General features: G+C 69.5%; 44 protein-coding genes, 1 tRNA gene and 1 rRNA gene (1 of these 46 cut by a window edge). 28 read left to right on the top strand and 18 right to left on the bottom strand.

The annotated features are described in order from the left end of the window. Positions 1–2: 2 nt before the first annotated feature. Positions 3–118 (top strand): 5S ribosomal RNA (gene rrf / locus PFX91_RS15710). 99 nt (positions 119–217) lie between these two features. Here the strand turns inward: rrf and PFX91_RS15705 are convergent. The 4 genes from PFX91_RS15705 to PFX91_RS15690 form a co-directional block, all read right to left on the bottom strand. Continuing rightward, positions 218–1,273, bottom strand: a complete 1,056-nt coding sequence (locus PFX91_RS15705) for a M23 family metallopeptidase (protein ID WP_285732550.1) — start codon at positions 1,271–1,273, stop codon at positions 218–220. Between the two features lie 173 nt (positions 1,274–1,446). After that, positions 1,447–2,037 (bottom strand): methylated-DNA--[protein]-cysteine S-methyltransferase, encoded by a 591-nt coding sequence (locus PFX91_RS15700; RefSeq protein WP_502888322.1) that lies wholly within the window; start codon positions 2,035–2,037, stop codon positions 1,447–1,449. Next, a complete protein-coding gene (locus PFX91_RS15695) occupies positions 2,034–3,548 on the bottom strand; it encodes a DNA-3-methyladenine glycosylase 2 family protein (RefSeq protein WP_285732579.1) in 1,515 nt (504 codons plus the stop codon). The genes PFX91_RS15700 and PFX91_RS15695 overlap by 4 nt, the downstream gene beginning before the upstream one ends. 69 nt (positions 3,549–3,617) lie before the next feature. After that, positions 3,618–4,007, bottom strand: a complete 390-nt coding sequence (locus tag PFX91_RS15690) for a hypothetical protein (protein WP_285732549.1) — start codon at positions 4,005–4,007, stop codon at positions 3,618–3,620. 145 nt (positions 4,008–4,152) lie between these two features. Between PFX91_RS15690 and icmB the strand changes: the two genes are divergently transcribed. The 3 genes from icmB (at position 4,153) to sucD (ending at position 7,019) form a co-directional block, all read left to right on the top strand. Further along, positions 4,153–4,563 carry a coenzyme B12-dependent isobutyryl CoA mutase small subunit gene (icmB, locus tag PFX91_RS15685; protein ID WP_285732547.1) on the top strand — a complete coding sequence of 137 codons (411 nt, stop codon included), beginning with the start codon at positions 4,153–4,155 and terminating at the stop codon, positions 4,561–4,563. Between the two features lie 380 nt (positions 4,564–4,943). Continuing rightward, positions 4,944–6,125, top strand: a complete 1,182-nt coding sequence (gene sucC, locus PFX91_RS15680) for an ADP-forming succinate--CoA ligase subunit beta (RefSeq protein ID WP_285732544.1) — start codon at positions 4,944–4,946, stop codon at positions 6,123–6,125. A gap of 15 nt (positions 6,126–6,140) precedes the next feature. Beyond that, positions 6,141–7,019, top strand: coding sequence for a succinate--CoA ligase subunit alpha (gene sucD / locus PFX91_RS15675; RefSeq protein WP_285732543.1), 879 nt, complete (start codon positions 6,141–6,143; stop codon positions 7,017–7,019). A gap of 102 nt (positions 7,020–7,121) precedes the next feature. Here sucD and PFX91_RS15670 read toward each other — a convergent pair whose 3' ends face one another. Further along, complete coding sequence (locus PFX91_RS15670; RefSeq protein WP_285732541.1) at positions 7,122–7,619, bottom strand: DUF1707 SHOCT-like domain-containing protein; 498 nt, start codon at positions 7,617–7,619, stop codon at positions 7,122–7,124. 149 nt (positions 7,620–7,768) lie between these two features. On the opposite strand from PFX91_RS15670, the gene PFX91_RS15665 reads away from it, so the two are divergent. Beyond that, positions 7,769–9,433, top strand: a complete 1,665-nt coding sequence (locus PFX91_RS15665) for a cell division protein PerM (protein WP_502888321.1) — start codon at positions 7,769–7,771, stop codon at positions 9,431–9,433. A gap of 88 nt (positions 9,434–9,521) precedes the next feature. On the opposite strand, the gene mfd is transcribed toward PFX91_RS15665, so the two are convergent. Next, entirely contained in the window at positions 9,522–13,130 is a 3,609-nt protein-coding gene (gene mfd, locus PFX91_RS15660) for a transcription-repair coupling factor (RefSeq protein WP_285732539.1), read from the bottom strand. A gap of 391 nt (positions 13,131–13,521) precedes the next feature. On the opposite strand from mfd, the gene cysC reads away from it, so the two are divergent. Next, positions 13,522–15,105, top strand: a complete 1,584-nt coding sequence (gene cysC / locus PFX91_RS15655; protein WP_285732537.1) for an adenylyl-sulfate kinase — start codon at positions 13,522–13,524, stop codon at positions 15,103–15,105. 89 nt (positions 15,106–15,194) lie between these two features. After that, complete coding sequence (mazG, locus tag PFX91_RS15650) at positions 15,195–15,893, top strand: nucleoside triphosphate pyrophosphohydrolase (protein ID WP_285732576.1); 699 nt, start codon at positions 15,195–15,197, stop codon at positions 15,891–15,893. A 22-nt stretch (positions 15,894–15,915) separates the two neighbouring features. On the opposite strand, the gene PFX91_RS15645 is transcribed toward mazG, so the two are convergent. Then, a complete protein-coding gene (locus tag PFX91_RS15645) occupies positions 15,916–17,379 on the bottom strand; it encodes an FtsW/RodA/SpoVE family cell cycle protein (RefSeq protein WP_285732535.1) in 1,464 nt (487 codons plus the stop codon). Between the two features lie 381 nt (positions 17,380–17,760). Here PFX91_RS15645 and eno point away from each other — a divergent pair, with 381 nt between their 5' ends. The 6 genes from eno to PFX91_RS15610 all read left to right on the top strand — a co-directional run bounded on the left by eno (position 17,761) and on the right by PFX91_RS15610 (position 23,145). Then, a complete protein-coding gene (gene eno, locus PFX91_RS15635; RefSeq protein WP_285732534.1) occupies positions 17,761–19,044 on the top strand; it encodes a phosphopyruvate hydratase in 1,284 nt (427 codons plus the stop codon). Positions 19,045–19,188: 144 nt separating this feature from the next. Beyond that, positions 19,189–19,560, top strand: coding sequence for an FtsB family cell division protein (locus PFX91_RS15630; protein ID WP_285732573.1), 372 nt, complete (start codon positions 19,189–19,191; stop codon positions 19,558–19,560). Positions 19,561–19,633: 73 nt separating this feature from the next. After that, the gene (locus PFX91_RS15625) at positions 19,634–20,215 is read left to right on the top strand and encodes a DUF501 domain-containing protein (protein WP_285732533.1); all 582 of its coding nucleotides are present in this window, start codon (positions 19,634–19,636) and stop codon (positions 20,213–20,215) included. Beyond that, positions 20,212–21,198 (top strand): Ppx/GppA phosphatase family protein, encoded by a 987-nt coding sequence (locus PFX91_RS15620; protein ID WP_285732531.1) that lies wholly within the window; start codon positions 20,212–20,214, stop codon positions 21,196–21,198. Before PFX91_RS15625 ends, PFX91_RS15620 begins: the two co-directional genes overlap by 4 nt. A 346-nt stretch (positions 21,199–21,544) precedes the next feature. Further along, complete coding sequence (locus tag PFX91_RS15615; RefSeq protein ID WP_285732529.1) at positions 21,545–22,921, top strand: NAD(P)/FAD-dependent oxidoreductase; 1,377 nt, start codon at positions 21,545–21,547, stop codon at positions 22,919–22,921. Positions 22,922–23,071: 150 nt separating this feature from the next. Further along, positions 23,072–23,145: transfer RNA gene (locus tag PFX91_RS15610), tRNA-Leu, on the top strand. An 8-nt stretch (positions 23,146–23,153) separates the two neighbouring features. Here PFX91_RS15610 and PFX91_RS15605 read toward each other — a convergent pair. Continuing rightward, a complete protein-coding gene (locus tag PFX91_RS15605; protein ID WP_285732527.1) occupies positions 23,154–24,863 on the bottom strand; it encodes a PucR family transcriptional regulator in 1,710 nt (569 codons plus the stop codon). A 257-nt stretch (positions 24,864–25,120) separates the two neighbouring features. On the opposite strand from PFX91_RS15605, the gene pruA reads away from it, so the two are divergent. The 3 genes from pruA to PFX91_RS15590 all read left to right on the top strand — a co-directional run bounded on the left by pruA (position 25,121) and on the right by PFX91_RS15590 (position 28,956). Next, the gene (gene pruA, locus PFX91_RS15600) at positions 25,121–26,746 is read left to right on the top strand and encodes an L-glutamate gamma-semialdehyde dehydrogenase (RefSeq protein WP_285732525.1); all 1,626 of its coding nucleotides are present in this window, start codon (positions 25,121–25,123) and stop codon (positions 26,744–26,746) included. A 127-nt stretch (positions 26,747–26,873) separates the two neighbouring features. Continuing rightward, entirely contained in the window at positions 26,874–27,800 is a 927-nt protein-coding gene (locus PFX91_RS15595; RefSeq protein ID WP_285732523.1) for a proline dehydrogenase family protein, read from the top strand. A gap of 220 nt (positions 27,801–28,020) precedes the next feature. Next, a complete protein-coding gene (locus PFX91_RS15590) occupies positions 28,021–28,956 on the top strand; it encodes a Bax inhibitor-1/YccA family protein (protein WP_285732520.1) in 936 nt (311 codons plus the stop codon). A 105-nt stretch (positions 28,957–29,061) separates the two neighbouring features. Here the strand turns inward: PFX91_RS15590 and PFX91_RS15585 are convergent, their stop codons facing one another. The 3 genes from PFX91_RS15585 to PFX91_RS15575 all read right to left on the bottom strand — a co-directional run bounded on the left by PFX91_RS15585 (position 29,062) and on the right by PFX91_RS15575 (position 32,074). After that, positions 29,062–29,313, bottom strand: coding sequence for a DUF4287 domain-containing protein (locus PFX91_RS15585; protein ID WP_285732519.1), 252 nt, complete (start codon positions 29,311–29,313; stop codon positions 29,062–29,064). 351 nt (positions 29,314–29,664) lie between these two features. After that, positions 29,665–30,885 (bottom strand): acetyl-CoA C-acetyltransferase, encoded by a 1,221-nt coding sequence (locus PFX91_RS15580; protein ID WP_285732517.1) that lies wholly within the window; start codon positions 30,883–30,885, stop codon positions 29,665–29,667. Between the two features lie 139 nt (positions 30,886–31,024). Further along, on the bottom strand, positions 31,025–32,074 hold the full coding sequence (locus PFX91_RS15575) for an SGNH/GDSL hydrolase family protein (RefSeq protein WP_285732515.1): 1,050 nt from the start codon (positions 32,072–32,074) through the stop codon (positions 31,025–31,027). A 317-nt stretch (positions 32,075–32,391) separates the two neighbouring features. Here PFX91_RS15575 and PFX91_RS15570 point away from each other — a divergent pair, with 317 nt between their 5' ends. The 3 genes from PFX91_RS15570 (at position 32,392) to PFX91_RS15560 (ending at position 35,859) form a co-directional block, all read left to right on the top strand. Then, positions 32,392–33,768, top strand: coding sequence for a cystathionine beta-synthase (locus PFX91_RS15570; protein WP_285732513.1), 1,377 nt, complete (start codon positions 32,392–32,394; stop codon positions 33,766–33,768). Between the two features lie 162 nt (positions 33,769–33,930). Next, complete coding sequence (locus PFX91_RS15565; protein ID WP_285732511.1) at positions 33,931–34,659, top strand: acyltransferase; 729 nt, start codon at positions 33,931–33,933, stop codon at positions 34,657–34,659. A gap of 54 nt (positions 34,660–34,713) precedes the next feature. Continuing rightward, complete coding sequence (locus PFX91_RS15560; RefSeq protein ID WP_285732509.1) at positions 34,714–35,859, top strand: cystathionine gamma-synthase; 1,146 nt, start codon at positions 34,714–34,716, stop codon at positions 35,857–35,859. 263 nt (positions 35,860–36,122) lie between these two features. On the opposite strand, the gene PFX91_RS15555 is transcribed toward PFX91_RS15560, so the two are convergent. After that, positions 36,123–36,365: a hypothetical protein gene (locus PFX91_RS15555; RefSeq protein ID WP_285732507.1), complete on the bottom strand. Its 243-nt coding sequence runs from the start codon at positions 36,363–36,365 to the stop codon at positions 36,123–36,125. A gap of 304 nt (positions 36,366–36,669) precedes the next feature. On the opposite strand from PFX91_RS15555, the gene PFX91_RS15550 reads away from it, so the two are divergent. The 3 genes from PFX91_RS15550 to PFX91_RS15540 all read left to right on the top strand — a co-directional run bounded on the left by PFX91_RS15550 (position 36,670) and on the right by PFX91_RS15540 (position 39,879). After that, positions 36,670–37,395 carry a GntR family transcriptional regulator gene (locus PFX91_RS15550; protein WP_285732505.1) on the top strand — a complete coding sequence of 242 codons (726 nt, stop codon included), beginning with the start codon at positions 36,670–36,672 and terminating at the stop codon, positions 37,393–37,395. A gap of 7 nt (positions 37,396–37,402) precedes the next feature. Continuing rightward, positions 37,403–38,215 (top strand): GntR family transcriptional regulator, encoded by an 813-nt coding sequence (locus PFX91_RS15545; RefSeq protein WP_285732502.1) that lies wholly within the window; start codon positions 37,403–37,405, stop codon positions 38,213–38,215. Positions 38,216–38,727: 512 nt separating this feature from the next. Continuing rightward, positions 38,728–39,879 carry an FIST signal transduction protein gene (locus tag PFX91_RS15540; protein WP_285732500.1) on the top strand — a complete coding sequence of 384 codons (1,152 nt, stop codon included), beginning with the start codon at positions 38,728–38,730 and terminating at the stop codon, positions 39,877–39,879. Between the two features lie 40 nt (positions 39,880–39,919). Here PFX91_RS15540 and PFX91_RS15535 read toward each other — a convergent pair whose 3' ends face one another. The 3 genes from PFX91_RS15535 to PFX91_RS15525 all read right to left on the bottom strand — a co-directional run bounded on the left by PFX91_RS15535 (position 39,920) and on the right by PFX91_RS15525 (position 41,949). Further along, positions 39,920–40,585, bottom strand: a complete 666-nt coding sequence (locus tag PFX91_RS15535; protein ID WP_285732499.1) for an RDD family protein — start codon at positions 40,583–40,585, stop codon at positions 39,920–39,922. 233 nt (positions 40,586–40,818) lie between these two features. Beyond that, on the bottom strand, positions 40,819–41,319 hold the full coding sequence (gene greA / locus PFX91_RS15530; RefSeq protein WP_285732497.1) for a transcription elongation factor GreA: 501 nt from the start codon (positions 41,317–41,319) through the stop codon (positions 40,819–40,821). A gap of 177 nt (positions 41,320–41,496) precedes the next feature. Next, the gene (locus tag PFX91_RS15525) at positions 41,497–41,949 is read right to left on the bottom strand and encodes a DUF4307 domain-containing protein (RefSeq protein WP_285732495.1); all 453 of its coding nucleotides are present in this window, start codon (positions 41,947–41,949) and stop codon (positions 41,497–41,499) included. A 157-nt stretch (positions 41,950–42,106) separates the two neighbouring features. Here PFX91_RS15525 and mca point away from each other — a divergent pair, with 157 nt between their 5' ends. The 3 genes from mca to PFX91_RS15510 all read left to right on the top strand — a co-directional run bounded on the left by mca (position 42,107) and on the right by PFX91_RS15510 (position 45,412). Next, on the top strand, positions 42,107–42,985 hold the full coding sequence (mca, locus tag PFX91_RS15520; RefSeq protein ID WP_285732493.1) for a mycothiol conjugate amidase Mca: 879 nt from the start codon (positions 42,107–42,109) through the stop codon (positions 42,983–42,985). Positions 42,986–42,990: 5 nt separating this feature from the next. Next, positions 42,991–43,266, top strand: coding sequence for a hypothetical protein (locus PFX91_RS15515; protein WP_285732491.1), 276 nt, complete (start codon positions 42,991–42,993; stop codon positions 43,264–43,266). 112 nt (positions 43,267–43,378) lie between these two features. Beyond that, on the top strand, positions 43,379–45,412 hold the full coding sequence (locus PFX91_RS15510; RefSeq protein ID WP_285732489.1) for a thioredoxin domain-containing protein: 2,034 nt from the start codon (positions 43,379–43,381) through the stop codon (positions 45,410–45,412). Positions 45,413–45,434: 22 nt separating this feature from the next. Here PFX91_RS15510 and PFX91_RS15505 read toward each other — a convergent pair whose 3' ends face one another. Further along, the gene (locus PFX91_RS15505; protein WP_285732486.1) at positions 45,435–46,802 is read right to left on the bottom strand and encodes a serine/threonine-protein kinase; all 1,368 of its coding nucleotides are present in this window, start codon (positions 46,800–46,802) and stop codon (positions 45,435–45,437) included. Positions 46,803–47,112: 310 nt separating this feature from the next. Here PFX91_RS15505 and PFX91_RS15500 point away from each other — a divergent pair, with 310 nt between their 5' ends. The 3 genes from PFX91_RS15500 (at position 47,113) to phoH2 (ending at position 50,198) form a co-directional block, all read left to right on the top strand. Then, complete coding sequence (locus tag PFX91_RS15500) at positions 47,113–47,724, top strand: RNA polymerase sigma factor (RefSeq protein WP_285732484.1); 612 nt, start codon at positions 47,113–47,115, stop codon at positions 47,722–47,724. A gap of 98 nt (positions 47,725–47,822) precedes the next feature. Further along, on the top strand, positions 47,823–48,584 hold the full coding sequence (locus PFX91_RS15495; protein WP_285732482.1) for an isoprenyl transferase: 762 nt from the start codon (positions 47,823–47,825) through the stop codon (positions 48,582–48,584). A gap of 267 nt (positions 48,585–48,851) precedes the next feature. Next, entirely contained in the window at positions 48,852–50,198 is a 1,347-nt protein-coding gene (gene phoH2 / locus PFX91_RS15490) for an RNA 5'-3' helicase PhoH2 (protein WP_285732480.1), read from the top strand. Positions 50,199–50,239: 41 nt separating this feature from the next. Here phoH2 and PFX91_RS15485 read toward each other — a convergent pair whose 3' ends face one another. Together PFX91_RS15485 and PFX91_RS15480 are read right to left on the bottom strand one after the other, a co-directional pair. Further along, positions 50,240–50,653 carry a pyridoxamine 5'-phosphate oxidase family protein gene (locus tag PFX91_RS15485; RefSeq protein WP_285732478.1) on the bottom strand — a complete coding sequence of 138 codons (414 nt, stop codon included), beginning with the start codon at positions 50,651–50,653 and terminating at the stop codon, positions 50,240–50,242. A 168-nt stretch (positions 50,654–50,821) separates the two neighbouring features. Then, positions 50,822–51,839 carry the 3' end of an SCO7613 C-terminal domain-containing membrane protein gene (locus PFX91_RS15480; protein WP_285732476.1) on the bottom strand. Its footprint extends 2,165 nt past the window's final position, so 1,018 of the gene's 3,183 nt are visible here — the last part of the coding sequence; the start codon falls outside the window, past its right edge; its stop codon occupies positions 50,822–50,824.

Here is a 51,839-nt window from a genome sequence, read left to right as displayed (position 1 = left end):
TCCGTGGTGGTCATTACTGGAGGGTCACACCCGGTCTCTTTCCGAACCCGGTCGTTAAGCCTCTTGGTGCTGATGGTACTGCCCTGTGGTGGGGTGGGAGAGTAGGTTGCTGCCACGGTTCTTCTTCTGGGAGGGGGAGGGGTTGCCCGAAGAGGGTGGTTCCTCCCCCTTCTCTTTTTCGTGCGGGCTTGTGAACAAGTGAAACGTCGGCGGGTGTCTAGAACCCGTAGTTGTACATCCAGTTGCCCGGGTAGACGGTGCCGACACCGTTACGGTAGGCGTAACCGCCGTACTGCGCTCCCTGCACGAAGGTCCAGCCTCCCATCGTCCTGCCGTTCACGGAGAGGTACCAGCCCGGAGCGTTGGGGTCGGTGTACCCCCTCAACGAGAAGTGGATGTGGGCGCCGGTCGTCGAACCACCGGCGCAGAGACTGTTGCCCTGAGTCCCCAGGTAGTGGCCGACCCCGACGTTGTTACCGGGTAGCCACTGGTAGTTCTCCAGGTGGTAGTAGTCCGTGGAGTATCCGTGGTCGTGGATGACCCGCGTCCAGCCGTTGCACAGACTGTAGGCGTAGCCACCTCGGGCGGCACGGGCCTGACCGTTACCACCGGCGAAGTCCACCGACTGGCCGACCTCTCCGTGGGGACCTCCCGTCATGACCATCGACGTGCCGATGGAGAACGGCAGGCCGATACCGATGTAGCTGGTGGGCGACGCCTCCGAAGGGTTGGTCGAGGAGGCGACGGCCTCCCGTTCCTCCTCCTCCAACAGTGTGGAGTCGGCCAGGATCGAGGAGAACTCCTCGGTCCCCTCCAGCCCGACCCTCCAACCGGCGGGTTCGTGGTCGGCGGCGAACAACCAGGCGTAGGGTTCCTCGTCGGCACCCATGGGCGCGGTCACGATGGCGACGCCGAAGGCCGAGCCGTCGGCGGCCTCGCGGATGTCGACCCGGACCTCGCGGTCCTGGTGGGAGAGCGCGGCGATGGTCGAACCTCGTTCCCGCAGGACATCGGAGACCACCGCGTCGGCCAGCAGTTCCTCTGAGGAGGCGACCGCGGACCCCTCGGGCAGGGCCGCGGTCGCGTCCTCGTCAGCGAGGACCTCGACGTTGTCGGCCCAGGTGAGGAGGTCCCGGTCCGGAACGGGTTGGGCGTGAGCGGTGGAGACCGAGGCGACCAGGGCCGTGGAGGCGGTGAGGACCAGAGTGGTCGTGCCCAGGAAACGGGTTCTGGAGAGCAAGGTACGGAGGACGGGGGTAGCGGGGGCTGTCAACTCTTCTCCTTGTGGGGGGAGTCAGCAGTGCACACGCGACGGATGAGCGCGTTGTTACCAGAGGGTAATGGCGAGTGTGTACGCCGACAAGGGGAGGAGAGCCGTTTTCCGGAGCGCCACTCCACCGCCGTTCCTCGCCTCGAAAAGCGGGGCCCGGCGGCGCCGTGTCCGACTCAGTGAAGCCCCGCGATCCTCTTCTCCAGACCGAGCAGGAACTCCTTCCGTTCCAGACCGCCGGCGTAGCCGGTCAGCGAGCCGTCCGCTCCGATCACCCGGTGGCAGGGAATGACGATGCTGACGGGGTTGCGTCCGTTGGCCATGCCCACGGCCCGGGACGCGGTCGGCCTACCGAGTTCCTCGGCCAACTGGCCGTAGCTCGCGGTCTCTCCGAAGGGGATGGTCGTCAGGGCCGCCCAGACCTTCAACTGCCATTCCGTCCCGACCGGGGCCAGGAGAAGATCGAACTCGCGCAGTTCGCCCGCGAAGTAGCCTTCCAGTTGTCGGACCGCCTCCGCGAAAGGTGCGGGATCGGACAACCAGTTCTCCGGAACGGTCCGGGGCCTTCCCTCCTTCGCCGGGGTGAGGAGCCCGCTCAGCGCCTCCCCGTCTCCGAACAGGGTCAGCTCGCCCACCGGAGACGGCATCGTCGTGTACCGGGTCGGTCCCGGAAGCGGAGCGCGGAACTCCACCGTGGCCCTCCTCTGGGGCGTCACCGGCACCACGTCCAGCGGCAGCATCGCCTGCTCCTCTCGTACGGTGCTCATTCTGTTCCCTCTTCCTTTCCTCGGCTCACACTGACGGACGTGTCCGACAGTGACTCCCACAGCAGGTGTGTGGCATAGGACCGCCACGGACTCCAAGCCTTGGCCTCCCGGGCGGTGGTCACGGGGGTCGCCTTCCTTCCCCGTGCCTCCAACGCCACGCGGACACCGAGGTCACCGTGCAGGAACACGTCGGGGTCCCCGAGTCCACGCATCCGCACGTAGCCCGCGGTCCACGGCCCGATCCCGCGTAGCTCCACCAGGCGTCGTTCGGCCTCGTCCCGGTCGCATCCGGGGCCCAGGTCGACCCGGCCCGAGGCGACCGCGTCGCAGAGGGACCTGAGCGCCTCCCCCCTCGCGGACGGAAGGGAGAACAGGGAGGGATCGGCCTCGGCGAGGACGTCCGGTGAGGGGAACACATGGGTCAGTCCGCCGTCCGGTTTCTCCATGCCGGGTGGCAGTGGTTCCCCGAACCGCTCCACCAACCGTCCCGCGAGTGTGCGGGCGGCCCGTACCGACACCTGTTGTCCCAACACGGCTCGGACCGCCAGCTCGGCCGGGTCCACGTGCCCCGGCGAACGGATCCCCGGGGCCGCGTCCAGAAGCGGTTCCAAGAGCGGATCCTCGCCCAGGACCTCGCCGACCGCGCGCGGGTCCGCGTCCAGATCGAGGAGTCTGCGGCACCGGCGCACCGCGCTGGTCAGGTCGCGTGGTTCCTCCAGACGTAGACGGCACAGCACGTGCCCGCCTCCCGAACCCGTGGTCCCCTCCGAGAGTTCCACGATCCCGTGGCCGTGTGCCAGCCGGAGGGTTCTTCGGTAGACACCCTCACGGTACTCCTCGACGCCGGGTACCGCCCGGTCACCGAGAAAACGCAGTGTCCGGGCCAGGTCGATCGGCTTCCGGTGGGGCAGTCGCAGCGTGATGCTTCCCGGTTCGCCGACGCGGGAGGCCGGAGCGCGCCCCATGGCGCGCATCTCGGTGGGGGAGCGGTCGAAGACCGCCCGCATGGTCTCGTTGAACTGGCGTACGCTCGCGAACCCCGCCGCGAAGGCCACGTCCGCCATCGGCATGTCCGTGGTCTCCACCAACACCCGGGCGGTCTGGGCGCGTTCACTGCGGGCGAGGGCGAGTGGTCCCGCGCCGACCTCGGCCACCAGCAGGCGGTTGAGCTGGCGCCGGCTGTAACCGACGGCGGAGGCCAGGACACCGACCCCACCACGGTCCACGGTGCCGTCCTGGATGAGCCGCATGGCACGACCCACCACGTCCGCGCGCAGGTTCCACTCGGGAGAGCCCGGGGTCAGGTCGGGGCGGCACCGCTTGCAGGCGCGGAAACCCGCCTCCTGGGCGGCCGCCGCCGTCGGGAAGAACCGTGTGTTGACGCGTTTGGGTGTGACGGCCGGGCAGCTCGGGCGGCAGTAGACGCCGGTGGTGCGCACGGCTGTGTAGAAGAGCCCGTCGAAACGCGAGTCCCTGCTGAGTACGGCGCGGTAGCGCTGGTCGTCGTCCATCACGCCATCCATGGTCGCCCATGCGACGGGTCGTAGGCCGGCGGTTTTCGGACATCGACTCCGGGTGGTTCAGGAGGCCTTTCCGTCTTCTGCGTCCGACGTGTCGGTGGGTGTCCGCGACGTCCCCTCGTCCTGGTCGCGGCTCGCCGTGCCCCCGCCGCGGCCCACGTCCTCCCGGGTCTGACCGTGCTCCAGGAGATACTGCACGTAGACCGGACGCAGGGCCTCCTGGACCTCGGGGTCGGTCTCCGCGGACAACGCCTCGTAGAGGAACCCCGACAGTTGGGCGACGCTCGCCTCACTGGCCCCCTCGTTGCCCGCGGCCGCCTGGGCGGCCGGGATCAGTCCGAGGATCCGCCAGAAGAAACGCAGGTCCCAGTGTTGTCGGGCCAGTTCGACGGCGTGTTCCCGCAGCTCTTCCGTGCTGATCTGGTCAAATTCGGTGACATCGTCTCCCATGGTCGGGAAGATACCCGTCCTTTCGCCCGTGACCCGGAAGTGACCTGCGTTACGCTTCATGCGAGTCGATCGGTCTCCTCCCCGGGGCCGGGGATCCTCCCCCGGGAGGGACGGACATCCGGGGAACGTTCGTGGGGGAGTCGCCATGGCCGAGGGCAAGGCGCGGGTGGTCGTCGCCAAACCAGGACTGGACGGGCACGACCGTGGGGTCAAAATCGTGGCCCGGGTGCTGCGCGACGCCGGGGTGGAGGTCATCTACCTGGGTCTGCGCCAGACCCCGGAGATGATCGTGGCGGGAGCACTACAGGAGGACGCCGACGCCATCGGGCTGTCCGTGCTCTCGGGTGCCCACATGACGATGTTCTCCCGGGTACTGGAGCTGTTGAGGGAGAACGGAGCCGAGGACGTCCGGGTCTTCGGCGGTGGCATCATCCCCGACGCCGACATCGCCGAACTCGAACGCATGGGCGTGGCCAAGATCTTCACACCCGGTGCTCCGACCTCGGAGATCGCCGACTGGGTGCGGAAGAACGTTCGTCCGGCCCACGCCGTCTGACCGGCCCTTCGCCGGACGGACCCGGTGCGTGATGTTGGTCGCATCCTCCGAAGGGTCCTCATGCGAGCGAAAAGCGGCCCCGTGGTGTTATTCACCGTGTCGCTGGTCACATATTTTCCCAGGCGGGAACTCCCGCGATGCCTCAGTGGCGGCTTTTGGAGGTCTGAGGGCCGGTGAACACGCACCCGGTGTCCGGCGGTCGGATTTCGGGCGACTAAGCTTTGCGCATGTCGCGGGTGGCAACGCCGCGGCGATCTCGATCTAACGGCTCAGCCCACCGGGCTTTGCGTTGTGTGACACGCGTCAGTGGATCACCGCCGATCAGGACGAGGCCACCCCGGTAGACATCCTGAGCCAGCGAGTTACAAGGACGGACCCTCGTGGACCTGTTCGAATACCAGGCGAAGCAACTCTTCGCAGAGTACGGGGTTCCCGTACCCCAGGGAAAGGTGGCGAGCACGGCCGCTGAGGCACGTGCCATCGCTGAGGAGTTCGCCGCCGCAGGCAAACCCCGCGTCGTGGTCAAGGCGCAGGTCAAGACCGGTGGCCGCGGCAAGGCCGGTGGCGTGAAGGTCGCCGAGAACGCCGAGGACGCCCAGGCCAAGGCCGAGCAGATCCTCGGTATGGACATCAAGGGCCACACGGTCCACCGTGTCCTGGTCGAAGAGGCCTCCGACATCGCCGAGGAGTACTACTTCTCCTTCCTTTTGGACCGCGCCAACCGCACCTTCCTGTCCATCTGCTCCGCCGAAGGCGGGATGGACATCGAGGAGGTCGCCGAGACCAACCCCGAGGCCGTCGCCAAGATCTCGATCGACCCGCTGACGGGGGCTCCGGCCAACGTCGCCGAGGAGATCGTCAAGGCCGGCAGACTTCCCGCGGCCGCCGCCAAGGGAGCCGCCGAGGTCATCACCAAGCTCTGGGACGCCTTCGCCGGCAAGGACGCCACCCTGGTCGAGGTCAACCCCTTGATCCTGACCTCGGACGGCCGCATCGTCGCCCTCGACGGCAAGGTCACCCTGGACGAGAACGCCGAGTTCCGCCAGGACCTGGAGAGCCTGACCGCCCCCGAGGAAGGCGACCCCCTGGAGGTCGCCGCCAAGGCCAAGGGCCTGAACTACGTCAAGCTCGACGGCGAGGTCGGCATCATCGGCAACGGCGCGGGCCTGGTCATGTCCACCCTGGACGTGGTCGCCTACGCGGGTGAGAAGCACGGCGGCGTCAAGCCCGCCAACTTCCTCGACATCGGTGGCGGCGCCTCCGCCGAGGTGATGGCCAACGGGCTGGAGATCATTCTGGGCGACCCGGCCGTCAAGAGCGTGTTCGTGAACGTCTTCGGTGGTATCACCGCCTGTGACGCCGTGGCCAACGGCATCGTCCAGGCTCTGGAACTGCTCGAAAAGCGCGGAGACGACGTCAGCAAGCCCTTGGTGGTGCGTCTGGACGGCAACAACGCCGAGCTGGGCCGCCGGATCCTGGCCGAGCGCGCCCACCCGGCGGTGCGGCAGGTCGACACGATGGACGGCGCCGCCGCGCAGGCCGCCGAGCTCGCGGCGAAGTAAAAAGGGGCACAGACCATGGCTATCTTCCTGAACAAGGACAGCAAGGTGCTGGTCCAGGGCATGACCGGCTCTGAGGGCACCAAGCACACCCGACGCATGCTCGCCTCGGGAACCCAGGTCGTGGGCGGGGTCAACCCGCGCAAGGCCGGGCAGAAGGTCGACTTCGACGGCACCGAGGTACCGGTGTTCGGTTCGGTCGCCGAGGGCATGGCCGCCACCGGCGCCGACGTCACGGTGATCTTCGTACCGCCCAAGTTCTCCAAGGACGCGGTGATCGAGGCGATCGACGCCGAGATCGGTCTCGCGGTGGTCATCACCGAGGGCATCCCCGTGCACGACACGGCCGCGTTCTGGGCGCACGCCCAGGCCAAGGGCGACAAGACCCGGATCATCGGCCCCAACTGCCCGGGTCTGATCACTCCGGGCCAGTCGAACGCGGGCATCATTCCGGCCGACATCACCAAGCCCGGACGGATCGGTCTGGTGTCCAAGTCGGGCACGCTGACCTACCAGATGATGTACGAGCTGCGTGACATCGGTTTCTCCTCGGCCGTGGGCATCGGTGGCGACCCGATCATCGGCACCACGCACATCGACGCTCTCAGGGCGTTCGAGGCCGACCCCGACACCGATGCGATCGTGATGATCGGTGAGATCGGTGGAGACGCCGAGGAGCGCGCGGCGGACTTCATCAAGGACAACGTGACCAAGCCGGTGGTGGGCTACGTGGCGGGCTTCACCGCTCCCGAAGGCAAGACCATGGGGCACGCGGGCGCGATCGTGTCGGGCTCCTCCGGTACGGCCGCCGCCAAGCAGGAGGCGTTGGAGGCTGTGGGCGTCAAGGTCGGAAAGACCCCCAGCGAAACCGCTCAGCTGGTGCGCGAGCTCTTCTAGGGGACCCGAGGTCCTCCACCGGGCTCCGTCCCACCGCACGCGGCGGTGGGGCGGAGCCCTCGTCGCTTCATGGACGCCGGTGAGGACCGCGCACCCCGCGGCTCAGTCGCCGATCTCCTTGGGGCCCTCCTCGCGGCGCCTGTGTCTGAAGGCCATGGTCAGGCCGGGCACCACGAGCAGGAGGAAGACACCGAGGAAGACGGAGATGGCGACGATGTCGCCGGACATGGCCGCGGGCACACCCCAGACGAAGGCCAGGAATCCGGCCCATCCGATCAGGGCTCCCACGTGTGGGCCCTGCTTCTTGCGGTCCACCTCGCGTTCGGAGGAGGCCGACAGGTCCACGGGCGCGGACTTTCGCGGGACGGGTGCGGTGTCGGTCCGCTGTGGGGCGAGGAAGTCCGGTCGCAGGCGTGGCGGCAGGTCCTCGAAGAGTTCCACCAGGTCCAGATTGGTGACGGCCCGCAGAGCGGAGTGGGAACGGGCCTCGTGCTCCTCGACGTCCAGCCGGCCCTCCTCCAAGGCGGTCCGTAGTCCTTTCAGCGCCTCGTCGCGTTCGTCGTCGGAAAGACGGTACCTGTCGGGTTCGGGGGAGGTCATGCGTTTCCATTCGACGGGTGCGGGACCGGACTCGTATGGTACGACGGCGATGGTGAGCGGGGGGTTCCGCTTCGGGAACGCCGGACACCGACACGACACGCGCGGTCGGGATGGCGCGGAGCATTCCGGTCCCTGGCAGCATAAGTCGGGTGAGTACGCCAGGATCTCCCCCTGACCGTGGTATCCCGTCCAAGCGCTCCGGTACCGGTCGCCGCGGCGACGGCAACGTCACGACCCCCGGTGCGACCGGTCCGGGCACGGACGCCCAGGCCTCCAGGCCCCTCTACTCCACCGGAGGGATCGCCGCGGCCACCTCCGCGGGGTTGGGGCTGGCGGTGATCGTCACCCTGACCGTCATCGGTTGGGTGGCCGCGCCGCACGACGCCTTCAGCGAGGAGATCGTCGACATCCTCCAGGGTGCGGTGCTGGCCTGGCTGGTGGGCCACCACGTGTCGTTCTCGGTCCCTGACGGACAGATCGCGCTGTTGCCGTTGGGCCTGGTCCTGTTGCCGGGGCTGTTGCTGTACCGGTCGGGACGGAAGTTGGCGCGCTCCTGCGCCATTCCCCGCCTACGGTACGTGTATCGGGCGGCGCTGGCGATCGCCGGACCCTACGCGGCGATCGCGGGCACCCTGGCACTGTTGGCGCGCACCGAGACCGTGGAACCGAGCATGCCGCGTGCGCTGGTCATGGGGTTCGTGATCGCGTTCCTGGCCGGCGGTCTGGGGGTGCTGCGTCAGTTGATGCGGGACAAGGGCGTGGCCGCACGGGACCTGTTGCGACTGATGCCGGCCCGGTCCAGGTCTTTGGCGGTGGGGGTGCTCGTCTCCACGAGCACGCTCCTGCTGGGCGGCCTGGTGCTTCTCCTGGTGGCTCTGGCCGTCAGTCTGCCCGAGGTGGTCGAGGCGACGCGGGACCTGCGCCCCGGGCTGGTGGGAGGCGCGCTGTTGGTGGTCTTCCAGGTGGCCTACCTGCCCAACGCCGTGGTGTTCGCCGTCTGCTACGCGCTGGGGCCGGGCTTCGCCCTGGGAGCGGGAACGGCGGTGGCGCCGACGGGCGTGTCGGTGGGTGCTCTTCCCATGTTGCCGATGCTGGCCGCGGTGCCCGACAACGGGGCGGCCCCGGTACTGTCCCTCGTCGCGTTGGTGCTGCCCTTCCTGGCGGGCGCGGTGGGCGGTGTGCTGACCCAGCGCAGCGCCCCCGACGTGGTCAGCGAGGCCGCCCCGTTGTGGGGATTCGTGTGCGGGGTGACCACGGGGATACTGTGCGCGGCGCTGGCCGAGGTGGCCGGAGGGCCTCTGGGAGGCGAGAGGCTGAGTGAGGTGGGGCCCTCCCCCTGGCAGGTCGGTCTGGTCGCCGCCCTGGAGGTGGGTGTGGCCGCGGCCGTCGCCGCGTGGGCGGCGAACTGGTGGTACACACGCGGGCTGCGTCCGGCGCGGCCTCGTTCCGCACGACCGGGTGGGGAGCGGGCTCCTGCGTCGGCGGGGAGACCCGGCCCTCGCGCGGTGCGGCTGCCTTCCCACGTCCCGGTCGGTGAGGGTCTGGCCACGGTGACGCCACTGCGTCGCCGCGAACGGGACACGCCTGAGGACGATCGGCAGGACGCGGAGGGCACCACCGGGGGGAGCGCCGAGGGTGAGGAACGCGCGGAGTCCCTTCGCCGACAGTGGGCACGGCGGCGCGAGGAGAGACGGTCCCGCCGAGGCGTGCGCGGCCCCTGGTGGCGACGTGGGGCCGCCGAGGAGGAGACCGAGGAACTGTACGGGATCACCTACGAGGCCGAACCGGGCGAGGTCGACGCTCCCCGGGGGTGACGCGGCGCGCCTTCTCCGCTTCTTGGGAGGGCGCGCACATGTGAAGGAGATCCGCCCCCGGTCCGGCGCTCGGCCCGGGGGCGGGGCGCTAACGCTCCTTGGGCTCCGTCCTGCGCCGGTGCGGCTCGAACACGGCCTCGACCAGTTCGGTGCACCACTTGAGCAGTTCCAGGTCACGCAGCGGTTTGCCGCCCAGGCCGCCGGACTTGGGGACCGGCACCAACAGGGTCCGTGTCGCCTGCTTGTGGAGGGACTTGGGGTACAGCCGCCGCAGACGCAGCTCCTGGGACTCGCGCAGCTCCACGGGGGAGAAGCGGATCTGGTTGCCCTGCATCACCACGTCGGACAGACCGGCCGCCTTGGCCAGGACCCGGAACCGTGCCACCGCCATGAGGTTGTCCACCTGTTCGGGGGGCGTGCCGTACCGGTCGGTGAGTTCCTCGTAGGCGGCGAGGACGTCCTCCTCGCTGGTGACACCGGCGATGCGCTTGTAGGACTGTAGTCGCAGCCGTTCGCCCGGTACGTAGTCGTGCGGGATGTAGGCGTTGATGGGCAGCTCGACCTTGGTCTCGACCTCCTCGGCGGCCTCGGGGTCGCCCTTGAGCTCGGCCACCGCCTCGCCCACCATGCGCACGTACAGGTCGAAGCCCACGCCCGCGATGGTCCCGGACTGTTCCGCGCCCAGGATGTTGCCCGCGCCCCGGATCTCCAGGTCCTTCATCGCCACGTACATGCCCGCGCCCGTCTCGGTGTGCTGGGCCACGGTGGCCAACCGCTCGTAGGCGGTCTCGGTCAGCGGTTTCTCCGGCGGGTACAGGAAGTAGGCGTAGGCGCGTTCGCGGCCTCGACCCACCCGTCCGCGCAGCTGGTGCAGTTGTGACAGGCCGTAGGTGTCGGCGCGGTCGATGATCAGGGTGTTGGCGTTGGGCACGTCCAGACCGGACTCGACGATGGTCGTGCAGACCAGGACGTCGAAGTTCTTCTCCCAGAAGTCGACCATCACCCTTTCGAGCTGCTGCTCGTTCATCTGACCGTGGGCGAAGGCCACGCGCGCCTCGGGCACCAGTCGTTGGATGTGGGCCGCGACCTTGTCGATGGACGCCACGCGGTTGTGCACGAAGAACACCTGCCCCTCGCGCATCAGTTCACGGCGGATGGCGGCGGTGATCTGTTTGTCCTCGTAGGGCCCCACGAACGTCAGGACCGGGTGGCGCTCCTCCGGAGGGGTGAGGATCGTGGTCATCTCGCGGATGCCCGTCAGTCCCATCTCCAGGGTGCGGGGGATCGGTGTGGCCGACATCGCCAGTACGTCCACCTGTGTGCGCAGCCGCTTGAGCGCCTCCTTGTGCTCGACCCCGAAGCGCTGCTCCTCGTCGATGATGACCAGGCCCAGGTCCTTGAAGCGGGTCTCCGAAGACAGCAGGCGGTGCGTGCCGATGACCACGTCCACCTCGCCGGTGCGCAGTCCCTCGCGGGTGACCTCCACCTCGGCGTCGCTCTGGAAGCGCGACATCGGTCGGACCGAGATCGGGAAGGAGGCGTACCGCTCGGTGAAGGTGGACATGTGCTGCTGCACCAACAGCGTGGTGGGCACCAGGAGCGCGACCTGCTTGCCGTCCTGTACCGCCTTGAACGCGGCGCGTACCGCGACCTCGGTCTTGCCGTAACCCACGTCGCCGCAGATCAGCCGGTCCATCGGCACCGGCTTGGCCATGTCCTTCTTGACCTCGTCGATGGCGGCCAGCTGGTCGGGCGTCTCCACGTAGGGGAACGCGTCCTCCAGCTCGCGCTGCCAGGGGGTGTCGGGGCCGAACGCGTGACCGGGCGAGGCCTGCCGGGCCGAGTACAGGCGGATGAGGTCGCCCGCGATCTCCCTGACCACCTTGCGGGCGCGGCTCTTGGCCTTGCTCCACTCGGCGCCGCCCATCTTGGACAGCGTGGGGGCCTCGCCACCGACGTACCGGGTGACCTCTCCCAGCTGTTCGGTGGGGACGAACAGGCGGTCGCCCGGTTGCCCGCGTTTGGAGGGCGCGTACTCGATGAGCAGGTACTCACGGGTGGCGCCCTGTACCTGGCGGCTGACCATCTCCAGGTAACGGCCCACTCCGTGCTGTTCGTGCACGACGTAGTCGCCCGGCTTGAGCTGTAGCGGGTCGACCGTGCCCCGGCGCCTGCTCGGCATGCGTCGCATGTCCCGGGTGGAGGACTTCTGGCCCACCAGGTCGGTTTCGGTGAGCACCACCGTCTGCACGGAGCGCAGCAGGAAACCGTGGTCGACCAGCCCGGTGGTGACCGTGGCCACCGCGGGCCGAGGCGGCGCGGTCAGGTCGGTGACGAGCGAGGCACCCAGTCCCGAGTCGCGCAGCATCGACACCAGGCGTTCGGCGGACCCTTGACCCTGGGTGATCAGCACGACGCTCCAGTTGTCGTGCAGCCATCGTTTGATGTCGGCCAGGGCCCGTTCGGTGTCGCCCCGGTAGGTCTCGGCCGCCATCGCGCCGACGACGACGGCGTCGTCCTCCTCGGCCGCCCCCTGTTCCTCACCGGAGGTGAAGGGCGTCAGCCCCCACCAGGGCAGGCCCAGTCCGGTCGCGGTGGAGCGCAGCTCGGTGATGGACATGTAGGCGGACCCGCCCAGGTCGATGGGCGCCTCACCGCCGGAGGCCGCGTTGATCCATGACGCGTCGAGGAACTCGGCGCTGGTGGCCTCCAGCTCCAGGGCGCGGGTGCGGATGCGCTCGGGGTCGCAGCCCACCACCATCGCGTTCTCGGGCAGATAGGTGAAGAAGGGCTCCATGCGGTCGGCGAGCACCGGCGCGAAGGCCTCCATCCCCTCCACGGCCACGCCGTCGGCGATCCGGTCGAGGACGTCGGCCAGGGAGGGGTGTTCACCGGCCAGGGCCCGGGCGCGCTCGCGCACGGTGTCGGTGAGCAGGAGTTCCCGACACGGCGGCGCGAACAGGCCTGAGGCGGCGTTGGTGCGTGCTCCGTCGCCCTCTCCCTCCACGGGTGCGATGGAGCGTTGGTCGGCGACCTGGAAGTAGCGGATGTCCTCGACGGTGTCGCCCCAGAACTCCAGCCGCAGGGGGTGCTCCTCCGTGGGCGGGAACACGTCCAGGATGCCGCCGCGGACGGCCATGTCGCCGCGTTTCTCGACCAGGTCCACACGGGCGTAGCCGGTGTTGGTCAGGGCGGTGACCACGTCCTCCAACGGGATCTCGTCACCGGGACGGATGCGTACCGGCTCAAGGTCGCCCAGACCGGCCACCAGGGGCTGGAGGACGCTGCGGACGGGGGCCACGACCACCCGTAGCGGGGCGGTCAACGGATCGGAGGGGTCGGGGTGGGCCAGACGGCGCAGTACGGCCAGCCGTTGTCCGACGGTGTCGGACCGCGGTGACAGTCGCTCGTGCGGCAGGGTCTCCCACGCGGGGAAGAGCGCCACCGAGTTCGCGGGGAGCAGGGAGCCCAGCGCGTCGGCCAGGTCCGATGCCTCACGTTCGGTGGCGGTGACCGCGAGCACGGGCCGCCGTGCCCCCACGGGCGCGTCCGCTGCCAAGGCCCCCACCATGAAGGGGCGTAGCGCCGCCGGAGCGACGAGGTCGAGATGGGGATCGGGGCCGCCTCGGGCGGCCTCGATCGCTTTGTGCAGTGCCGGGTCCTGGGAGACGTCGGCGAGAAGTCCAATGAGGCTCATAGCACCAGAAAGTGGAAGTGGTCCGGATCAAGCGGTGGTGGTCGCGGCCCGCGCGGTGAGAAGACGGCTGCGTGAAGTGGGCGCCCGGCACTTCTCAGAGTACCGAGTCCGGTGGTCGCGCGCGGATGGGGTGTGGACGACCGGCGACGCGGAGGTCGCCGGGGACCCACCGGGATCCTGGACGCTCCGGGCTCGGTGCGGGTGGTGGAGCGTATCGGATGAAACCCCTCGCGAACTGCCTCTATTCCGTTTCGGTGGACGCGGGCCGGGTCCTGGTCCGGCTCGGGGCATACGCTAGGACCTGCCCGGTGGTGACACCGTGCCGCTGGGGTATGTGTTCGCAGAGCGTGCCGCTCAGGACGTTTCCGTACCCGGTAAGGAGAGGAACCGCGTGGTGAGTGCCAACAGACGTGGGAGTGGGCCGCGATCCGGTGCCGAACACGTGGACACCCCGGTCTTCACCCCAGGTCCGGACGGGCTCGCGCACCTGGAACTGATCCTCAACGGGACCTACCCGTTGCCCGGATTCATGACCCGGACCGAGGCCGAGGCCGTGTCGAGGGACGCCCGTCTGCCCGACGGGCGCCCATGGCCGGTTCCGGTCATTCTGGAGGTTCCCGAGGAACTGTCCGGTGCCGACCGGCTGACCCTGACCGATCCCGAGGGCGCCCCCCTGGCGGGACTGTCGGTGACCGAGCACTGGCGTGACCAGGGGGGAGGCCACCGTCTGGCCGGTGCCGTACGGCTTTTGCGCCCACCGACGTACGGCGTGCTGCGCGAACTGCGCCCCTCCCCGGCCGAGGTCCGGGCCCAACGCGAGCTGGAGCCCTCGGGCCGCCCCCTCCTGGCCGTGGTCACCGACAGGCCACTGCACCATCGGGCGTTGCACCAGATCCGGGCCGAGTCCCAGACCTTGGGCAGGGCCTACGGAGAGGGAGAGCGCGCCGAGGTGCTGGTGCTCATCGACACCGGTCTGGAGGACGAGGGCATGGCCCCGGCGGTACTGGCCGCCGAACCCTTGCTGCCCGCACGTACCTCGTTCGTGGTGTGCACGTTGCCGCGGACCGCCGATCGCTCCCGAGGGGCGCTCGGTGGGGTGTGGGGGCCACGCGAGGTGGGTCTGGCCGCGCACGTGGCCGCCGCCTACGGGGCCACCCACATGATGGCGGTGACCGACGGAGAGGGCTTGGACGTGGAGCGCGTCATGGCCCGGCGTCCGCCCCTGACCGTGCTCGCCCCCGAACCCTGGCGTCACTCCGCCGCCCAGGGACTGTGGATGCCGCTCACCCAGGTCGACCCGACCGAGGCCCGAGCCGAGCTGACCGACGCACAGGTGGAGACGGAACTGGCACACGGGCGGGAGCTGCCCGCGTGGTTCACTCCGGCCAGGGTGGGGGCGGAGCTGGCGAGGTTGCGTCCCGCCCGTACCAAGAGGGGACTGACCCTGCTCTTCACCGGCCTGTCGGGGTCGGGCAAGTCCACCATCGCCCGCGGCGTGTGCGACGGTATCCGCCGGTCGGGGCGGTCGGTGACCCTCCTGGACGGCGACGTGGTGCGGCGCATGCTCTCCAGCGAGCTCACCTTCTCCCGGGAGCACCGGGAGCTGAACATACGCAGGATCGGGTACGTGGCCTCGGAGATCACTAGGCACGGCGGGGTCACGGTGTGCGCGCCGATCGCCCCCTACGCCGCCGGCAGGGCCGAGGTACGGGCGATGGTGGAGGAGTTCGGCGACTTCTTCCTGGTCCACGTGGCCACCCCGCTGGAGGTGTGCGAGGCTCGCGACCGCAAGGGTCTGTACGCCAAGGCCAGGGAGGGGAAGATCCCCGAGTTCACGGGGATCTCCGATCCCTACGAGGAGCCGCAGGACGCGGACCTGGTGGTGGACACCGAGGGGATCACACCCGAGGAGTCCGTGGCCCGGGTCATGGCCGCCCTGCGCGAGGGCGGATGGCTGCCCGATCACGACGGTTGACACCCGTGGACACGACTGCGAGAGGACGAGGGTTGGACGACACCGGAGGCGGAGCCGAGGGGCACCGACTGCTGCGCCTGGTCGAGGTGATGCGGACTCTGCGCAGGGAGTGTCCGTGGGACCGGGAGCAGACGCACGAATCGCTCGCCGGATACCTGATCCAGGAGTCCTACGAGACCCTGGAGACCATCGAGAACGGTGACATCGCGCTGCTGCGCGAGGAACTGGGCGACGTCCTGCTACAGGTGGTCTTCCACGCGGCGATCGCCGCCGAACGGCCCGAGGGCGATCCGGAGCGGTTCACGGTGGACGACGTCGCCGACGCCATCATCGACAAGATGACCCGCCGGCACCCGCACGTGTTCGGCGGTGTGGAGGTGTCGGGGGCCGAGGAGGTGCGCACCAACTGGGAGGCCATCAAGGCCGCCGAGCGTGCGGAGAAGGCCGTGGCGGCCGGTGGGGAGGGGGAGACCTCCGTCCTGGACGGGGTGCCGTTCGCCCAACCCGCGGTGATGCTCGCCCACGAGTTGCAGAAGAGGGCCGTGCGCAACGGCTTCCCCGCGGACCTGGTCGGTGACGACGGAGGCGAGGGCGGTGAACTGTTCGCGGCGGTGGCGGCCGAACGCGAACGGGGGCGCGACGCCGAGACCGACCTGCGGTCGGCGGCCCGACGGTTCGACGCCCGTGTCCGGGCGGCCGAGGACGTCGCGCGCGAGGACGGACGCGAGCCCCGCGAGCTGTCACGGGAGGAATGGCGGTCCTACTGGGTCCGTGTCGCGCGGGTGTGACGGGTCGTGGCGCGCGCCGCGGTCAACCCTCCTCTCCTCCCCGCCGACCCGGAGACCGGGGAGGAGCGTTCACACGGATCACCTCGGTGGTGGGGTCCTCGGGTGCGGGCCCGGTGCCCGAGGACTCCTGGGGGCGGCGCGCGGTCTCGCTGATCACCAACCACATCCCGACGATCGACCAGTTGGCCATCAGGGCGGATCCCCCCGCGGACAGGAACGGCGTCGTCATACCGGTCAGCGGGATGATCAGTGTCGCCCCGCCCAGGACGATGAACACGTCGAACGCGGTGAGGAAGGCGTACCCGAGCGCGGTCAGTTTCAAGAACCACTCCCGTGCGGCCAGGGCGATCCGGAAGCCACGCTGGGCCAACAGGAGCAGGAGGAGCAGTACCGCCATGAGACCGGTCAGTCCGAGCTTCTCGCCCACCGACACCAGGATCAGGTCGCTGTCGGCCGCGAACACCTCCTGGACGAAGCCGCCGTGGAAGCCGGTACCCGTCAGACCGCCCTCGGCGAGCGCGAACAACCCCTCCACGATCTGGAAGCTGCCACCGGGGCGGCCGTAGACGTCGGGGTCGAAGGCCTTCGCCCAGATCTCCACGCGATTCCGTACGTGTCCGAACAGCAGGTACGCCACGTACGCGCCGGCCGCGAACGCCACCAGGCCGATGAGGACCCACGACTTGCGCGCGGTGGCGGCGTAGAGCACCGCCAGGAACGTGCCGAACAGCAACAGCGAGGTTCCCAGGTCCTTGGTCCCCACCAGGAGCAGGATCGCCACGCCCCAGCCCACGGCCATGGGCGCCAGGTCCCGGGCCCGGGGCACGCTGAACACCTTCAGCCGTCCGATCCGGACCGTTCGGGTGACGAGCGCCATCACCTCCCGGCGTCGGCCCAGGTAGGAGGCGAGGAAGACGACCAACAACACCTTGGCGAACTCCGAGGGTTGCATGGTGAACGGGCCCAGGCCGATCCACCGGCGCGCACCCAGTACCTCGTGCCCCAGGGGTGACAGCGGTAACAGGAGCAGGAGCAGGGCGACCGCAGCGATCAGGTAGGGGTACACGCTCAGCCGCCACGGGTGGCGCACGAACAGCACCACGGCCGCGCACAGGGCCATTCCCGCCACGGTCCACACCAGTTGCCGGTCGGCCTCCCCGTGTCCCGGCCCGTCGGGACCGGTCATCTGGAGGACCCAGATCATGGTGAGGCCCAGCCCGTTCAGGACGGTGGCGACCGGTAGGAGGACGGGGTCGGCGTAGGGGGCCCTCAGACGCAGGAGCACGTGCAACCCGAGCGCTCCGGCACAGATCACCGCGAAGTAGGCCGCCAGGACCGGGGCCACCCCTCCGGTGACCGACAACGACGCCGACAGCAGGGTCGCGGCCACGGTCGGCAGGGCCGCCGCCAGCAGACGCAGTTCGGTGTTCCGCCGCGGCACGGGGGGCAGGGCCCCGTCGACGTTTCCGGTCTCGGGAGAGCCCATGTCCTCGGTCGTACCGCCGTCCGTGTCGGTGCCCGGCCCTGGGGGCGGGTGTCTCGTTCCCGAGCGCGAGCGCGCCCTTGCACTATAGGCGGCCGGGTCGTGGGCCCTCCGGGGCTTCGCCCGACATCAGGGGGCGCGGGGGAGTCCAGGTCCAGGGCCTCGGCGGCATCCAGGACGTCTGCGTCATGTTCTGCCCCGCGGAGACCGCGACCCACCGTGAGCGGGCCGTGGACATTGCCATGGCGGCGTTGAAGTCCGGCTTGTCCGATGTGGACTAGACCAATTCCGCCGGGTGCGCGCATCCTCGCCAGCACGGTGTCGCTAGTCTCGTGTCGGGTCCTGAACCAGTGGTCCGCAAACCCGAAGAGACGGAGAAAGACCGTGGCGTCCATCGAGGCAGTACAGGCGCGGGAGATCCTTGACTCCCGGGGAAACCCGACAGTCGAGGTCGAGGTTCTGCTCGACGACGGAAGTATCGCGCGCGCGGGTGTCCCCAGCGGCGCCTCCACCGGCCGGTTCGAGGCCGTCGAGTTGCGTGACGGCGGCGACCGCTACGGCGGCAAGGGTGTGACCAAGGCCATCACGGCCGTCAACGACGAGATCGCCGACGAGCTGCTCGGTCACGCTCCGGACGAACAGCGCATCATCGACCGTGCGCTCATCGACCTGGACGGCACCCCCGACAAGTCCCGGATCGGCGCCAACGCGATCCTGGGCGCCTCCCTGGCCGTGGCCAAGGCCGCCGCCATCGAGGCGGGGCTGCCCTTGTTCCGCTACATCGGCGGTCCCAACGCGCACGTGCTTCCCGTACCGATGATGAACATCCTCAACGGTGGAGCGCACGCCGACAGCAACGTCGACATCCAGGAGTTCATGATCGCTCCGATCGGCGCCTCGACCTTCGCCGAGGCCGTCCGTTGGGGCACCGAGGTCTACCACTCGCTCAAGGCGGTCCTCAAGTCCCACGGACTGGGCACCGGCGTGGGCGACGAGGGCGGGTTCGCCCCCGACCTGGACAGCAACCGCGCGGCGCTCGACCTCATCGTGGAAGCCATCGAGAAGGCCGGGTACACCCCGGGCACCGACATCGCGCTGGCCTTGGACGTGGCCGCCAGTGAGCTGTTCGACGATGGTGTGTACACCTTCGAGGGGCGGTCGCGCACCGCCGACGAGATGGCCGCCTACTACGCCGAGCTGGTGGAGTCCTACCCGCTCGTCTCGATCGAGGACCCTTTGGACGAGGAGGACTGGGAGGGCTGGAGGAAGCTCACCGAGCAGCTCGGCGACCGGGTCCAGCTCGTGGGCGACGACCTGTTCGCCACCAACCCCGAGCGGCTCCAGCGCGGCGTCCTGGCCGACACCGCCAACTCGCTGTTGGTGAAGGTCAACCAGATCGGCACCCTCACCGAGACCCTGGACGCGGTCGCCCTGGCCCAGCGCAGTGGTTACACGGCCATGATCAGTCACCGCTCCGGCGAGACCGAGGACACCACCATCGCCGACATCGCGGTGGCCACCAACGCCGGGCAGATCAAGACCGGTGCCCCGGCGCGCAGCGAGCGGGTCGCCAAGTACAACCAGTTGTTGCGCATCGAGGAGGAGCTCGACGACGCCGCCGTCTACGCGGGCGTGTCGGCCTTCCCGCGCTTCGCCAAGCGCGGCTAGTCTGCCCCCGTGCCCCGCGAATCCGAGCAGCAACGTCCAAAAGCTAAGAAGGCAGCCAAAACCGACAAGTCGGGTCGGCGGCCTGCTCGGAAGGCCGCGGGGACCGTCGGCTCGGACATGGGCCGCACCCGCCGGGTGCGGCCCATGCTCACCAGCCGTGCCGCCATCCTCGCGCTCGTGGTGTGCATGATCGCGCTCAGCCTGGCCTACCCGTTGCGCGAGTACGTCGCCCAGCGCGCCCAGATCGCCCAGTTGCAGGACGAACGGGCACGCATGGAGGAGAGCGTGCGGGAGCTGCGCCGGCGCGAGGAGGAACTCTCCCAGGACGTCTACATCGAGCGCGAGGCCCGGCTGAGGTTGCACTACCAGTACCCCGGCGAGACCGCCTACATCGTGGTGCGACCCGAGGCCGAGGACGACGCCGAGGACGACGCCGAACCCGGCGAGCCCTGGTTCGTCACGCTGTGGCGTTCGGTGGAGGAGGCCGACACCCCCTCGTCCGGAGAGGACCTTTGAGCAGGCCCCCTCGCCGGGAGGACGCCGCAGGCGGGGCACCGGTGAGCGGGCGGGGGCCTATGCTGGGTGCGCCATGACTTCCGCAGACCAGCCCGTGTCCGGCGAGGGGCGCACCGGCCCCGTCACCGACCACGACATCAGAGCCGTCGAACTCCAACTGGGACGCACACCGCGCGGTGTGCGCGCGATCGCCCACCGCTGCCCGTGCGGACTGCCCGACGTGGTGCGCACCGCGCCGCGTCTGGAAGACGGCGAACCCTTTCCCACGTTGTACTACCTGACGTGCCCACGAGCCGCCTCGGCCATCGGCCGTATGGAGAACGAGGGTCGCATGCGCAGGATGCAGGAGCGCCTGGGCGAGGATCCCGAACTCCAGGCCGCCTACACCAGGGCACACGAGTCCTATCTGGCCGCGCGCGCGGAGCAGGCCCGAATGGACGGGGTGGAACCGCTGCCGGAGGGGATGCAGAGCACCGGGGGCATGCCCACACGGGTCAAGTGCCTGCACGCACTGGTCGCCCACGAGCTGGCCGAGCCGGGTGTCAACCCCTTCGGGGCCGAGGCACTGGAGGATCTGCCGCGCTGGTGGGACAAGGGCCCGTGCGTGTGCGTGGAGGAGAACGGTTCCCAGGCCGTCGAGGGGAACGGGTCATGAGCGGTGTCGCGGCCATCGACTGCGGAACCAACTCGGTACGCCTGCTGATCGCCGACGTCGTCCACGTCGGCGACGACGAGGTGCAGGTGGTCGATGTCGACAGGCGGATGGAGATCGTGCGCCTGGGGGAGGGGGTGGACGAGACCGGTGTCTTCGCCCCCCAGGCCCTGGAGCGTACCTTCGAGGCCCTGCGCGGCTACGCCGAGGCCATCGAGGCCAACGGCATCCCCCTCGGTCCGGACGCGGTGCGCATGGTCGCCACCAGTGCCACCCGGGACGCCGCCAACCGTCAGGTCTTCATCGACGGAGTGCGCGAGATCCTGGGAGTGGAGCCCGAGGTGGTCGACGGTCTGGACGAGGCGGAGCTGTCCTTCGTCGGCGCCACGGCCGAGTTCGACGCCGACGCCGAGGACGGCCGGAGCCCGCTGTCCCCGCCGTTCCTGGTGGTGGACATCGGGGGCGGCTCCACCGAGTTCGTCCTGGGCGGTGACCCCCGACAGGCGGAAGGCGAACTGGTACGCGCCTCCCTGTCGGTGAACATCGGTTGCGTGCGCATGAGCGAACGCCACCTGCGCGGCGATCCCCCCACCGCGGAGGAGATCGAGGCGGCCACCAGGGACATCGACGCCGCCCTGGACGAGGTGGAGCGGGTGGTGCCGTTGCGCGAGGCCGGTTCGGTCGTGTGCGTCGCGGGCACCGCGACCACCATCGCGGGGATCGCGTTGGACCTGCCCGAGTACGACTCCGAACGCATTCACCGAACCCGCGTCACGACGGCGGATCTGGACCGGATCACCACCGACCTGCTCGAACAGACATCGGTGGAGAGGTCGCGGATCGGGGTCATGCACCCCGGCCGGGTGGACGTCATCGGTGCCGGCGCGCTGGTGCTGTCCCGGGTGCTCGCGCGTACGGGAGCGGATTCCTTCACGGCCAGTGAGCACGACATCCTCGACGGCGTGGCCTGGAGCCTCGTCGGATAGGGGTCGTCGGGAGGCGCGGAGAGGAGCCTGCGGTATCCGCACAGGGGTTCGCCAGGTGAGACGTGTCACCTCTCCGAGGCCTTGTGAACACTTTCACAACCGTTTTGACCTGCGTAAACTTGAGTAAGGTGGGTCAAGAAGTGGTGAGAAGGTGAGCAGGTGTGAACCTTCTCTGCCGGTGATGCTTGTGAAAGAATGCACAAGCACCCCACGTGAGGGCGGGCCTCCGCTCCTTCTCAGGCGGTGCCCCACATCGTGACGTCGGTGTGGGCGTCCGAAGACCGTGACGACCTCGCGGCCCCTGGGAAGGGGCACCACACTCGAAGAACCGTTAGGGCGATATGTGATGACCGAGAGCAGGAACTACCGGCTGGTGCACGGTGGGGGGGAGGACGCGGAGATCCCGCACATCCTCATCGTCGGCGGCGGTTACCTTGGGATGTACACCGCGAGGCGGCTGGAGAGGAAGCTCGGGGCCGGCGAGGCGCGGATCACCGTCGTCGATCCGAACTCCTACATGACCTACCAGCCCTTCCTGCCCGAGACCGCGGCCGGCAACATCTCGCCCCGCCACGTCGTCGTCCCCCTGCGCAAGGTGCTCAAGCGCACTCGTGTCCTGGGAGGCCGGGTCGTGCGCGTCGACCACGCCAACCGCACCGTGCGCTACGAGCCCAACGTCGGCGACGCCGAGACCATCGCCTACGACTATCTGGTCATGGCGGCCGGCGCCGTCTCGCGCACCCTGCCCATCCCCGGCCTGGCCGAGTGGGGCATCGGGATCAAGACCGTGGAGGAGGCCGCCTACCTTCGCAACCACGTCCTGAACCAGCTCGCGATCGCCGACTCCACCAAGGACGAGGCCACCCGACGCAAGGCGCTGACCTTCGTCTTCGTCGGGGGAGGCTTCGCCGGTGCCGAGGCCGTCGCCGAGCTGGAGGACCTGGTCCGGGACGCGGTCCGCCACCACCACTCCATCTCCTTGAAGGACGTGCGGTTCCACCTCATCGAGGCGGCCGACAAGATCCTGCCGGAGGTCGGCCCCGAGGTCGGGACCAAGTCCCTCAATCAGCTGCGCCGCCGCGGGATCGACGTCCGGCTCAAGACCTTCCTGGAGTCGGCGGTCGACCAGCGCATCAAACTCAGCGACGGTACCGAGTTCGACGCGGGGACGCTGGTGTGGACCGCGGGCGTCAAGCCGAGCCCCGTCGTGGCCGCCGGTGATCTGCCGTTGGGTCCCAAGGGCCACCTGGACACCAGCGAGTACCTCACCGTCAACGGTGTGGAGAACGCCTTCGCCGGTGGTGACAACGCCCAGGTGCCCGACGGGGAGGGTGGTTACTATCCGCCCAACGCCCAGAACGCGGTCCGTCAGGCGCCGGTGCTCGCCGACAACGTGATCGCCACCCTGCGCGGCACGAAGCTCAAGGCCTACCGCCACAAGAACCTGGGCGCGGTCGCGGGGCTGGGCCTGCACAAGGGCGCGGCCCAGTTGTTCGGCAGGATCAAGCTCACCGGGCGCCTGGCCTGGTACGCGCACCGCTCCTACCACCTGCTCGCCGTGCCGACGTTCAACCGCAAGATGCGGGTGCTCTCGGACTGGGCGCTCGCCTTCTTCCTGCGCCGTGACTTCGCCGCGCTTCCGGAGATGGCCGAGCCCCGGCAGGCCTTCGAGGAGGCCAGCCGCCCGCAGGTCGAGGACGGGCGACTGCGCCGCGTCAGCTGACACGGACCGGGATCCCCGCAACGCCCACCAGCGTGGCTCCCGCCCGAACGGAGGACGGCCGACCTTCCCCGGGGAGGTCGGCCGTTTCCTGGCCTAAAGTGGCCAACTTTAATCAAAGTGTGCAATCGGCCCGACCGGTATGATGGGCTCGCCCTCGTAGCCCAATGGAAGAGGCAGGCCCCCTAAAAGGGTCACAAGTGTCGGTTCGAGTCCGACCGAGGGTACTGACGACTCAACGTCCGGACTGCTGTTCCATGAGCAGTTGTAGCTGGGTGAACAGGCGCTCACCCGGATCGGTCAGGTCGATGCCGCTCACCTGGGTCGCCCTGCGCACTCGATAGCGCAGGGTGTTGGGATGGACGTGCAGACGCCCGGCCGCCGCTCGTACGTCTCCGAAGGCCTCCAGGTAGGCCAACAGAGAGCGCACCAGATCGGTGCCCCCGTTCCGGTCGTACTCGATCAACCCGTCCACCCGCGGATCGCGCAGCGAGGGGTCCTCCCTCAACCGTGCCAGCGTCTCGCTGATCAGCACCCTCGACCGGACGTCGGAGATGGTCGCCACCTCCCAGTCCGGACTCCGTTCCATGTCACGCCCCATAGCGTCCAGCACCCGGTCCGCCTCCGCCCGCGACTCGGGCACCTCGCCCAGACTCTCCACCAGTGCCCCCACCGCGGCCTGCACGTCCAGGTCCAGCGCCGCGCGAGCCGCCGACACGGTCTTGCGGGTCAGGGCCAGCACCGAGCGCTCCACCCCGCGCTCTCCCTCCTGGCCCCGTTCCAGGTCGGGCAGCAGCGCATAGACACGACCGCCCACCTCCGTCACCAGCGCGCTGCGCCGGTAGGCCGCCGCGTGCACCGACACCAGATCGACCAACCGACGTCGTCCCAGTTCGCGTTCGGGCCGGTCGGGGCGCACGGTACGGTCCTCTCCGGCCCTCTCCCCGGTCAGCGCGAACGCCACCACCAGCGCGCCCCGGTCGGTGCGCACCTCCACCGTGTCGGCCAGCGCACCGGCGTCGATGCGCCCCTCCAACAGGCTGGAGAGCAGATCCTCGCGCAGCCGCAGCCCCGCGGTGGTGTGCGTGCGCTGGCGGATCATCTGTAGCGCGGTGGCGCGCGCCGCCCCCAACAGCGCCTCCTCGGCGTGCTCGGCCAGCGGCCGGGAGCCCTCCTGCACCCAGATCGCGCCCAGCGGTCGGCGCCCGGCGTGGATGCCGACAGCCAGGCGCCGTCGGATGCCCAGTTCGGGGTGCTCTTCCACGCGCACCACCTCCTCACCGGCGCGCAGCTTGGCGAACACCCCCCACTCACGCAGCAGCGCCAGGTAGGACTCGGGGCCGCGGCGTCCCAGCACCGACAGCCGTCGCAGTTCGTCCACCTCCGCGCCGCTGGAGTAGGCCAGTACCCGGCTCGCGGCGTCCTCGATGCTGACGAGCCCACCGGTGAGTCGGGCGATCGTCTGCGCCATGGAGAACAGGTCCCCGCCGGCCTCCCCCAGGTCCTCGGAGGCCGTCGACCGTGCGTCGTCGACGAGGGACTGGCACAGCGACTGCAACCTGTCCCAGCGCACCTCGGGTCGGACCCGAAGAAGCGCGATCCCCACGGCCCGGGCCTCGGCGCTCAGGGCCCGGGACTCCTGGACCGTGGGGGAGGGGCCCGACCGTGCTCCTCCGGACGCCGGCCCTCCGTGGGCGGTGTGCGCCGCGGTCTTGACCGCGACCGCCGTGGCGCCCTGCTCGGCCAGGGTCCTGATCAGACGTCTCGCCGAGGCGCCCCGCGCCCCGATGAGCAGGACCAGGTCGCCCTCGCGCACCTCGGTGCGGTCCTCGGGGTCGTGGATGACGACGTTGTCCACCTGGACATCGAGTCCACCCGGTGCCGTGACCACGTCCACGACCGGGTCGCCCAGGGCCAGCAGCAGCCCGCGCAGGGGCACACCCATCGATTCTTCCGTCGTGGGGGTGGCCTGACCAGGGGAGATCGTGGTTTCCTGCCGGTGTGGGCGTGTTCTTCCCTCGGTGTGCGGAGGGAGACCGGATGATGGGGCGTCATTACTCATATGTGTCCCATTTTGTCCTGGAGAACAAAGAAGGTGGAGAAAAAGTGGCCTGCTCCACAAGGTTCGCGCGCCCTCGTCCTGAGAGCGTTGAGTCAGCCGGACCCTGCTCGTTTCAGGGACATTCTCACTGGGAGGTGCCCATGGACGCCGTGACCAACGTCCCTCTGCCGCAGAACGAACCCGTTCTGTCCTACGCGCCGGGCAGCGCCGAGCGCGAGGAACTCATGGCCAAGCTGAAGGAGCTCGGCGACCGGAGCATCGACCTGCCGATGCGCATCGGTGGTGAGAGCCGGATGGGCGGCGGCGACCCGATCGACGTCGTGCAGCCGCACCGCCACTCCGCGGTGCTGGGCACCATGCGCAACGCCACCCACGACGACGCCCGCGCCGCCGTCGCCGCGGCCAAGGCCGCGGCCCCGACCTGGCGTGCGATGTCCTTCGACGACCGCGCCGCCATCATCCTGCGCGCCGCCGAACTGCTCTCGGGCCCCTGGCGCGCCACCATCAACGCCGCCACGATGCTCGGTCAGTCCAAGACCGTCCAGCAGGCGGAGATCGACTCGGCCTGCGAACTCATCGACTTCTGGCGCTTCAACGTCTCCTACGCCCGTGAACTCATCGCCCAGCAGCCGTTGAGCGTCAAGGGCGTATGGAACCGCATGGAGCAGCGACCGTTGGAGGGGTTCGTCTACGCGATCACCCCCTTCAACTTCACCGCCATCGCGGGCAACCTGCCGACGGCACCGGCCCTGATGGGCAACGTGGTCGTGTGGAAGCCGTCCCCGACCCAGCAGTTCGCCGCCGAACTGACCATGCGTCTGCTGGAGGAGGCGGGTATGCCGCCCGGTGTCATCAACATGGTCACCGGTGACGGCCTGGCGGTCTCCGACGTGGCCCTCCACGACCCCGACCTGGCCGGAGTGCACTTCACCGGCTCCACGAAGACCTTCCAGCACCTGTGGAGGAGCGTCGGCGAGAACATCGCCGGCTACCGTTCCTACCCGCGCATCGTCGGCGAGACCGGTGGCAAGGACTTCATCGTCGCCCACTCCTCGGCCGATCCCGACGTTCTGCGCACCGCCATCGTGCGGGGGGCCTTCGAGTACCAGGGCCAGAAGTGCTCGGCCGCCTCGCGCGCCTTCGTGGCCCGCTCGGTGTGGGAGAGCGTGAGGGAGGACCTGGTCGCCGAGACCGAGGCCCTGACCATGGGAGACGTCACCGACCTGTCCAACTTCATGGGCGCGGTCATCGACCGCCGTGCCTTCGACAAGCTGGCCAAGGTCCTGGAGGACGCCAAGTCCGACCCGACCCTGACCATCCTGGCGGGCGGCACCGCCGACGACTCGGTCGGCTACTTCGTGCGTCCGACCATCATCGAGGGCACGGACCCCTCCCACGACGTGTTCCGCACCGAGTACTTCGGTCCGATCGTCGCCGTGTACGTCTACGAGGACGACGAGTACGACGAGATCCTCAAGATCGTCGACGAGGGGGCGGCCTACGCGCTGACCGGCGCGGTCCTGGCCACTGACCGGGCGGCCATCGCCAGGGCCACCGAGGCGCTGCGCTTCACCGCCGGCAACTTCTACGTCAACGACCGACCGACGGGCTCCATCGTGGGCCAGCAGCCCTTCGGCGGCGGTCGCGCCTCCGGCACCAACGACAAGGCGGGCTCGGCCCAGAACCTGTCGCGCTGGTCCAGTCCGCGCGCCATCAAGGAGACGTTCGTCGCACCGACCGTCTCCTCCTACCCCCACCAGGGGTAGCGCTTCGGTCCCCCTCCTGGGAGGGACGTCCACCCCCCGAGGAATCCTCAGGTGCGACCGGGTCCGTCCCGGTCGCACCCCGTCCGCGCCGGCCGCTCGGCCCGCGCATGTCTTCTTCGAGGTCACCATGCTTCGCAAACCCCTGTTGCTCGCCGCCAGATCGCAGACCTGCCGCAGGCTCGTGGAGCGCACCCCCGCCACCCGGGCGATGGTCGAGCGGTTCGTCGCGGGCTCCGGTCAGGCGGAGGCGCTTCCCGTGGTGAAGGATCTGACTCGGGACCGCTACGTCACCCTGGACTTCCTGGGCGAGGACACCACGGACGCGGCCCAGGCCACGGCCACGGTGACCGCCTACCAGGACCTGTTGGCCGCGCTGGGCGAGGCCGGGCTGGGGGAGCGCGCCGAGGTGTCGGTCAAGCTGTCGGCGGTGGGCCAGTTCCTGGACCGCGACGGCGAGAAGATCGCCCTGGACAACGCCCGGCGGATCGCCGAGTCCGCGGAGGCGATCGGCACCACGGTGACCCTGGACATGGAGGACCACACCACCACCGACTCCACCCTGGGCATCCTGCGCGAACTGCGCCGGGACTTCCCGTCCGTGGGCGCGGTCCTCCAGGCCTACCTGCGGCGGACCGAGGCCGACTGCCGTGATCTGAGGGGAGCGGGCTCGCGCGTGCGCCTGTGCAAGGGCGCCTACGACGAGCCCGAGTCGGTGGCCTTCCGGGACAAGGCGGAGGTGGACAGGGCGTACGTGCGCGCACTGCGCGTCCTCATGGAGGGTGAGGGCTACCCGATGGTGGCCTCGCACGACCCGCGCATGATCGCCATCGCCGGTGAACTGGCCGCGGCCAACGGCCGCGGGGCGGACGACCACGAGTACCAGATGCTCTACGGCATCCGCGACAAGGAACAGGTGCGCCTGGCGGCCGAGGGCAGGCGGATGCGTGTGTACGTCCCCTACGGCACCGAGTGGTACGGGTACTACATGCGACGCCTGGCCGAGCGCCCCGCGAACATGCTCTTCTTCGCCCGTTCACTCCTCACACGCGGTTAGGAAGTGCCATCGGAGGGCCTGGGGAGGAAGGCCCGGCCCCGAGCCCTCGGGCCTCCCGCTCCGAGAGGACCCGCATCCGGCGGACCCGCTCCGCGCGTCCGTGCACAGGTCGTTGTACAGGCCGTTTCCCAATGGTGACCATGGCCGGTGGAACTCGGGGCGGGACACGTGCGTTAATTTGTGGGCAGAGAACCACGCGTTGAAAGGGCCTTGACGAGACATGCGGATGCGGAGTTCCAACCCCGTTCTCAAGCGGGCGCTCCAGCAGGCCGGACCGGCTGGGTATGCCCAGCAGGGGTACGGTCAGCCGGGCTACGGTCAACAGCAGGGCTACGCCCAGCCGGGATACGGACAGCCGTACCCGCAGCAGGGTTACGGTCAGCCCTATCCCCAACAGGGGTACCCCCAGCAGGGCTACCCCGGCGGCCCGACGGGGGGCGTCGGCGAGTCGCCGATGACCATCGACGACGTCGTCGTGCGCACCGGCATGACGCTCGGTGTCGTCGCGATCTTCGGCGTCATCAACTACTTCCTGTTCGGGGCCTCCCCCGGCCTGGCCGTCGCACTGACCTTCATCGGCGCGATCGGCGGCCTGATCCTGGGCCTGGTCATCTCCTTCAAGCAGGTCACCAGCCCCGCGGCCATCCTGCCCTACGCCGCTCTGGAGGGTCTGCTCGTCGGCGGTCTGTCCGCCATCCTCGCCTACACCCTGGAGGCCAACACCGGTCAGGCCGGTGCCGGGGGCACGCTGGTCACCCAGGCGGTCATCGGCACCGTCGCCGTGTTCGGCGTGATGCTCGCCCTGTACAAGTTCCGCATCATCAAGGTGACCGACGGCTTCGTCAAGGCCGTCACGTACGCGGTGATCGGCGCCGCCGCCCTGATGCTGGTCAACTTCGTCCTGAGCTTCTTCATCGCGGGCGGCATCGGTCTGCGCGAGCCCAGTCCGCTGGGTCTGCTCGTGGGGCTGGTGTTCGTCGTCCTGGCGGCCCTGACCCTGGCCGTGGAGTTCCGCGGCATCGAGGAGGGGCTCGCCGCCGGCGTCCCGAACCGGTTCGCCTGGCAGTTCGCCTTCGGCCTGACCGTCTCCCTGGTCTGGCTCTACATCGAGATCCTGCGCCTGCTCTGGATCATCAAGTCGATCTTCGCCGAGTAGCGGCCCTCGACCGCAGGCACGGCTCTGTGAGAAGGGGCCACCACCCGGGTACCGTCCGGGTGGTGGCCCCTTCGCCGTGTTCCTTGGGCCGCGGTGGCGGTCGGATCAGGCCTTGTCGGGACGAGGAGCGGGAATGGAGCGATTCCTGCGGCGGCGGTCGTGTTCGGTCACGATGGCCTGCGCGTACCACTGTGGTAGATCGTACTCGTCGGCGAGCCAGTTCGACCGGTCCTGGCAGCGAAGCAGCCCCGGTCCCTTGTCGAGGGCGTCGAACCACTCGTGGAGTCCCCGGCCGGTGACGACCGGGATACGTTCGATGAGTTTGGCGTGGATCTCCGGCGAGTGGGTTACCGACATAGGCACCTCCGGCAGAGCGTTGGGCTGTGGCACTTACCTGCGACCCTGCATCAGGATCACTTTTTGGACAAGGCCTGGTCACCAGCTTTTACCTTGCCGGTGCGGGAACGTACGTCGGGAGAGGAACGGTAGCCGAACAGGATGCGCGGGCCGGGGGACCGCGAGTGTTCCGGCCACCGGTGGGATTTTCGTTGTTCAGGGGACAAAGGATCGGTAAAGGTACGTCCTTGCCCTCAGCGTCGGCTCGGGGGAGGACGCCGGAGACGGAGAAGGACCCCGAACGCCGGACGTTCGGGGTCCTTCGGGGCCAGGGCTTCGGGTGGGTGGAGCGGAGCCCTCCCGGGCCCTTGTCTAGCTCAGGCGCTCGAAGACGGCCGCCATGCCCTGGCCGCCGCCGACGCACATGGTCTCCAGACCGAACGTCTTGTCGTGGGTCTGGAGGCCGTTGAGCAGGGTGCCGGTGATACGGGCGCCGGTGCTGCCGAAGGGGTGGCCGAGGGCGATGGCACCGCCGTTGACGTTGAGCTGGGAGTCGATGTCGATGCCCAGCTGGTCGGCGGAGGGCAGCACCTGGGCGGCGAAGGCCTCGTTGATCTCGACCAGGTCGATGTCGCCGATGGACATGTTGGCGCGGGCCAGGGCCTGCCTGGAGGCCTCCACCGGGCCCAGGCCCATGATCTCGGGGCTCAGGCCGGTCACGCCGGTGGACACGATACGGGCCAGCGGTGTGATGCCCAGCTGGGCGGCCTTGGTGTCGCTCATGATGACCAGAGCCGAGGCGCCGTCGTTGAGGGGGCAGGCGTTGCCCGCGGTCACGGTGCCGTCGGGACGGAACACCGGCTTGAGCTCGGAGACCTTCTCGTAGGTGGTGCCACGGCGGATGCCGTCGTCGGTGGAGACCACGGTGCCGTCGGGCAGGGTCACAGGGGTGATCTCGCGCTCCCAGAAGCCGTTGTCCAGGGACTTCTCGGCCAGGTTCTGGGAGCGGACCGCGAACTCGTCCTGGCGCTGTCGGGAGACACCGGTGAACTGGGCGACGTTCTCGGCGGTCTGGCCCATCGCGATGTAGGCGTCGGGGAGCTCACCGCTTCGGCGGGGATCGGTCCAGACCTCGGCGCCTCCCTCGGCGCGCTTGGCGGTGCGGTTCTTGGCGTCGTCGAAGATCGGGTTCTCGTTCTTGGCGTCGTCGCTGTTGCCGTTGACGAAGCGGCTGACGGTCTCCACCCCGGCGGAGACGAACACGTCGCCCTCACCCGCCTTGATGGCGTGGTAGGCCATGCGGGTGGTCTGGAGGGAGGAAGAGCAGTAGCGGGTGATGGTCGTGCCCGGAACGGTGTCCAGGCCCAGCTGCACCGCCACGATGCGGGCCATGTTGAAGCCCTGCTCGCCACCGGGCAGACCACAGCCGAGCATCAGGTCGTCGATGCTCGTGGGGTCGAGTTCGGGGACCTTGTCCAGGGCCGCGCGCACGATCTGGGTGGTGAGGTCGTCCGGACGGATGTCCTTGAGCGAACCCTTGAAGGCGCGACCGATCGGGGAACGGGCGGTCGCGACGATGACTGCTTCGGGCATGGCTGCGTCCCTAACGGTTGAGGTGCTGCGTGTGGAGTCGGAGATCCGGTGGTGATCGATGTGCCGCTGACCTCCGGCATCGCTTGTTACCAACCAGTAAACCCGTCGGTGGCCCTCACACGCCACCCGGGGTCGTTCTTCAGTGCTCCTCCCCCAAGTGCTCGGAGGCCTCGACCGTACCCGCATCGGCCGTCCGTTCCTCGGAGGTGGAGATCCCCCTGAGTCGGAGCGGTCCTCGAACGAGTGCGGCCCAGCGCCCACGTGCGCTCGCCCCGTGCCCGCTGACGTGCGACCCGGCCCGGGAGACCTCGGTGCCGGGCGTCTCGGCGGCGACCACGGCAGCGCGGTCCACCGGCAGGACGCCGCTGGCGCGTTCGGCCTCGTCCAGTTCGGGCAGCAACCCCAAGGCGGCACAGGCCGAGGGCAGTACCGCGAAGGCGGCCTGAGAGTACCCGAGGGCTGACGGATGAAAACGGTCGGGCCCGAACATCTCCATTGGGTCTGACTGAAAGTCGTCCGAGAGAAGGTCGCTCAGCGACACCGTGCGACCGCCGACCTCGGTGACCGCGATGGTCTGCGCGGCGGCGAGTTGACGGGAGGCCCGGCGGGCCACCGAACGCAGGGGCCAGCCGATCGGCCGGACGGTCCCCAGGTCCGGGCAGGTGGCCACGACCACGGCGGTGCCGTGGTCGACCAACCGCCCCACGGTCTCGCGCAGGCGGGCCACCGCGTCGTTGGGCCGGACGCGCTGGATGACGTCGTTGGCGCCGATGAAGACGACCGCGAGGTCATGGGGCGGCTCCTCCAAGGCCGACGCGTGCTCGACCTGGTCGGCGAGGTCGGCGGAGGTGGCGCCGGGCACCGCGGTGCAGCACAGACGAACGGGCCGATCGGCGGCCGCGGCCAGCCCCGAGGCCAGCAGGACCCCGGGGGTCTCGGCGGCGCTGGACACCGCGAACCCCGCGGCGGTGGAGTCGCCCATCATGAGCATGCGGATCGGCGCGCCGTCGCCGTCGCCGTAGACGCCGTCCACCGTGGGGGGCTCCCACGGGGTGACACCGACCGCGCGGTGGGCGAGTCTGGCCTGGAGGTAGAGAAGAGCGAGGGTCCCACCGCCCACGAGGGTGAGTCCGCCACCGCCGAACGCGGTCGCGGCGGCGATCCGTCGTGCGCGCGCGGCTCGCAGCATCGGACAGACACCCCCTGGCCCGTGGACCCGCCTGCCCGGGGCGGGCCGAACACGAGCGAGATTACCGGTGAGGGCCCTCGGAATCACGTACCTGCGCGGCACATGATCGGTGCCTCGGCGTCAGGGGTCCCTCACGCGGGGGCACCCCCGCGGACAGGGTCCTTCGCCCTTCACCCCCGGCGCCGCAGAACCCGCTGGTGGGGACCATTAGAGTCGAACCGAGACTGGCCGGAACGGCCCAGAGGTCCCGGACTCGCCACCGGGGCGAGGACAACGGCGGGCCGAAACCCGGTCGCCACGATGCCGAAGGAGCACAAGTGCGGGTATACGACTCACTGATCGACCTGGTCGGGGACACCCCGCTCGTCCGTTTGAACAAGGTCACCCAGGGGCTCGGCCCGAACGCTCCGACGGTGCTGGCCAAGGTCGAGTACTTCAACCCCGGCGGTTCGGTCAAGGACCGTATCGCGTTGCGCATGGTGGAGGCGGCCGAGAAGAGCGGGGAGCTCAAGCCCGGAGGCACCATCGTCGAACCCACCTCCGGGAACACCGGTGTCGGCCTGGCCATCGTCGCCCAGGAGAAGGGCTACCGCTGCGTCTTCGTGTGCCCGGACAAGGTCGGTGCCGACAAGCTCTCGGTCCTGCGCGCCTACGGGGCCGAGGTCGTGGTCTGCCCGACCACCGTGGCCCCCGACCACCCCGAGTCCTACTACTCGGTCTCCGACCGGTTGGCCGCCGAGATCCCCGGCGCCTGGAAGCCCAACCAGTACGAGAACATGAACAACCCCGAGTCGCACTACCACTCCACCGGCCCCGAGATCTGGGAGCAGACCGAGGGCCGTATCACCCACTTCGTGGCGGGTGTGGGCACCGGCGGCACCATCAGTGGCACCGGCCGCTACCTCAAGGAGATCTCCAAGGGCGCGGTCAAGGTCATCGGCGCCGACCCCGAGGGCTCGGTGTACTCCGGTGGGACGGGCCGTCCCTACCTGGTCGAGGGCGTGGGCGAGGACATCTGGCCCGGCACCTACGACACCTCCATCTGTGACGAGATCGTGGCCGTCAGCGACAAGGAGTCCTTCCTCATGACCCGCCGGCTGGCGCGCGAGGAGGCGCTGTTGGTCGGCGGTTCCTGCGGGTTGGCCGTGGAGGCCGCCCTGCGCGTGGCCAAGGACGCCGGCCCCGACGACGTCATCGTCGTCCTGCTGCCCGACGGTGGCCGGGGTTACCTGGGCAAGATCTTCAACGACGAGTGGATGGCCGACTACGGTTTCCTCTCCACCGAGACCGAGGAGGCCACCGCGGGCGAGGTGCTGGCCGCCAAGGGCGGGGAGATGCCCGACTTCGTGCACACCCACCCGGACGAGACGGTCGGCACCGCGGTGGCCATCCTGCGCGAGTACGGGGTCTCCCAGCTTCCGGTGATGAAGGAGGAGCCCCCGGTCATGGCGGCCGAGGTGGTCGGCGCCATCGCCGAACGCACCCTGCTCGACGCCCTCTTCGACGGTCGCGCCCAGTTGGACGACCTCGTGGAGGCGCACATGGGCAAGCCGCTGCCCACCGTGGGGACGGGTACCCCGGTCAGCGACTGCGTCCACCTGCTGCGCACCTCCGGTGCGCTGGTGGTACTGCGCGACGGCAAGCCGGTGGGGATTCTCACCCGGCAGGACCTCCTCGCCCACCTGGCCGGCTGACCCACACCGGGAAAGCCCCACGACAGGGGCCGGGGCCCGGGTCGCGCTCAGACCGAGCCGCGTCCCGGGCCCCGTCGTATCCAGACCCCGGACAGTTCCTCACCTACCCGGACACTGCTAATCTTCGCGACAGTTACTAGTAGGTAATAAAGGGGAGCACGCGTGTCGCGGCTGTTGTCCTGGATCATCCGCTCCACCTGGTCGTACGCCCGGCGCAAGGCCGAGATCCGCGCCGGCTCCAGGGCCGCCCGCAGGTTCGCGCGCTTCGGGGAGGGCTCCGCGATCGCCTTTCCCACGGCCACCCTCTACGGAGAATCCTGGATCGAGATCGGCGTGTACACCGTCCTCGGCGGGGACATGACCCTGGCCGCCGGAATGGGACCCGACTACGACCTCGGGCCGGACACCGTCGTGCGCATCGGCTCGGGCTGCGCCATCGGACGCGGCTCGCACATCGTCGCCCACAAGTCCGTGGACATCGGCGACCACGTGTACACCGGCCCCTACGTCTACATCACCGACCAGAACCACACCTACGGCAACACCGAGATCCCCGTCGGCCTGCAATGGCCGGTGGACGACCCCGTCAGCATCGGATCGGGCACCTGGATCGGGGCGAACGCGGTGATCCTGCCCGGCGTGCACCTGGGCCGGAACTCGGTCGTGGCGGCGGGCACGGTGGTGCGTCCGGGGACCTATCCCGACCACGCGGTCATCGCGGGCGTCCCGGGCAGGGTCGTGCGCACCCACGACCCCGAGTCGGGTTGGGAACCGCCGCTACGCGAGAGCGGAACCCCCACTCGGGTGCCCACCCCCGCCACCGGCGGATCCCCGACCGCGCCCGGTGAGCCTCCCGAGCGGGGGTCCGCCACGCGTTTCCCACCCCTGTGACGCCGGCCCGCGCCATGAGGAACGGTGGAGATCAGGGGCCACTATGGTGGGCTCATGAAGTTCGACGGGTTTGAAACTCTCGCCATCCACGCCGGCCAGGAGCCGGACGCCGGCACCGGGTCCGTGGTGGTGCCGATCTACCAGACCAGCACCTACGCCCAGGACGGCGTGGGGGGCCTGCGCCAGGGTTACGAGTACTCGCGCACCGGCAACCCCACGCGAGCGGCGCTGGAGGAGTGCCTGGCCGCCCTGGAGTCCGGAACGCGCGGCCTGGCCTTCGCCTCCGGCATGGCCGCCGAAGACACCCTGATGCGTGCGATCCTGTCGCCCGGTGACCACATGATCATCCCCGGCGACGCCTACGGCGGCACCTTCCGCCTGGTCTCCAAGGTGATGGAGCGCTGGGGGGTGCAGTGGGACGCCGTCGACCAGTCCGACGCCGAGGCGGTGCGCGCGGCCGTGCGTCCCAACACCAAGGTGGTGTGGACCGAGACCCCCACCAACCCGCTGCTCAACATCACCGACATCGAGAAGGTCGCGCAGATCGCGCACGAGGCCGGCGCCCTGCTCGTGGTCGACAACACCTTCGCCTCGTCCTACCTACAGCAGCCGTTGACCCTGGGCGCGGACGTGGTCGTGCACTCCACCACCAAGTACCTGGGCGGACACTCCGACGTGATCGGGGGCGCGCTGGTGGTCTCCGACCCCGAACTCGGTGAGCGACTGGCCTTCCACCAGAACACCATGGGCGCCGTCCCGGGCCCCTTCGACGCGTGGCTGACCCTGCGCGGTGTCAAGACCCTGGGCGTGCGCATGGATCGCCACAGTGCCAACGCCGAACGGGTCGTGGCCGCGCTGGAGGGCCACCCCGCGGTGCGCAAGGTGTTCTACCCCGGTCTGGAGGACCACCCCGGGCACGGGACCGCGGCCCGGCAGATGAGGTCCTTCGGCGGTATGGTCTCCTTCGCCCTGCGCGATGGGGAGAAGGCCGCGTTGACCGTCTGTGAGCGGACGAGGATCTTCCGCCTGGCGGAGTCGCTGGGTGGGGTGGAGTCCCTGATCGAGCACCCCGGGCGGATGACGCACGCCTCCACCGCGGGTTCCCCGCTGGAGGTCCCGGCCGATCTGGTGCGGATCTCCGTGGGCATCGAGTCCGCCGACGACCTGGTGGCCGACCTGCTCCAGGCCCTGGAGGACTGACCTTTCCGGGGACGCCCGAGCGCGGCCCAGACGCGGCTCGGGTACGAGGAGAACACGGTGTGGGTCGACGGCCTTCCGGATCCGGTGCCAAGGCACCGGAGAGGGAGGCCGTCGACGTTCGGGGCCCCTGACCTCCCCCGCCGGTCCGGTGCCGCGTGGGCGCCCCGGCCGTGTGGCCGTGCCCGACGCGGCTCGTCCTCCTCATGCTCACCGTGAGGGAGCCGGCCCCTCCTCCGGGGGGCGTCCGCTCCCGCCCCTCCCGTTCAGACCGCGGTGGGCGTGTGGTCCTGGGAAGGGGCGTCGGCGGGGCGTGCTCCGCCCGGGAAGCGCAGCCCCACCACAAGGTTCCCGGTACGGGAGAGGGGGGTGCTCGTCTCGTCGTCGCGCAGTGAACGGTAGGTGCCCTTGCTGTCCCGGCGACGGATGCCGATGGACACGGCGAGGAAGAATCCCAAGGCCAGTCCCAGTAGCACGATGCCGACGAGCGTGATGAGGATGGGGATCATTCTGTTCTCCTAGGGAAGTTCCTATCTTCGTTCCGTGCGTCTCCCCGTGGGCCGAGGGGGTGTGGAGTGGTGTTTCACGCGTGCCGTTCCCTTCTCGGGGAGGCGCGGTCCGGGCGCTCGGGTCCCGAGGACGGGTGACGACAGGTGCTCCTCTCCTGCGTACCGGCATCGGCGTCGCGTACCGAGGGTGACCTTCCTTTAAGATGGACCAGGTCAGCAGGATAGAGCTGTTTTGTTGGTGTCCTTCTCATCTTGTTGGTACAAGTTGGGTGGACAATCTAGATACCCCCGCGAGGACTGATCCATGCGGCCAGAAAGCAGATATCGGCAGATCGCTCGCATCCTGCGACGCGAGATCCACGAGGGGATCCTGCCTCGGGGCGGACGGCTTCCGTCGGAGAAGCAGATGGAGGAGCGTTTCGACGCCTCCCGTAACACGATCCGGCTGGCACTGGGCATGCTCCGCAACCAGGGTCTGATCGTCAGCCGGCCCGGCCGCGGACACTTCGTCCAGGACGTCGTTCCGGACACCTTCCACGCCAACCGCAGCGGCTCCAAGGGTCTCAACGAGTCCGGTATGGCGGGACAGAACCTCGAAGAGCTCCAACTCCTCAGCGCCACCCCCGACATCGCCAGTCGCCTGCGCGTCCCCGAAGGCGCCATGGTCGTCGTCCGCCGCATGTACCGGTTCTCCGGAGAGATCTCGTCCTCCGTCAGCGCCGCCTACTATCCGATGGACCTGGTCCAGGACACCCCGCTCATGCTGCCCCAGGACGTCGAGAGCGCTTTGGCGGTGCTGGCCGAGTACGGTCAGCGCCAGGTCGGTTTCGTCGACGAGTTGCAGACCCGTATGCCAGGCCCACAGGAGGCCGATCAGCTCGAACTCCCCCCCGGGGTGCCGGTGCTGGTCGTTCACCGGACCGACCTGTCCGAGGAACGCCCGATCCGGCTGGTGCACACGGTCTACGCCGGCCATAGCATCCGTTACCAGTACGAACACGGCGACATGAGCGCCTACCACCGGGACTGAGACGCATATGAGCACGTCGAGGAAGACGGTCGTCGCCGACCATCTACGCGAGGCACTGGCCCGAGGCGACTACAAACCGGGCGAGCGACTGCCGGGGGAGGAGGAACTCGCCGAGCGGTTCGACGTCTCCCGAGCCACGGCCCGCCTGGGGATGCGCATCCTCCAGGACGAGGGCCGCATCGCCATCCGCGCCGGGCGGGGGGCCTACGTCGCCGACCACCGTCCCATCGTCCACCTGGCCACCCCGGTCAAGGGCGGCAGCGACTCCGAGCGTTTCGAGGCGGGCTACCAGCCCCACCTGCGCGAGGCCGGATACGACCAGGTGCAGGAGAAGATCAAGGTCAGCCTGGACACCATGCGACCGAAGGTGGCCAAACGGCTGCGCCACCGGACGGGGGACGGCGGGCCGCGCGGTGACCTGGTCGTCGTGCGCTCCTGTGACCGCTTCGTGGAGGGAGGCCTGTGGCAGTCCCAGGTCACCTACTTCCCGTACGACATCGCCGGTAACACCCCGCTGATGTCGCCCGAGCGCCTGGAGCAGGGGGTGACCGCACTCCTGCGCTCGTTGGGCCACCGGGAGGGGTGGAACTGGGACATCGTCGGCGCCCGTATGCCCTCCTCGGACGAGGCCGAGGCCTTCGGGCTGGGGCCGGGCATCCCGCTGCTGGTCCAGGAGCGGGTCGTCTACGACGGGGAGTGCCCACTGCGGTTCACCGAGACGATCATGCCCGCCAACCGACATCAGTTGCTCTACTCGGGGGGTGAGGCCCCCGAGGAACTGTTGGTCCTGGCCTCGGACGTCAACATCTTCGAACGTTGAACGGAACCGGCGCCGGTACGCCCCCTCGCACGACCGTACCGGCCCCTCGGCCGGATCGCCGCGGGTGACGATCCACCGTCGGTGGACCCGCCTCCCCGCCGTCGGCGTGCGACGCCCGCGACGCCGTCGCACCCGCGCCCCGACTCGCGCAGCGCCGCGAGCGTCGGTGGAAACGATGAGGACCGGGAGGGGAGGGGCGCGCTCGCAGGTCGAACCCGCCCGCGAGGGTCGAGGACCGTTCGGTGCCCACGGGCGCCTCGGAGCCCGTGGCCACAGCGACCACGGCCGGCGCCGGCTCCCCGTCGCCCACGGACCGGCGTCGCCCCTGGCGGACGGCTCCGCCCTCCGCCGCGACGCCACGATCCGGTCACTTCCCGCTTCCCACCGCCGAAAACGGTGTCCGTGTCCGTCGACGGGGCAAACCCCTGATCGACGACGTGATGACAGAATGGGATCTGACGATGGGGTCCCGTGCCGGCTGTGAGAGCCGGTGAAGTCGGAGGTGGCAGCTGGTGGCACGGTTCGGTGATGCACTGATGACGGGGGCCGACCTCGTGAACGCGGCCGAACGCGCCGTGCTGGCCGCTCTGGAACAGGTGGACGGCCCCGTCGACCTGGTGTGCTTCTTCGTCTGCGGCACCGACCCGGAGGAGGTCACCCTCGCCGGCAAGCGTGTGATGGAGCTGGCCGGAGACGTCGTCACCATCGGATGCAGCTGCACCGGCGTCATCGGCGGAGGCCGGGGGGTCGAGGGCCAGGGCGCGGTCAGCGTGTGGTGCGCCGCTCTGCCCGGTGCCGACCTCACACCGTTTCGCCTGGACACCGTCATCGAGGGGGACCACCTGGCCGTCATCGGCATGCGTGAGCCCGAGCCGCACGACCGCGCCGCCATCCTGCTCACCAACCCCTACGAGTTCCCCACCCAGGCCTTCGTCCGCGAGTCCACCGAGGCTCTCGGCGGCCTTCCCATCGTCGGCGGGATGGCCGACGGTATGCGCGGAGAGGAGTCGGTGCGGCTCTTCTGCGGGGGCGAGGTGGCCGAGAACGGCGCCATCGGCGTCATCATCGGCGGTGAGAGCGTCCTCGCCACCCTCGTCAGCCAGGGCTGCCGTCCCATCGGGCCGCCCATGACCGTCACCAAGGCCGAGGGCAACCTCCTGCTGGAACTCGCGGGGACCAACGCCTACGAGAAGCTGGAGGAACTGGTCGAGGGGCTCTCCGACCAGGACCGCGAACTCGCCGAACGGGGCCTGCACGTGGGCATCGCCATGGACGAGTACGCCGACGACCACGAACAGGGCGACTTCCTCATCCGCACCCTCGTGGGGGCCGACCCCGAGCTGGGGGCCCTCACCATCGGTGACATGGTCGAGGTCGGCCAGACGATCCGTTTCCAGGTCCGCGACGCCGGCACCGCGGACGAGGACCTCGCCCGCAGACTCTCCGACTTCGGCGCCGAACACTCCGTCGGGGCGGGGCTGCTCTTCTCCTGTAGCGGCCGTGGATCCTCCTTCTTCCCGCGCGCCGACCACGACGTCCTCGCCGTCCACCGCGCTCTGGGCATCGACGCCGTCGCCGGGTTCTTCGCCGCCGGAGAGATCGGCCCCGTGAGCGGGGTGAACCACGTGCACGGGTTCACCGCGTGCCTGCTCGCCTTCGCGTGAGGGAGGGAGGCGGGTGCCGCCGCGCCCTGGGGTGTGGTGTTCAGGTGCGAACGACCATGGTGCCGGCGACCCGGTCGTGCAGAGCGCGACTCCGTCCGTCACCGAGCGCGGCCATCGACTCGGCCAGAGTGAAGATGTGGCCCAGGATCGGCAGGGACTGGGGGAACCCGAAGAAGGCGGATCTGCCCATGGCCTGCCCCTGGCTGAGCCCGCCCCCGTCGGAGGCGCTGACCACCTTGATGCCGAGCATCATCTTGCCGAGCGTGCGGCCCCAGGTGACCAGGTACAACCAGTCGTAGAAGAACAGCAGCAGTCCCCAGCCGAAGAAGAACAGCAGGGCCCACAGGGTGCCCTCGGCGTCGGTGCTCTCGGTGCTCCCGGTGAGTGCCACCGTGACCACGGCCATGATGACGAAGAACGCCACGGCGGCCACGACGACCAGGACGTAGTCGATGAGCCGGGCGGTCAGCCTGCGGCCGAAGGTGGCGAGTTCGACCCCGGAGGATGGGGGCGCGCCCGGTCCCGGGACCCCTCCCGGCGGTATCCCCGGGACCACGGAGTGGCCAGGGCCTCCCCAGATCCCGGGAGGAGGGCTCTGGGCGGACCGCCCCCAACCGGGTGGCGGGCCACCGGGACCCCACCCTCCGGCCGGGGGCGGATACGTGCCGGGGTACGGCTCCTTGGGGTTCCAGTAGGGCGAAGACATGGCGACGGGGTCCTTCGGTTCCTCGGTGGGCGGTTCCGCGGGGGGCGCCGGGGGCTGGTGCGGGAGTGTCCTTGGAGACTACGACGCCGGAGGCCCTCGAAGGGATCCCTTCGAGGGCCTCGAAGAACTCGGGGCCTTGACGGGCGGGGTCGGTGTCGGGCCCGGAGAGGACCCTGTCCCAAAGCGGTGGGGGCGGCTCGGCGCCGCCCCCGACCTGATCCGCGAGTTCCGTGTCACATGCCGTTGTAGGGGACGGCGTCGATGATCTCCACACCCAGGCTCTTGCCGTTGGGGAGTTCGTAGGTGACGCTCTCCCCCACACGTTTGCCGTTGATCGCCGAGCCCAGCGGCGACTTCGGAGAGTACACGTCGATCGGGGAGCCGCTCTCCTCACGGGAGGCGAGCAGGAAGGTGACCTCGTCCTCGTCGCCGTCGAACTTGACGGTGACGGTCATGCCGGGGCTGACCACGCCCTCGGTGTGAGGTGCCTCGCCGACCCTCGCGGTACGCAGGATCTCGGTGAGCTGGAGGATACGGGCCTCCATCTTGCCCTGCTCCTCCTTGGCGGCGTGGTAGCCACCGTTCTCCTTGAGGTCGCCCTCCTCCCGAGCCGCCTCGATCTTCTCCGCGATCTGGATGCGCCCCTCACCCGTCAGGTGGTCCAGCTCGGACTTGAGCCGGTCATACGCCTCCTGCGTGAGCCAGGTGACATTGTCATCGCGGGTTTGGGTCACGGGAACTCCTTGTGCACTAGTAGCAAAGGCCACCATGCGGCCTGAGCTGAACTTACGAGAATATCACCGTGCGTTGCCGCACACGGGTTCTCGCGGCCCGGCGCCACCGCCGGACCGACGGGAAGGGGTTCGGTGGGCCGGTCCGGTGGACCGGTCGCGCGAACCCGGGGCCTCGGGTCAGTCCTGGGAACCTTGTTCCCTGCATGAGGCCACTTCTACCGTGGCGGCCTGACGAACCGTTTCAACGGTCGTGGTGACCATACGGTTCCCGCCCTCGACCGTGCTGCGGACCTGGCCGACCTCCACGAACCGGTCGTCTCGGGCCACGATCAGGCACTCGGCCCCGTTCTTGCTGTTCACCTCGTAGCTGATGGTGGCCTCGTCGGGAGTCGGCGCCGAGATCCTCACCACCTGGTGGTACACACCGCCGCCCAGACCGCTGTAGCTCATCACGGAGTAGCCCCAGCCGATCGCGCACAGTACCGCGACCAGGGTGCCGATGACGAAGAAGACCGGCCCGTTGCCGTGGTGCCTGCGCAGCGCCGGCGTGGTACGGACAGAGGGGTCGGCCGTTGTGTCGGCCGCTGTTTCGGCACTGCTCACGGCGTCTTCCTCCGGGGTCGGCTGCATGCGGGAATCTCCGAACAAGGGGATGGTGTTGTCTAAGATATCTCCGACCTGACAGCTTCCCCACGCGACCCGTACGTGAGTCGTCCGAGCCGGGTGGCAAGGGGGATTCGGGCCCTCTCCCCGCGCCCGCCCATCCGAAACCAAGGAGAACCCTCCGTTGTCCGAGCGTCTGAGGCTTATGGCCGTCCATGCCCACCCCGATGACGAGTCCAGCAAGGGCGCGGCCACGATGGCGCGTTATGTGAAAGAGGGTGCCGAAGTGCTGGTCGTCACCATGACCGGTGGCGAACGCGGCGACATCCTCAATCCCGCGATGGAGCGCCCCGACATCCGGGAGAACATCGCCCGGGTCCGCCGTCAGGAGATGGAGCGGGCCAGGGAGATCCTCGGTGTCGAGCAGGAGTTCGCCGGTTTCATCGACTCCGGCCTGCCCGAGGGGGACCCCCTGCCGCCCCTGCCCGAGGGCTGCTTCGCCACGCTTCCGGTGGAGGAGGCCGCGGCGCCGCTGGTGGCGTCCATCCGGCGGTTCCGCCCGCACGTCGTCCTCACCTACGACGAGAACGGCGGTTATCCGCACCCCGACCACATCATGACCCACAAGGTGTCGATGCACGCCTTCGACGCCGCGAACGACCCCGACGCCTACCCCGACGCGGGCGAACCGTGGCAGCCGCTCAAGCTGTACTACTTCGTGTCCTTCCCGCCGGAGAGGTTCACCGCCTTGGCCGACCTCCTGGCGGCGCGGGGCCTGGAGAACCCCTTCGAGGACTGGATGAAGCGGATCAAGGAGCGCGACCGCCCCCGCTGGGAGATCACCACGCGGGTGCACTGTAGCGAGTACTTCGATCTCGCCGACGAGGCGCTCAAGGCGCACGCCACCCAGGTCGACCCCAACGGTTTCTGGTTCGCCGTGCCCAACGACATCGTCGCGGAGGCCTGGCCGACCGAGGACTACCACCTGGTGCGTTCGCTGGTGGAGACGGAGATCCCCGAGAAGGACCTCTTCGCGGGTGTGCGGGAAGCGGTGAGAGTATGAACGGTATGAATTCCCTTCTCCCGTCCGTGACGACGTTGGCGAGCGACCTCGACACGGACACCGTGACACCCGGTGTGCTGGGCTTCCTCATCATCTTCGTGATCGGTGTAGGACTGTTCTTCCTCATGCGCAACTTCATGGGCAAGATCAAGGACCTGCCCAAGGGCGAGGAGTTCGCGGCCAGGGTGGAGGAGACCGACCGGGCGGCGAACACCGATGGGACGGGTGACCGTCGGGAGAACGCCCGGGGGGACACGGACGGTCCCTCCCCGCGCAGCTGAGTCCGTCCTCCTGAAGTCCCACGGGGACGGGTCCGCCCCTTCCGGGGTCGCGGACCCCGACCCGAGGCGACGGTGTGAGGCGATTTCGGGACGCGGGTGGCAGAGTTGAGACATGTCCAACCGCCTGAGCGACGCGACCAGCCCGTACCTGTTGCAGCACGCCGACAACCCCGTGCACTGGTGGCCCTGGGGCGAGGAGGCCCTGGCCGAGGCACGTCGACGCGACGTGCCCGTGCTCATCTCCGTCGGCTACGCGGCCTGCCACTGGTGCCACGTCATGGCACACGAGTCCTTCGAGGACGAGGCGACCGCGGCCCTCATGAACTCCCTGTACGTCAACGTCAAGGTGGACAGGGAGGAGCGCCCCGACGTCGACGCCGTGTACATGGAGGCCACCCAGGCCATGACGGGTCAGGGCGGGTGGCCCATGACCGTGTTCGCCACCCCCGACGGCGCCCCGTTCTACTGTGGTACCTACTTTCCCCGGGAGCACTTCCAGCGCCTGCTGGAGGCCGTGTCGAGAGCCTGGCGGGAACAACGTCGGGAACTGCTCGACCAGGGTGACCGGGTGGTGGAGGCGCTCAGCGGCCCGCGCACACCGCCCGCCGCACAGCCGCCCTCCGCGGAGCGACTCGACCTGGCAGTCCAGGCGTTGGTGCGCGACTACGACAGCGCACACGGCGGATTCGGCACCTCTCCCAAGTTCCCGCCGTCGATGCTGTTGTCCTTCCTCACCGCCCAGGACGAGCGCACCCGACCCTTCCAGAGCGCGGACGAGCCCACACCCGCCCGGCTCATGGCCACCGGTACCGCCGTGGCGATGGCCCAGGGCGGTGTCTACGACCAGCTCGGAGGCGGTTTCGCCCGCTACGCGGTGGACCGCGGGTGGGTCGTGCCGCACTTCGAGAAGATGCTCTACGACAACGCGCTGCTCCTGCGCGCCTACGCCCGCATGAGCCGCCGCCCCGCCGAGGAGGACAGCGCGGAGGGCCGCACGCGGCCCCTGCTACGGCGGGTGGCCGAGGAGACCGCCGACTGGATGCTGCGGGATCTGCGTACGCCCGAGGGAGGGTTCGCCTCCTCCCTGGACGCCGACAGCGAGGGCGAGGAGGGCACCTACTACGTGTGGACGCCCGCGCAACTGCGCGAGGTCCTGGGGGAGCGGGACGCCGTCTTCGCCGCCGAGGTGTTCGGGGTGACCGAGGAGGGCACCTTCGAGCGCGGTTCCTCCGTGCTCCAACTACGCGAGCCGCCCGCCGACACCTGGCGCTTCGAGCGGGTGCGCGAGGCCCTGTCGGCCGCCCGTGCCGAGAGGGTCCCCCCGGCGCGGGACGACAAGGTGGTGGCCGCCTGGAACGGTCTGGCGATCTCCGGCCTGGCCGAGGCCGGGGTCCTCCTGGAGCGGCCCGACCTGGTGGAGGCGGCGTGCGAGGCCGCCGACCTGCTGTTGCGCGTGCACCTGCGGGACGGTCGCCTGGTACGTACGTCAAGGGACGGTCGGCCGGGCCCCAGCGCCGGTGTGCTGGAGGACTACGCCGACGTCGCGGAGGGTCTGCTGGTCCTGTACGGGGTGACCGGGAGGTCCCGGTACGCGCATGAGGCCGGACGCCTGCTGGAGGTGGTGTTGGAACGCTTCGGCGACGGCGAGGGCGGGTTCTACGACACGGCCGACGACGCGGAGAGACTCTTCAACCGCCCCCAGGACCCCACCGACAACGTCACGCCCTCCGGCCGGTCCGCGGCGGCCTCGGCGCTGCTGACGTATGCCGCGCTGACCGGCTCGCGAAGGCACCGCGTCGCGGCCGAGGAGGCGCTGTCCCCGGTGTCGCTGCTGGCCGAGAAGGCCGCCCGCTTCGCGGGCTGGGGGCTGGCCACGGGGGAGACGCTCCTGACCGGTCCGCGTTCCGTGGCGGTGGTGGGGGACCCCGACGACCCCCGGACCGAGGAACTGGTGCGCACCGCGCTGGTCTGGGCTCCGCTGGGGACCGTGTTGTCCAGGGGCGACGGCCGTGACGACGGGGGCGTGCCGCTGCTGCGCGACCGGACGAGCATCGAAGGGATGCCCACGGCCTACGTGTGCGAGGGTTTCGTCTGTGAACTTCCGGTCACCTCCCCCGAGGGCCTGCGAGAGCGGTTGTCGGCCTGAGGAGGATCCGGGTTCCGGTCCGTCAGCCCAGGTGGGTGCCCTCGATGATCTCGTTCACCAGGTCGGGGCGGTACTCGGGCTGGCGGATCTCCAGGTACACGGTCGCGCGCTCGCCCGGATGCTTCACGGCGGCGCTGCTGAACGATCCGTTGCCGTTGCAGTCGGGCCAGTCCCACACCGTGCCCTCCCAGTCCTCGGTGTCGACCTCGCGTTCCTCCGGGGCGATCCCGCACGGCGCGGTGCCCGCGACCCCGCTCAGGTCGAGGTCGTCGGGCACCACCGTCGCGTACACCCCGTACGACGCCGCCTCGCCGGAACCCCAGTCGTCGACGTCGGTGGCCACGAGTAACGCCGGTTCGGTGCCGCTGCCGGCCGCGGCCGGACGTACCTCCCGGCCGGCGTGGAACTCGCGGGCCCACACCGACGGCACCTCCATCCGGAGCTGCTGGGTGGCGTAGCGCACCGTGGTCAGGGACAGCCCAGGGCTGCCGAGGGACGCCGTGACACTGGCCGCCACGACGCCCAGGGCCGCCACCAGCGCCACCGCCCGTCTCCACGGCATCCGGTACCGCTGCCACCAGGGCACCGCCTTGGGAAGGTCGGGTGCCATACGGATGGCCCTGACCCGGTCGGTGAAGGTCTTGGCGTCCGCCGGACGGCTCTCCCGGTCCACCGAGAGCGCGGACAGGATGAGTTCGTCGAGTTCGGGAGGCAGGCCCGGCCGGACCCGGCCGGGAGGGATCTTCACCGGAGGTCGCGACGGTGGGCGCCCCGTGATGAGTTCGTAGGCGACCGCTCCCAGGGAGTACACGTCGGAGCGCACATCCAGGTCGCCGCCGGGGATGCTCTGTTCGGGGGACATGTAGCCGGGGGTTCCGGCGGCCGCGGTGAACCCCGAGGCCTCATCGATCGCCTTGGCGAAGCCCAGGTCCGCCACCAGTACCCGCTGACCCACCGGCGACGACTGCAACAGCACGTTCGACGGCTTGATGTCGCGGTGGATCGTGCCGTGGTTGTGCAGCACGGTGATGCCCTGGCCGATCTCGGTCAGCAGCCGTAGCGCCTCGTCCAAGGGCAGCTGACCTCGGCGGATGAGATCGGCCACACTGCCCTGGTCGGCGTAGGTCATCACCATGTAGGGGCGCCCGTCGGGCAGCACGTCCACGTCGTGCACCGCCACCAGCCACGTGGAGTCGGTCTGGCGGAGGATGCGGGCCTCCTCCAGGAAGCGGTGCTGGATGTCCATCTGGTGGGCCCAGTTCTCAGCGAGTACCTTGATGGCCACCGGATAGTTGAGAAGATCGTCCTGTGCCAGCCAGACCGTGGCGAAGGAGCCGGACCCAAGGCGCCGAATGACGCGGTAACGTCCGAAGGCCTCCGGTTGACTCATTTTCGCCTCGGGTATGTCAGGGGTGGATACGCGGTCGTTGCCCACTAATACACCATCTGTGCCTCATGTTGCCCTCCAGCGATATGATCCCCTTCCCCGGGTGGCGCCGATGCCCCTGGCCCATGGAGACTGAAGAGGACCTGTCGGTTCCCACACCATGAAATGGCCGTGAGAATGACGTGAAACCTCATGAGGGCGGAGCCGGACGGGGACCGTAGGCGTCCCATACACGTGTGACCCTCGAATACGTGCGCACGCACGTCCGAAGCGGACGGCCGGACGTCTGCCGTTAGTCAGGAAGAGACCAGCCATGCGTAGTAGCGATCACGCAGACCACGAACAGAAACCCGTACCAAGGCGCCGGGTGGCCGGCAACGTCAACGAGGAGCTGGAAGAGCTCGCGCGTCAGGCCAAGGCCGGCGACGCCGCGGCCCTGGACGACCTGCTCCGGCGGATCCAGCCCGAGGTGCTGCGCCGGTGCTCGCGTTTCCTGCCCTACCGTCAGGACGCCGAGGAGGCCTGCCAGGACGCGCTGCTGCGGGTGGCCCGCAAGATCGACAGTTTCAAGGGCGACTCCCTGTTCACCACGTGGCTGTACACGGTGGTGTCCAACTCCGCACGTCAGACCTACCGCTCGATGAAGCGTCGTTCGGCCGAGTTCCCCACCGAGGCCGAGCGTATGCCGCACCAGCGTGATCCTCGCACCACCAGCGTCATCGCCGGTTCCCGGATCGACCTGCTGGAGGCGCTCGACCAGCTGGAGAAGGACCGGCCCAACCTGGTGGCGCCCCTGGTCCTGCGCGACCTGTGCCAGATGGACTACAACGAGATCGCCTCCGAGCTGAACCTGGCCCTGGGCACCGTCAAGTCCCGCATCCACCAAGGACGCAAGCACGTGCGCAAGTCCCTGGCCGTGACGTAGACCTCGCCGGAGCGAACTACGCTGGGAGCATCCCCGCCGGCACCTCCCGTCCGCCGGTGTGCCGCCTTTTTCTGATCCAGCTCTGAGAGGTTTCGCCCATGGGGCTTCGTGACCCCCTGTACTGGCTGTACGAGCGGCGCCTTGAGCGCGGGTTGCGCGGTCAGGAGATACCCCGCCATGTCGGTGTGGCCATGGACGGCAACCGACGCTGGGCCAAGAGCAGCGGCCTCCAGGGGGCCGAGTACGGCCACCAGGCCGGCGCGAACAAGATCTTCGAGCTGCTGCGCTGGTGCAACGAACTGGGCGTCCAGGTGGTGACCCTCTGGATGCTCTCCACCGACAACCTCTCACGTGATGAGTCCGAACTCGGTCCGCTGGTGCGGATCATCGAGCAGACCATCGCCAGACTCCGCGAGGAGGGGTGGAACACACGCCCCGTCGGAGCCCTCGACGTGCTCCCCGCGTCCACCGCCCAGGCCCTCAAAGAGGCGGAGGTGGCCACATCCGGCAACCCCGGCCTGGTTGTCAACGTCGCCGTCGGGTATGGGGGTAGACGTGAGATCGCTGATGCGGTTCGGTCCCTCCTCCAAGAGGAGGCGGCCAAAGGCACCGACATCCAGGAGCTGGCCGAGCGCCTGGACATCGAGGACATCGCACGGCATCTCTACACGCGCGGCCAGCCCGACCCCGACCTGCTCATCCGCACGTCAGGGGAGCAACGCCTGTCGGGCTTCATGCTCTGGCAGAGCGTGCATTCGGAGTTCTACTTCTGCGAGGTCTACTGGCCTGCTTTCCGCAGAGTGGATTTTCTGCGTGCACTGCGTTCGTACGGCGCGCGCAACCGCCGTTACGGGTCCTGAACCCCATGTTCCTCCGAGGTCCCTTCCCTTAACGCGGAGTTCACCGCGCGGAGGGAAAGGCCTCTTGGAAACGTGGGAATGGAAGCGTAGCGTCGGAAGTGGCGGGTGGCGTTCGACCACCCGTTCGGGAGGCCCCGACTCATTGATCTCCTCCGTCAACGCGGAACGTCAACGAGGAGGGCCGGTCCCGGCCCTCGTGGGCCAGGTCCCGGTCCTCCATGATCCCGTGACAGTAGGGCACCGTAACGGTGCCCAAGGGGAGAACGAGTGGCTAGTTCCTCGACCGATCGCCGTGACACCCAGCCTTCCACCGGTCCCTCGGAGGGGGAAGAGGGTGGACGCGTCTACGTTCTCGACACCAGTGTCCTGCTCGCCGACCCGTTGGCCATGGCCCGTTTCGCCGAGCACGAGGTCGTCATCCCCGTGGTGGTGATCACCGAACTCGAGAGCAAGCGCCATCACCCCGAGCTCGGGTACTTCGCCCGTAACGCGTTGCGCCATCTCGACGATCTGAGGGTCTCCCACGGCCGTCTGGACGTCCCGGTACCGGTGAACGACCTGGGCGGCACACTGCGTGTGGAGCTCAACCACAGTGATCCCCAGATCCTTCCGGCGGGCTTCCGGCTCGGCGACAACGACACGCGGATCCTCACGGTGGCCCGCAACCTCCAAGAGGAGGGCGGGGACGTCGTACTGGTCAGCAAGGACCTGCCGATGCGGGTCAAGGCGTCCTCGATCGGACTGTCCGCCGACGAGTATCGCGCCGAACTGGCCATCGAGCACGGCTGGACGGGCATGGCCGAACTGGACGTGCCGGCCCACCAGGTCGGCGAGCTCTTCGAGAGCGGTGTCTGCGACATCGAGGAGGCTCGCGAGTACCCCTGCCACACCGGTCTGGTGCTGGTGTCCGAGCGGGGCAAGGCGCTGGGCCGCGTTCAGCCCGACAAGTCGGTGAAGGTGGTGCGCGGGGACCGCGAGGTGTTCGGACTGCACGGACGCAGCGCCGAACAGCGCATCGCCCTGGACCTGCTCACGGACCCCGACGTGGGCATCGTGTCCCTGGGCGGGCGCGCGGGCACCGGTAAGTCGGCTCTGGCCCTGTGCGCCGGTCTGGAAGCCGTGCTGGAACGTCGCCGGCACCGCAAGGTGATGGTGTTCCGGCCGCTGTACGCGGTCGGCGGCCAAGAGCTGGGCTACCTGCCCGGGACCGAGAACGAGAAGATGACCCCCTGGGGCCAGGCCGTGCACGACACCCTGTCCGCGGTGACCACCGAGGAGGTCATCGAGGAGGTCGTGGACCGGGGGATGCTGGAGGTCCTGCCGCTCACGCACATCCGGGGCCGTTCGCTGCACGACGCCTTCGTGATCGTGGACGAGGCGCAGTCCCTGGAGCGCAACGTGCTGCTCACCGTGCTGTCCCGTCTGGGCGAGAACTCGCGGGTGGTGCTCACCCACGACATCGCCCAGCGCGACAACCTGCGGGTGGGTCGCTACGACGGCGTGGTCGCGGTCATCGAGAAGCTCAAGGGGCATCCGCTGTTCGCCCACGTCACCCTGACCAGGTCCGAGCGCTCGCCCATCGCCGCCCTGGTCACCGAGATGCTGGAGAACTGACCGGTCCGCCGGGCCCGCCCCGTCCGGGCGGGCCCGGCGCCTCAGTGCGCCTGGCCGCTCATCAGCCAGCGGGTCACCCCGACCTCCACCAGGGCCCGGGTAAGGTCCGAGCCGTCCTCGGGTGTACGGATCTCATACCCGTACTTGTCATGGAAGGCCGCCACCACCTCCGCGGGGAAGTCCCCGGTGTGGAGGAGGGCCCGCCCCTCCGCCACGACGGGGGCGTCGCCGTCCTCCAGGGCCAGGGACACCCGCGGGTCGACGGAGACGTTGCGCGCCTTGACGGACCCGGCCTGCACGCTGATCCACCAGCGGTCGCGCAGATGGACGAACCACACCGGAGTGATGTGGGGCGATCCGTCGCGACGCAACGTGCACAGCCACACGTTCCGGTCGGTACGCAGGCGCCCGGTCAGGCTCTCGGGCGCGGCCACGGAGATCTTCGGTTCGGACACGGCCTCTCCAGGATGGTCGTACGGCCCGGGAGGGCCGAGGTCATGGCGTGTGGCGCGGTCTGTGGCCGGTGGGGAGGGGACGTCCCCTCCCGGGCCCGTCCGGCCGCGCATGTGGTGATGGACGGCTCCGGGTCCTCCGGCCCCGATCCAGGTCGAGGGGTGGTCCCCTCACCGCATGCCCGCCATCCATCTGCCCAACCGGCGTAGCCGTTCCAGGCTCGCCTCGTAGCGGGCGCCGACCGCGAGCAGGAGCACGCCCGCCAAGGCGAACGGTACCCAGTTCGGCACCAGGGCGGTCAGGTTCCACAGAGGCGGGCCGAACGCTCGGAGCGAGGTCGCCACCAGCACCAGACCGCCCATCACCAGTACCGCCTGGAGTCGCTGCCCCAGACCCCACACGGTGGCGGCCAGCCCAAGGACGAGCACGGTGGGCACCCGCCACGCCATCCCGTCCTCCAGCAGCACCAGGAGCACCGTGGGCAGGAACAGCAGCGCCAGTCCACCGCCGTAGGCGGCCCAGCTCGACGGGGTCCGCACCGCCTTGCGGCTCCACTCCCAACCGACGACCAACGCCGCGACGGCGGGAGGGGCCGTGTAGGCCTCGGGAACGTCCACCTCCCACGCGCCCAGCACCCTCCACAACGCGGCGACCATCAGCAGGGCGCCCACCAGCGCGTACCAGCGCCGGCCCGGCCGTACCGCGGTCGCCAGCGCGAGCACACCGACCACCGCCAGCGCCAGCGCGACCAGTTCCGGTCGCGCCGGCGCCGCGATGGTCAGGACCAACGCCACCACTGACCACAGACACGCCGGGATCTCCGCCGCCGGCACCAGCGGCCCACGCAGCCGCGGTGCCGCGACGGCCACCGAGGCGGCCAGCGCGATCGGTGCCAGGGCCGCGTACTCCACCCGCGCGCCCAGCAACAGCGGCAGGGTCAGAGCGAACGCGCCCGTGGCGGACACGGTCACCACGGTGGCGCCGACCGCGGGGGCCGCGGTGCGTGCCAGGGCCGCCACCACCGCGGCCACCACCGCGACCGCCATCAGGGCACCGACGTTCGCGTGCTCTTGGGCGAGCGTCCAGCTCAGGCTCAGAAGAAGCAGGGTGAGGAGCCCGGTGAGTCCCGGTAGGCGGCCGTCCCGCCGGGCCGCTCCGGACCACAGGACGAGCGCCGAACCCACCATG

It is taken from the genome of Nocardiopsis sp. ATB16-24 (assembly GCF_030271535.1).
GTDB lineage: Bacteria > Actinomycetota > Actinomycetes > Streptosporangiales > Streptosporangiaceae > Nocardiopsis.
This window is presented reverse-complemented; position numbering and strand designations above follow the sequence as displayed.

What these genes read in the sequence shown, in the direction of transcription:
- PFX91_RS15585 (WP_285732519.1), bottom strand. Translation starts at nt 29,313, where the DNA reads ATGTCGGTAACCCACTCGCCGGAGATCCACGCCAAACTCATCGAACGT.
- PFX91_RS15545 (WP_285732502.1), top strand. Translation starts at nt 37,403, where the DNA reads ATGAGCACGTCGAGGAAGACGGTCGTCGCCGACCATCTACGCGAGGCA.
- PFX91_RS15695 (WP_285732579.1), bottom strand. Translation starts at nt 3,548, where the DNA reads ATGGACGACGACCAGCGCTACCGCGCCGTACTCAGCAGGGACTCGCGT.
- PFX91_RS15645 (WP_285732535.1), bottom strand. Translation starts at nt 17,379, where the DNA reads ATGGGCTCTCCCGAGACCGGAAACGTCGACGGGGCCCTGCCCCCCGTG.
- PFX91_RS15525 (WP_285732495.1), bottom strand. Translation starts at nt 41,949, where the DNA reads ATGCAGCCGACCCCGGAGGAAGACGCCGTGAGCAGTGCCGAAACAGCG.
- PFX91_RS15625 (WP_285732533.1), top strand. Translation starts at nt 19,634, where the DNA reads ATGACTTCCGCAGACCAGCCCGTGTCCGGCGAGGGGCGCACCGGCCCC.
- PFX91_RS15495 (WP_285732482.1), top strand. Translation starts at nt 47,823, where the DNA reads ATGGGGCTTCGTGACCCCCTGTACTGGCTGTACGAGCGGCGCCTTGAG.
- PFX91_RS15620 (WP_285732531.1), top strand. Translation starts at nt 20,212, where the DNA reads ATGAGCGGTGTCGCGGCCATCGACTGCGGAACCAACTCGGTACGCCTG.
- PFX91_RS15550 (WP_285732505.1), top strand. Translation starts at nt 36,670, where the DNA reads ATGCGGCCAGAAAGCAGATATCGGCAGATCGCTCGCATCCTGCGACGC.
- pruA (WP_285732525.1), top strand. Translation starts at nt 25,121, where the DNA reads ATGGACGCCGTGACCAACGTCCCTCTGCCGCAGAACGAACCCGTTCTG.
- PFX91_RS15700 (WP_502888322.1), bottom strand. Translation starts at nt 2,037, where the DNA reads ATGAGCACCGTACGAGAGGAGCAGGCGATGCTGCCGCTGGACGTGGTG.
- PFX91_RS15515 (WP_285732491.1), top strand. Translation starts at nt 42,991, where the DNA reads ATGAATTCCCTTCTCCCGTCCGTGACGACGTTGGCGAGCGACCTCGAC.
- PFX91_RS15590 (WP_285732520.1), top strand. Translation starts at nt 28,021, where the DNA reads ATGCGGATGCGGAGTTCCAACCCCGTTCTCAAGCGGGCGCTCCAGCAG.
- PFX91_RS15555 (WP_285732507.1), bottom strand. Translation starts at nt 36,365, where the DNA reads ATGATCCCCATCCTCATCACGCTCGTCGGCATCGTGCTACTGGGACTG.
- mfd (WP_285732539.1), bottom strand. Translation starts at nt 13,130, where the DNA reads ATGAGCCTCATTGGACTTCTCGCCGACGTCTCCCAGGACCCGGCACTG.
- PFX91_RS15690 (WP_285732549.1), bottom strand. Translation starts at nt 4,007, where the DNA reads ATGGGAGACGATGTCACCGAATTTGACCAGATCAGCACGGAAGAGCTG.
- PFX91_RS15595 (WP_285732523.1), top strand. Translation starts at nt 26,874, where the DNA reads ATGCTTCGCAAACCCCTGTTGCTCGCCGCCAGATCGCAGACCTGCCGC.
- PFX91_RS15505 (WP_285732486.1), bottom strand. Translation starts at nt 46,802, where the DNA reads ATGAGTCAACCGGAGGCCTTCGGACGTTACCGCGTCATTCGGCGCCTT.
- PFX91_RS15560 (WP_285732509.1), top strand. Translation starts at nt 34,714, where the DNA reads ATGAAGTTCGACGGGTTTGAAACTCTCGCCATCCACGCCGGCCAGGAG.
- PFX91_RS15575 (WP_285732515.1), bottom strand. Translation starts at nt 32,074, where the DNA reads ATGCTGCGAGCCGCGCGCGCACGACGGATCGCCGCCGCGACCGCGTTC.
- PFX91_RS15615 (WP_285732529.1), top strand. Translation starts at nt 21,545, where the DNA reads ATGACCGAGAGCAGGAACTACCGGCTGGTGCACGGTGGGGGGGAGGAC.
- mazG (WP_285732576.1), top strand. Translation starts at nt 15,195, where the DNA reads ATGCGGACTCTGCGCAGGGAGTGTCCGTGGGACCGGGAGCAGACGCAC.
- PFX91_RS15510 (WP_285732489.1), top strand. Translation starts at nt 43,379, where the DNA reads ATGTCCAACCGCCTGAGCGACGCGACCAGCCCGTACCTGTTGCAGCAC.
- PFX91_RS15580 (WP_285732517.1), bottom strand. Translation starts at nt 30,885, where the DNA reads ATGCCCGAAGCAGTCATCGTCGCGACCGCCCGTTCCCCGATCGGTCGC.
- PFX91_RS15500 (WP_285732484.1), top strand. Translation starts at nt 47,113, where the DNA reads ATGCGTAGTAGCGATCACGCAGACCACGAACAGAAACCCGTACCAAGG.
- sucD (WP_285732543.1), top strand. Translation starts at nt 6,141, where the DNA reads ATGGCTATCTTCCTGAACAAGGACAGCAAGGTGCTGGTCCAGGGCATG.
- PFX91_RS15670 (WP_285732541.1), bottom strand. Translation starts at nt 7,619, where the DNA reads ATGACCTCCCCCGAACCCGACAGGTACCGTCTTTCCGACGACGAACGC.
- PFX91_RS15605 (WP_285732527.1), bottom strand. Translation starts at nt 24,863, where the DNA reads ATGGGTGTGCCCCTGCGCGGGCTGCTGCTGGCCCTGGGCGACCCGGTC.
- PFX91_RS15535 (WP_285732499.1), bottom strand. Translation starts at nt 40,585, where the DNA reads ATGTCTTCGCCCTACTGGAACCCCAAGGAGCCGTACCCCGGCACGTAT.
- icmB (WP_285732547.1), top strand. Translation starts at nt 4,153, where the DNA reads ATGGCCGAGGGCAAGGCGCGGGTGGTCGTCGCCAAACCAGGACTGGAC.
- PFX91_RS15630 (WP_285732573.1), top strand. Translation starts at nt 19,189, where the DNA reads ATGCTCACCAGCCGTGCCGCCATCCTCGCGCTCGTGGTGTGCATGATC.